The following is a 57,671-nucleotide window of genomic DNA, read 5'->3' on the forward strand; positions in this document are numbered from 1 at the left end:
ACAACTATAGGATTGATTATTTACTCTGATGTAAGTGTTGTTGAATAAATGGGAAAAGGGATTAACCGAATCGGTTAATCCCTTTTTTAAATATATGTGCTTTCTAGGTTTAGACAAGATTAATTGGATAACACTAATTTCTTTTTTTCGGACCCACCCACAAAAATGCAATAACCATGACTGTAGCGATTAACAGGAGTATTGTTTTTAATGAAAAGCCTTCAAAAATAATTTCTGCAAGGCTTGCTAATAAAACAATAAAAAAAACGAGTGCTAAAACTGCGCGATTTATCAAGTTTTTCCCACCTCAAAGTATACTCATTTTATTTTAGCGAAAGGATGTAAGCGTTGTCCATTAAAAAAGCGCTTGGAAATAATTCCCCTATGAAAATATATGGGTGGACAGACAAAAACAACTCCCTTGTTACATAGGAATTATGTATAGGCAAATGGCCGAAAAAGCGGGGGTGGAAAAATGTCTGGGATTCTAACAGCACTCGGGTTTTTAATTAAGGAGATTGTCTTTCTTGTTTCTTATGTAAAAAACAATGCATTTCCTCAACCGTTATCTGCTGCTGATGAAAAAAAGTATTTGCAGCTAATGGCTGCTGGCGATTCACATGCACGCAATATGCTAATTGAACACAATTTGCGGCTAGTCGCTCATATTGTCAAAAAATTTGAAAATACAGGTGAGGATGCAGAAGATCTCATCTCCATCGGTACAATAGGGTTAATAAAAGCAATTGAGAGCTATTCAGAAGGAAAGGGGACGAAGCTTGCGACTTATGCGGCTCGTTGTATTGAAAACGAAATCCTCATGCATTTAAGGGCGCTGAAGAAGACAAAAAAAGACGTCTCTCTACACGATCCAATTGGTCAAGATAAAGAAGGGAATGAAATATCGCTCATTGATGTCCTCAAATCGGATTCAGAGGATGTCATCAATACAATCCAATTAAACATGGAACTAGAAAAAGTAAAAGAATACATCGGCGTGCTTGATGATAGGGAAAAAGAAGTGATTGTCGGCCGATTTGGCTTAGATTTAAAAAAAGAAAAAACACAACGAGAAATCGCAAAAGAACTGGGCATATCCAGAAGCTATGTATCACGGATTGAAAAGCGGGCATTAATGAAAATGTTTCACGAATTTTACCGGGCGGAAAAGGAAAAGCGAAAGAATAGCTAGAAGATAAGTGAGCGTAACGAGGAACATAAAAGTTGACATTGAAAATCATTATCAATTACTATAGATGTATTACTAGTGATTGGAGATGATCTTATGTTTGTTCAAATGAAAAAAATTGTTGTAACTGAAGGAAATGCTGAGCAAGTCATAAATCGCTTTGGCGGTAAAGGAATTATTGAGAAACAAGAAGGCTTTATTGATTCAACGGTTATGGTAAAGAAAAGCCGCCGCGGAGATGAAGAGGTAATTGTGATGATTCGCTGGGAGGCTGAGGAGTTTTGGAAAAAGTGGGAAAAGAGTGAAGAACATATCGCTGGACACAAAGCAAACCTAGGGAAACCAAAGCCGGAATATATCGTTAGTTCTGAAGGCGGATTATATGAAGTAAAAGCGGTAAAAAATGCAGTTCAGCAGCAAATATAAGAAAAATCTCAGGCTAACCTTACTTGCCTGAGATTTTTTCTTTTTATTCTATTTTTCCATTCTTCAATACTGAACCCCAATTTTTTCCGCCATCAGTTGACTCATACACATCATTTAAATATGTCGCAAAGGAAATGGTGTCGTTATTCTTATGATTTACAGCAATAAAAGTAACGGGGTTGTCATAATTTAAGAATGGAATGTCTAACTTAACAGCTTCCTTCGTTTTTAAATTCAATTGATAAAAAAGTACTTTGTTATCCTCTACTGCTGAATAGTAGAGGTATTCCTCCGAAAAGGCTAAGGCTGTCGTCATGACAGGGGCAGTTATCAGCTCCATATGTTCCCCTTTATCTTCGGACGCAAAAATGCCGCTTCTAGTAGACATAGCCATCTTGCTGCTGTTCGTAGGATGGGCTGCAATCATACCTAACGTATCCGCATCAAACCCTTTTAATGCAACTGGATCCCACGATTTTCCTTCGTCTTCTGAAAGGTACACGCCTAATCCAAGCTCTGAATTATCCTTTTGATTAATAATATAGATCGCATTTGTTCTATACCCTTTTGATAAAAACTGAAAATTGCTTTCTCCATAAAAAGCGAGCTTTTCTAGTGTAGCGCCTTTATCCGTACTTTTTACTAAACCGAGCGGTGTTTTTAAATCGGAGTCTTCATCTGGACTGCCGCTCGCATAAAATCCATCCTCACTTGCCTGAAAGCCCATGTATTCATGTTTTTGTGATGATCCTTCTAGCCACCCCTTTTTAGTAAAAATCTTTATTCCTTGATGGGAAGCAATATATAGGCCATCATCGTTACCTGGATATCCCAAGCCATTTATGCGCTCAAGACGTTGAGGAGATGCCTTTTTAATTTCAAATTTAGTCACCTGAACTGGTTCACTTTTTTTGCCGGGCTGTTCTTTATCTGTTTGGTCTCCGTTCGAACAGCCAGCCATGAATAGGGAGAATCCAATCATACATGGCAGAATTAATTTTTTTAATCCATTCATTTTTTTCACTCCAACTGCTGATTAGTCATATTTGTCTTCCCCAATAGTAACGGAAAACAGAAGACAGAAGCAAAGGATTCATCCTAAAAAAATTGAAAATACACATAAGCCTATACAAGTACTTACTGACACACATAATTTATTAATACAAGAAGGGAGGCAGAAGTTTATGCCATATGGATATCCGTACACATTCAGTTGTCCGCCACCCCCATGTCCTGCTCCCTATTATGGTGGTGGAGGGTTCTGGCTAGCGCTCGCGGTTGTGCTGTTAATTTTACTTCTCGTCTTTGGCGGCTGGTTTTATTACTGTGGGAATTGTTAGTGAAAAAGCTTATGCTTTTTGAAAGTCCAAATGGCGCCAAGCTAGTCGCTTGCGCCTTAAGTGTTATTGATAGAAATTTCCGAAAAGTTCACTTATAATATAAATGTATTTGGCCTGCAAGTAACAAAAGAAGGAGGAAGATGCATGACTGCAACAACTTATTCACCAGTATGGGATTTGGATGTCTTTTTTAAAGGCGGAAGTTCTTCCGAAGCATTTCTTACACATTTAAAAGAAACAAAAGAAATAATACATGAGTTCGAAACAAGCGTACATAACTGGGAGCAAACAAATTCTATTTCTGATCAGGCAGAAATCGTAAACTTAATGGAGAAATTTCAATCGGTTACAAAAAAGCTGCGAGAAGCAGGAGCATTTGTCAGTTGTTTACAAGCGCAGAATACGGAGGATAAGAAAGCTGCTGAACATCGTACAGCCATTACACAATTAAGCGCAGCCTTATTGTCCGTTCTCACGCTTTTTGATGAAAAGCTAACAGCCTATGATTCTAAGGTATGGGCAGAATTAGTCGAGTCTTCAGGCCTAAAAGAATTAGCATTTGTTCTTACTGAACGAAGGAAAAATGCTTCTGAAAAGCTTTCTAAAGAAGAGGAGAGTCTCATCAATGCTCTTGGGGTGGACGGATACCATAGCTGGAGCCAGCTTTATGATCTAGTTGTAGGCAATATAAAAATCCCATTTATAGAGAATGGGGAAGAAAAAAGTTTATCTGTCGGTCAAGCTGCCAATAAATTTTCAAACCCTGACAGAAGCGTACGAAAAAAAATGTTTGCTAAATGGGAAGAGGCATGGAAGGGGCAATCAGATTATTTATCAAAGGCGCTAAACCACTTAGCAGGCTTTAGATTGAATGTCTACAGACAGCGCGGCTGGGAGGATGTTTTAAAGGAGCCGCTGGATATCAATCGAATGACAAAAGAAACACTTTACACCATGTGGGATGTGATTTCGAAAAATAAACAGCCGCTAGTGAAATTTTTAAAGAGGAAGGCAGAGCTACTCGGACTAGAAAAGCTGAGCTGGTATGATTTAGATGCGCCTATTGATCAAACGGTATCAAAAGTATCCTATCAAGAAGGCGCAGAATTTATTTTAGAACAATTCTCCCACTTCGGGGATGAAATGACATCATTTGCTAAAATGGCTTTTGAGGAAAAGTGGATTGAAGCAGAAGATCGACCAGGGAAATCACCTGGGGGCTTTCATACGTATTTCCCTGAAAGCAGTCAATCAAGGATATTCATGACTTATTCTGGAACACCATCTAACATTTCGACATTAGCTCACGAACTTGGTCATGGCTTTCACACGTATGCAATGAGAGATCTTCACCTTTTAAATCGAAATTATGCGATGAACGTGGCCGAGACAGCATCAACTTTAGCAGAAATGATTGTCGCCGATGCTGCCGTGAAAAATGCGAAAACCGAGCAGGAGAAAATTACGCTTCTTGAAGATAAGGTTCAGCGATCTGTTGCCTTATTAATGAACATTCATGCCCGATTCCTATTTGAAACACGTTTCTATGAAGAACGGAAAAATGGTGTAGTTAGTACGGAAAGATTAAATCTATTAATGGAGGAAGCGCAGAAAGAAGCATACGGAAATGCACTTGATGAATATCATCCATTATTCTGGGGCTCAAAAATGCATTTCTATATTACGGGTGTGCCGTTTTATAATTTTCCATATACTTTTGGTTATCTTTTCTCGCTTGGAATTTATGCAAAAGCATTGGAAGAAGGAAAAGGCTACGAAGAAAAGTATATCGCATTGTTAAAAGATACAGCATCAATGACAGTAGAAGACCTAGCGATGAAGCATTTACATGTTGATTTAACAAAGCCAGATTTCTGGGAAAAAGCTGTACAATTATGCATGGATGATGTTGAGGAGTTTTTAAAGCTGACAGCTAAATAATAAATAAAAGCCGCACTCTCGGGTGTGGCTTTTATCATTTTATACTTTCCTTAACCTAAACGGACTGACCATTAAGAAGGAAAGAATAACCATCATAAATAAGAAGAATTGAGATGGAAAATATGGAATAGCAAGATAGCTTAGGGTAGCAAGACATCCTGCAGCAGTTATCGGAAGACCTGTAAAATACCCATTGTTCTCACTAATATTAAAGCGAGCAAGACGGAAAGCACCGCAGCCAATGTAAAAAATAGTGAAAAATGCGCCTGGATCACCAAATTCAAATAAAATTCCTTGATATATTAATAGTGCAGGTGCAACACCAAATGATATAATATCACTCATGGAATCTAATTGCTTGCCCAGCTCCGATTCAATGTTAAGCTTGCGTGCGACCATCCCATCAAAACGATCGGCTAATGCGGCAATAAAAATAAGCAGCAAGCTTAAGTTAAAATTCCCTTTTAAGGTAAAAATAATCGCAAAGCCGCCCAGTGATAAATTTGCTAAAGTTAATACATTTGCTGTTTGTGCTTTTAATTTCTTAATTGTTTGGTCAAGTACATCGGATAAAAACATTTACGGAACACCTCATTTGTTAAAAGAAACATATAAAATAAATAATTTCATTAAACGGTAATTTATTTGTTGATATAATTAATAGTATTTAATTTTATAGGTTTTATGTCTATACGTAAAGAGTAAATTTACACTGTAATGGAGGCGAGATTGTTGATTCAATCCTTTTATCGACTGATGATAGAACTGACAAATGGAAAGTGGACCTCAAGCCTATTGAAAAGATTTGCCCTTTCGAAGGCAAGCAGGTTGTTCATTCCTTCTTTTGCAAAATTGTATCAAATCAATGAAAGTGAAATGGAAAAAGACCTTAAAGACTATCATACGTTACATGACTTTTTTACCCGCAAGCTTAAAGCGGGAGCAAGAATACCAGATCAGAACCCACAAGCAGTTAGCAGTCCAGTAGATGCTGTAATCGAAGACATCGGTATGATTGAGCCGAGCCATATTATTACTGTGAAAGGAAAGAATTATTCTATTAAAGAAATGTTAGGTGATGATCGAAAGGTCGAAAAGTATTCAAGTGGGCATTATATGATTTTCTATCTAAGTCCGAGTCATTACCATCGAATCCATAGTCCAGTGTCAGGGAAAGTTGTTGACCAATGGACATTAGGTGGGAAATCCTATCCAGTTAATAAGTACGGATTGAAATACGGAAAAGATTCATTATCAAAAAATTATCGGAAAATTACAGAGGTTAAACACGCGGGTGGCGGATTTCTTTCGATTGTGAAGGTTGGGGCAATGTTTGTTAATTCAATTGAAGTCATTCACGAAGGAGATGACTTAATAAAAGGAAATGAAATGGCTTATTTTTCCTTTGGATCAACGGTCGTGCTGCTTTTTGAAAAAAATAGTTTTGAGCCGCTGTCTTCCATTCATGTGCCTTTTGATGTAAACGTTGGCGATTGCATTGGCTACATTTCTTTAGGTAGAACTAACTAAAAAAGAAAAAGCCCTATTTGGGCTTGTTTATATTATGAAGAGACTTTTATTCTATGAGATAATGAGCGTCTGTGAATTTCAATTTCTATAAGGCGGATGAAATCGGGACTAAGTTTCAGTTCTCTTGCTTTATGATACGATTCAATTAATAATTCGTCCGATAGCTTACGCATGTTCATTCACCTCCATAAAGAATATAAAAGTTTGATTCTATTTGTGCTTATTTATACATATAATGTAGTTTCTAATGTTGTACCCTTACTCTAGCAAAAATAAACGGTTAGAACAACCGTTCTGTTATCCACAGTATTTAGTGGATAACCTGTGGTTAAGTTGTTTATAAAATTTAGAAAAGTATATAAATGGGTGTGGGGCATGTGAATAAAGTTATCCACAAGTAGGAAGACAAAGAATATTGTCGAAAAATTTTTCCGTTAAAAAGGATATACTATACTTATTAGGCGCTTCCGTCCAGAAGGTTAAAGAACAATCTTCCGGCCGGTTTGTCTTATGCTTGTCGCCCCTAACCAAGGCGCTTCCGCTTTTCATATTGATAGAACGTTTTATATTGGTTATGATTGTTAAGAAAAATGGACGATTGATTTTAATTACGAAGGTAACTGAGGTGTGAATATAGTGTTAAAACAATTTTTGCCGGATCAGCATGCGAAGAGTATTTTTGAGATTACTCCTGAGATATTGAAGGAAAAAGGCATTAAGGGAATCATTACTGATTTAGACAATACGCTGGTCGAATGGGATCGGCCAAATGCAACGCCACGATTAATTCAATGGTTTGAGGAAATGAAGCATAGCAATGTGAAGATTACGATTGTTTCAAATAATAATGAGGACCGTGTACGGTCTTTTTCAGACCCACTAAATATCCCGTTTATCCCTGCAGCAAGAAAGCCGTTAGGACGAGCATTTAATCGGGCGCTAAAGGAGATGGGGCTTGCAAAGGAAGAGACGGTTGTGATCGGCGATCAATTATTAACTGACGTGCTTGGAGGCAATCGCAGTGGTTTCCGGACAATTCTTGTTGTTCCGGTTGCACAAACAGACGGATTTATGACCCGTTTTAATCGAAAGGTAGAAAGACAAATATTAAATTGGTTCCGAAAAAAGGGAATGATTCAATGGGAGGATTAATTAGTGAGTGAACAATATTCATGCATCGGTTGCGGAGTGAAGATTCAAACGGAAGACAGAGATGCAATCGGCTATGCGCCGACATCAGCTCTTGAGAAAGAAGAAGTTATTTGCCAACGCTGTTTTCGTTTGAAGCATTATAATGAAGTGCAGGATGTACATTTAACGGATGACGACTTTTTGAAAATATTAAATGAAATTGGCAAAAGTGATGCGTTAATCGTTAAAATTGTTGATATATTTGATTTTAACGGTAGCTGGCTTCCAGGGTTGCATCGATTCGTTGGGAACAACAAAATTCTGCTTGTCGGAAATAAAGTGGATTTGCTTCCAAAGTCTGTAAAAGCGAATAAACTAATTAACTGGATGAAGCAGGAAGCAAAGGAACTTGGCTTACGGCCAGAGGAAGTCTTTCTTGTAAGTGCAGCGAAAGGGCAGTTTATAAATGAAGTAGCGCAAGCCATTGATGAATATCGTGAAGGAAAAGACGTATATGTAGTTGGGTGTACAAATGTAGGAAAATCAACATTTATTAACCGTATATTGAAAGAAGTGACTGGAGAAGGCGATGTGATTACGACATCTCATTTCCCGGGAACAACTTTAGATATTATTGAAATTCCATTATCTGATGGAAAGGCACTGGTCGATACACCTGGAATTATTAATCATCATCAAATGGCCCATTACGTTGATAAACGTGATTTAAAAGTTATTACCCCAAAGAAGGAAATTAAGCCAAAGGTATATCAGTTAAATGAAGGACAAACCCTTTTCTTTGGCGGTCTTGCTCGCTTTGATTATCTTTCAGGTGGACGAAGGTCCTTCGTGTGCCATTTTTCAAATGAGATTAATATCCATCGTACAAAATTAGAAAAAGCAGATGAGTTATATAGAAATCACGCCGGTGAATTACTGACCCCACCGAGAATGGATGATATGGGGACTTTCCCTGAGTTAGTTAAGCATGAATTTACCATCAGAGAAGGAAAGACAGATATTGTTTTTTCTGGCCTTGGCTGGATAACAATTAATGACCCTGGCGCAAAAGTGGCTGCTTATGTGCCAAAAGGCGTTCATGCGCTAGTGAGGAAATCATTAATTTAACATAATGTAGATCGTATATATAGGGGGGATGGGCATGAAGAAGCTTTTTGCTGTAATAGGGGACCCAATCGCTCATTCGATGTCGCCTGCTATGCACAATGATTTATTTCAAGCTTATGGGATTGATGCTCATTATCAGCCTATGCACGTGAAAAGAGATAGTCTGAAGGAAGCTGTGATTGGTTTAAAAGCCATTGGTATAGCGGGATTTAATGTTACCGTTCCGCATAAAGAAACGATTATCCCGCTTTTGGATAAGCTTGACCCCCTTGCAGAAGCGATTGGAGCAGTGAATACAGTTGTAAATGAAGAGGGAAAATTTGTCGGCTATAATACGGATGGCAGCGGATATTTACAAGGCCTATTAACGCAATTCTCAACGATAAAAGAGATAAACATCTTGATCATTGGTGCAGGCGGTGCAGCGCGGGCAATCTATTTTACATTGGCACAAGCTGGAGCAAAACAATTAGACATATGTAATCGAACAGCGCAAAAGGCAGAAGTGCTGATAAATGATTGCCCATTTCATGTCCCTTCAGCCGTTATTGGAAAAGAAGAAGCGGAGGAAAATCTTGCAGATTATCAATTACTTATTCAGACCACACCAATAGGAATGGCTCCGGACATTGAAAGTATTCCGTTTTCATTACATAATCTAAAGACTGATGCACTTGTAAGTGATATAATATATAATCCGCTTGAAACGAAAATTTTGAGGGAAGCTAGAAATAAAGGTGCAAAAATACAAAATGGGTTAGATATGTTTGTTTATCAAGGAGCACTTGCTTTTGAAAAATGGACAGGCATTTTTCCAAATATCGAACGCATGAAAAACATTGTACTCAACCAACTGGGAGGATAAGGAAAATGTTAACAGGAAAACAAAAGCGTTTTTTACGCTCAATGGCTCACAGCCTGAACCCGATTTTTCAAGTCGGTAAAGGCGGGGTTAATGATAACATGATTAAGCAAATAAGCGATGCACTAGAAGCACGTGAACTAATGAAAATCAGTATTCTGCAAAACTGTGATGAGGATAAACATACGGTTGCAGAACAATTAGCAAAAGGAACGCGAGCAGAGCTTGTACAAATTATTGGTAATATCATTGTTTTGTACAAACAATCGAGAGAAAATAAACAAATCGTTTTACCTAAGAGCTAGCAGCGTGAGCAGGAGGAGAGCACTTGAAGAAAGTCGGCATATTAGGAGGCACATTTGATCCGCCGCATCTCGGCCATTTAATTATTGCGAATGAAGTTTTGCATGCGCATCAGTTAAATGAAATATGGTTTATGCCTAATCAAGAGCCTCCGCATAAAAAAAAGACAAATGCGGTTAAAGATGAAGACCGGATAAATTTACTCAAACTAGCTATTGAAGGGCATCCTCATTTTAAAATGGAGCTGATTGAGCTGGAAAGAAAAGGACCTTCATATACGTTTGATACGATGAAAATCCTTAAGGAAACACATCCAGATAACCAATTTTATTTCATTATTGGTGCAGATATGATTGAGTATTTGCCTAAATGGAAACATATCAATCAGCTAGTCGAAATCGTTCAATTTATTGGTGTAAGAAGACCTTCATATAGCCATGAAAGCATTTATCCAATCCTATATGCGGAAGTACCTGAATTAGATATATCCTCCAGTCTTATCCGCAGCCGTTTAAAGGAAGAAAAGACGATACGGTATCTTGTTCCAGATGCGGTAAGGAGCTATATTAAGGAGAATCATTTATATGGAACGTAATCTCGCCTTATTAAAAGTAAAGGAACAATTAACAGAGCATCGATATAACCATACAATTGGGGTAATGGAAACAGCGATTAGCTTAGCAAAAAAATATGGGGCGGATGAAAAAAAAGCAGAGCTTGCTGCCATTTTTCATGATTATGCCAAATTCCGTCCGAAAGAGGAAATGAAACAAATCATTATCGATCAGAAGATGGATGCCAAACTCCTTCAGTTCAATAGTGAACTTTGGCATGCTCCTGTAGGGGCTTTTCTTGTTCAAAAAGAAGCAGAGATTGAAGATAAGGAAATACTCGATGCAATCAGATTTCATACGTCTGGCAGAGTTGGAATGACCTTATTAGAAAAGATTATATATTTAGCTGATTATATTGAACCAGGAAGGCATTTTCCTGGAGTGGAAGAAGTACGGGAATTAGCTGCTCAAAGCTTGGATGATGCATTAATTAAATCGATTGCTAATACGATCATTTTTTTAATGAAGAAGGGCCAGCCAGTTTTTCCGGCAACATTTAACACATATAATGACCTTATTATAAATTCGAAAGGATTGATTGAATGAGTGAAAGAGATTTATTATTAACCACAGTAAAGGCAGCGGATGACAAACGAGCTGAACAGATCGTTGCATTAAACATGAAAGGAATTTCTCTAATAGCTGATTATTTTCTTATATGTCACGGAAATTCCGATAAGCAAGTTCAAGCGATTGCCAAGGAAATGAAGGAGAAGGCTGAAGAATTAGGCTATACAGTTAAGAGAATGGAAGGCTTTGATGAGGCAAGATGGATTCTTGTTGATTTTGGCGATGTTGTTGCCCATATATTCCATCGTGATGAAAGAAGCTATTACAATTTAGAGCGCCTATGGGGCGATGCGCCGATTGAAAATATTCAGAGTGAGCTTAACCAATGACCTATGGAAAGTTTGCTTATCTTTATGATGAATTAATGAAGGATGTTCCCTATGTTAAATGGGTGGAGCTCGTAAAAGTTCATGTAAGTAAATACCACCCAAATGGAAAAGGGCTACTTGACCTTGCCTGTGGAACAGGGGAGCTTTCCGTTAAATTTGCTGAAGAAGGCTTTGATGTAACAGGTGTTGATCTTTCTGAGGATATGCTGATGGTTGCTCAAGCAAAAGCTGCAAATAAGGGAATAAATGTGCAATTTTACCAGCAAAACATGGCTGAGCTTGAAGGGCTTGGGCAATTTGATGTGATTGGCATTTTCTGCGATTCTTTAAATTACTTGCAGTCAGAGCAAGATGTTAAGAATACATTTTCACGTGTCTACAAGCATTTGGATGACCAAGGGCTTTTTATCTTTGATGTTCATTCGATCCATAAGATGATGCAAATATTTATGAATCAGACCTTTGCATTAAGTGATGAAGAGATCAGTTATATTTGGCATAGCTATCAGGGAGAGCACCCGAACAGTGTCGAACATGATTTAAGTTTCTTTGTTCTTGATCATGGGTCAGGACAATATGAGCGCTATGATGAACTTCATTTTCAGCGAACGTTTCCAATTGATACGTATGTAAATTGGCTTAAGGATACGGGGTTTGAAGTGCTCGAAGTGACTGCTGACTTTGAAGCCGTGTCTCCAAAAACACAATCAGAACGGATATTTTTTACTTGCAGGAAATTATAATTAAGAAAAAGGCAAGGACAGCTAAATAAAATAGCTGTCTTGCCTTTTTTACATTAATTTAAAAACTAAGGAGGAATCCGTCAAAGATTGTAGAATATTAAGTTTGAATGGTGTAGTATTTTTTTACTTGTTCAAGATCTTCTTTGAATTTTGCGTGGGTTGCCTGAAAAACATGTTCAAATACATCTCCCAGTTCGTTTTCAAGCACCTTAATCCCTTCACCAGTAATTCCTCCTTTTACACATACCTTTTCCTGCAAAGTTGGCAATGTATAATAGCCTTTTTTCATTAATTCTCCTATTCCCATCAGCATTTCCTCTGCAAGTGTCGTTGCTGTCTCCTGATCTATTTCTGTCTCTTTTACTGCTGCAAGAATAAAGCGCTGCGTAATATAGCTAAAAAATGCCGGTCCACAGCTCACGATATCAGAGGCAACCCGGGTAATGTTCTCCTTAATTTCGATCGGCTTTGAAATTTGATCAAACAGGGTCCGTATTTGTTTCTTCCAATAATCACTGCATTCACCAAACGATAATAATGAAACACCAGTAAGGGCACGATTCGTAATACTTGGAATAACTCTAGCAACAGAACAATTGGCAATAGACTCCAATTGTTTGACACTTATTGGACTAGTGATTGATACAATACATTTTTCTTTTGTTAGGAAAGGTGAAATATCTCTAATCACGCTATGAACATCATGAGGCTTTACACAAACAAAGATCAGTGCAGAGCGCTCAGCAACATCTCTTCCGTTTTCCCCCACATAAATTTCCTCGAATATTTTCTTTAATTCTAATGCTTTTGATTTTGTTCGATTTGTAATCGCCATGGATGAAGGGGAAACGGCTTTTCCATCAAGTAATGCTTCTGCCAGTATTCTCCCCATATTCCCTGTGCCAATAATTCCAACGTTCATGCTCATCCCCCCTTCACAAGCAAACTTACTCATATACGATATGAAAATTTCTTGCAGATTATGCTAAAAAAGAAAGGATGATTTAGGTGATTGAATGGATTAAAGCCAATAAATATTTTGCGATAGGTGGGATCATTGTGTTCCTTGCAGGTGCTTATTTTTTTCTCGAACCGGTATCAGAAGATAACAATGTGTTTGATAAGGAGGAGGAATGGCTAACGAGTGAAGGGACAGTGGAAGAGGAAAGAGAGGAAGAGGAAGATGAAGGACAAGAAGTAATTGTCCTTGTAGATGTGAAGGGTGCTGTAAATAAACCAGGCGTCTATGAGGCTGAAGGTGAAGACCGGGTGATTGATATGATTAACAAGGCTGGCGGATTGAAAGAATCTGCAGATGAGGAGAAGATTAATTTTGCAATAAGAGTAGAGGATGAAATGGTTATATATGTGCCTGAAATAGGTGAGGAGCTGGAGCAGGAAAACGGAATAACGATGGCGATAGGAGGAACCGACCAAAAGGATGGAAAAGTAAATATTAATACTGCTGATGATACTGAGCTCCAAACTTTAACTGGCATAGGACCTGCAAAGGCGGCTGCTATTATTGATCATCGTGAGAAAAATGGCCCTTTTAAAGCAATTGAAGAGTTGAAATTAATTAGCGGCATCGGAGAAAAGAGCTTTGAAAAATTAAAAGATCAAATAAAAGTAAAATAAAGAAGCCATTGACCCATTTTTCATAGGAGCTTACACTTGATGGTAAGGTGGAATTTTACGAGAATTTGTCGAAAAAAATGGGGAGAGTGGGAAGAATGGAAAGAATATCTTGGAATCAATATTTTATTGCTCAAAGTCATTTGCTAGCATTAAGAAGTACATGCACAAGATTATCTGTTGGAGCAACGATTGTCAGGGATAAGAGGATCATAGCAGGCGGCTATAATGGGTCGATTGCCGGCGGAGAGCATTGCATTGATGAAGGCTGCTATGTGGTAGATAATCATTGCATTAGAACAATCCATGCGGAAATGAACGCGCTTCTTCAATGTGCGAAATTCGGTGTGCCAACAAGCGGGGCAGATATATACGTTACGCATTTTCCATGTCTGCAATGCTCTAAAGCGATTATTCAAGCTGGTATTAAAACGGTTTACTACTCAAAGGATTATAAAAATCATCCGTATGCGATGACCCTTTTTGAAATGGCAGGGGTAAAGGTCGAACAAGTAGTAGGTAATGAGATCTCAATCGAATTTCATTCACAAAAAGATAAATAAAGAAAAATGATAGTGAGGATCATCACCTTGAATGATGGTTCTCACATAACATTTATTAGGAAAAGGGAGAATAGTAGATGTGAAAGGAAGCTGGATTTATTTTTCCGTCACCGCATTAGCGGGAATACTAGCAGCTTTTGTCCATTTTGTTGTCTTTATTATCGTTTTCTTTTTTCTGCTTTTATTTCTATATAAAATAAAAGGTTTTTCGATAAAAAATCTTTTCATTATAAGTTTGATTTTTTTTCTCTTTTTACTAAGAAGCGAACTGGTTGAAAAGGCAAATAGAACGAATCTTGCAGCTGATGAGACTAATTTCCATATTTTATTCCAGAAGGATTTAAAAGTAGATGGAGATCGTCTGTCAGTCGTTGGTAAAGATATTATCCGCAAAGAAAAAATCGTTATTTCCTATCAAATAAAAACGGAAAAAGAGAAAAAGAGGGTATTAGAAAATCTAAAAACTGGAATAGCTTGTAAGGTAACAGGCACACTTTCAGAACCGAATACGGCAACAAATGTGAATGCCTTTAACTACAAGGAGTATTTACTAAGAAATCAAATTTTTTGGATATTAAATGCCGACCAGGTAAAATTGTCGCAATGTACTTCGCTAAAAAAAACCCCCTTGTCCTTCTTACAGGGTGTTAGGGAAAAGGGCATTCAATATATACAAGCCAATTTTCCAAACGAATCTGCCCCATTAGCGACCGCTCTCCTTTTTGGAGAACGGGATTACATGGACACCGATATATTAGAAACATACGAGAAACTTGGTATTGTGCATTTGTTAGCAATATCAGGTCTTCATGTCGGTATGCTGGCAGGTATGATTTATTATTTAGGGATTCGCATCGGGATAACAAGAGAACGAATGACGATCGGATTATTACTGTTTTTACCTTGTTATATAGTACTTACAGGTGCTGCCCCTTCGGTGATTCGTGCTGTATCCATGATGGTTCTTTACTTATCATTAAAAAAGTGGAACATCCACACGATAAATACAATTGATATTATTAGCATGGTTTTTCTTGTGTACACTTTTTTTACCCCATATGTCATTTATGATGTAGGATTTCAGCTTTCATTCAGTGTCAGCTTCGCACTCATCCTTTCTGCGCCATTCCTCCTGCGAAAATTCCATGACGCGATTCCGCTTTTGTTAGCAACATCATTTATTTGTCAATTGGCAGCAATGCCTACCATGATTTATTACTTTTACGAAGTTTCTCTTATTTCTATTTTAGCCAATGTGATCTTTATTCCCTTATTTTCATTGATTATATTGCCAGCCAACTTTCTCTTATTTCTTCTTCATTTGCTATTGGGGGGGACGATTGAGTTCCTTATTCAATCACTAAATTTACTCATTATAGCAATGAATGACCTCGCACGGCAGCTATCACTTTTTCCTCATGCCATGCTTACTTTTGGCAGGCCCTCCACATTTGTCATTCTCTTATATTTAGGGAGCATCCTGTTATTTTTCTCATTATGGGAGCGTATGAAGGGAGTGAAACGTTTTTTGCAAGCTTTGCTTTTCCCACTCAGTATTATGAGCGTTCATTTATTGGGAAATGCGTTATCTCCCTATGGAGAAATTACTTTTATCGATGTTGGGCAAGGAGACAGCATCTTTATTAAACTGCCATTTGGAAGAGGGAATTATCTAATTGATACAGGAGGGACCATTCCATTCAATACAGAGGAATGGAAGGTAAGAAAAAAGGAATATGAGGTCGGAAAAGAGGTTGTTGTTCCATTTTTAAAGAGCAAGGGAATTGTAACTATTGATAAACTTATTTTAACGCACGGGGATGCGGATCATATCGGCGGTGCTTTATCCATATTGAAAGAACTTTATGTAAAAGAAATCATTCTACCCAAAAACTCACAGTTATCAGAGCTGGAAAAAGAATTGCTAACAGTGGCGGAAAGGAAGGAAATCCCATCTCGTTTCGTAAGTGCAGGTGATAGCTGGAAAACTGGAAAAACTATTTTCCATATTGTTTCACCGCAAGCTGGAGTGGAGGTGGAGCGCAACAATGGTTCGATTGTGCTCCTTGTAAAATTGGGCGGGCTTAGTTGGCTTTTCACAGGTGACTTAGAAGAAGAGGGAGAAGTTCAATTAATAAATGCTTACGATAAATTAAAAATTGATGTCCTTAAAGCCGGTCATCATGGCAGTAAGACTTCAACAACAATATCGTTTCTCGATCATCTTGATCCAAAGATTGCTGTCATTTCAGTAGGAAAAAATAATCGTTATGGCCACCCAGCCGAAGAGGTGCTGATGAATTTGAATGAACGAAAGATAAAAATCCTTCGAACAGATCGGCATGGAGCCATTACTTATATTTTCAAAGGAGAAACTGGAACCTTTTCTGCCGTGCAGCCATAAAATAATATAAATCAAATGAACAAGCGAAAGAGGCTGAAAACTCTCAGCCTCCCCAAAATCTCTGTACTGTTATCTCCTGATGCCATCGGCTCTTTAGTTAAAGATAATCCGGTAAAAAAGGAAAATTACACCCCTTCTGCCAGCTCGTCTTGTGCTTGTTGCCAAAAACCGGCACCTTTCGCCATTCTTTCTATGTAGTCATTAAGATCCAATTACTTTAATGACTGTTGCAATAATAAACACTGTTGCGAAGAAGCCGAAAGATACGATGAATCCAATTCCAGAGTCAATGGCATCATTCTGCTTATATTGGACGTCTTTTTCAAATTCGTTCACAGTCTACCCCTCCTATTTCCTATATAGTATAAGGCATTAGAATGAAAAAATCTAGCGTTCCTCGAGGCTTTTCCACTTGTGACAAGAGTTGTCACAAATAAGTAAAGAATGTGAGGAAAGAATAGTATTACATTGGTGCACCGTCGCGACAAGAGTATCCTAGGCCTCTTGTTTCGACGTTCTATATAGATGGAGGAATTGACATTTTAAATGATGTGTCAATTCCTTTTGTATTTTTTAACACTGTCAACATCGGTTCGCACAGGCTCACCGTGTTTCCTTTATCGAAAGAACCGGCCCTTCCAGTTTGTACGGCGATGATCAAGGCGCTTTCGCTTTTCTTATTACTTGTCAAACGCTTCAAGCTTCATTAGGATTAGAATAGGTAATCCTAATGTGAACGGAGCGAAGGCAAGTGATTTTTGATCTTTGGAAACAAATTAAAGCAAAAAAGTTTCATTCATTATATTTATTATATGGTCCGGAAGCATTTCTAATCAATGAGACGAAAGAGCTGCTGATCAGCCATTTATTAAATGAAGAGGAGATTGATTTTAATCTTTCTTCTTATGATTTAGAGGAAACTCCCATTGATGTTGCGCTAGAGGATGCCGAAACGTTTCCGTTTATGGGGGAAAGAAGACTCATTTTTTTGCAAAATCCAGTTTTTCTTACTTCTGGTAAAACAAAGGAGAAAGTCGAGCATAACCTGGCAAAGCTCGAAACCTATCTAAAGGAACCTTCCCCTTATTCCATTGTTGTTTTTACTGCTCCATATGAAAAGTTAGATGAACGGAAAAAAGTTACAAAGGAATTAAAGAGAAGTGCTGCGATATTGGAAGCGAAAAAGCTGAGTGAAGCTGAACTGAAGGGATGGATAAAGGAACGGTCTGCCATAAATGGAGTGGAAATTGATGATAAAGCAACTGAAATGCTGCTTACATTAGCTGGCACAAATTTATTTACACTTACTAGTGAGGTAGATAAGCTTGCATTATACATGGGTTCTGGATCGGAAATTGATGAAGAAACCGTAGAACTGCTTGTCTCTCGGTCTTTAGAACAAAATATCTTTTCTTTAATTGATAAAATAGTGAACAGACATGTAGAAGGAGCATTAAGGATCTATTATGATTTATTAAAGCAGAATGAGGAACCTATAAAAATCCTTTCGCTAATAACAGGTCAGTTTAGGCTCATTTATCAAGTGAAAGAGCTTGCACGAAGGGGATATGGTCAACAGCAAATTGCTGGACATTTGAAAATTCATCCATTTCGAATAAAACTTGCTGCTGGACAGGCCAGGCTTTTTGCCGATGAAGAGCTTGCTCATATAATAAACCTGTTAGCAGAAGCGGATTTTCAAATGAAAACAGGTGGAATGAATAAAGTAATGTTAATTGAGATGTTTTTATTTCGATTACATGATCGAGCTTACAAAAAATAGGCTGGCTAAGTTAATCTTAGCCAGCCTATTTTTTGTAGTGCCTGGTACAGTGCTTATCGCCTATCAAACTGATCAAGGCGCCTCCGCTTTTCGCGTAAAATAAAAGGCTATCCATGAAAGATAGCCGTTATTCTTTAAACTTATGCGTTTAAAGCGTTCATTTTTTTTGTTAAACGAGATTTTTTACGAGCAGCAGCATTTTTGTGGATTAGACCTTTTGCAGCAGCTTTATCTAGCTTACGAGCAGCTTCAGCAAAAGAATCCTTTGCAGCAGCAGCATCATTAGTAACGATTGCAGCTTCAACCTTTTTAACAGCTGTACGCATAGAAGATTTAACAGTCGCATTATGAGCGTTACGAGCTTCACTTGTTTTCACACGCTTAATAGCAGATTTAATGTTTGGCATTCCATTCACCTCCTACAAAAAGCATCGAGATTATATTAACTCGACTTTCACATCATTCATTAACAATCAAATATTAAGAACAAGTGATATTTTATCAAACACTCCGTCCTTTTGCAATACTCTTCGTCTATTTTGATAAGCTGAACTCATAAGCAGAGAGAAATAGAGTGAAAGAGTGGCTTGCCATTTAATGAATGTTTTTCCATATAAACGGAAAAGATAAAAGAAAGTCCTGTTTTTTGACGGCTTAAGAGAAGAATGCGAGGGGGATCAACTTGGAAGATTTAGATCTAAGCAAATACACGGTTAGAACGGACCTTGCTATTGAAGCACGGGAAATGGCAATAGCGGATCAAGGAAAGCATGTACATGATCAGGAAGATCTTTCACAAATTGAAGGGGTTATTATAAAAGAAAAAGAAGAGGAAGATATTAAGATTTCCTTTGTTGAAGTAACGAAGGAAGGGGCAACTGCGATTGGGAAAAAAGAGGGAAGATATTTAACGCTTGAGGCTGTTGGAATTCGTCAACAGGATACGGTCATGCAGCAAAAAGTAGCTAAAATATTCGCTGGGGAATTTGCCCGGTTTTTAAAGCAGCTTGGAATTAAGGAGGATGCTTCATGCTTAATTGTTGGTTTGGGGAATTGGAATGTGACACCTGACGCTCTTGGACCACAAGTTTGTGAAAATTTGCTCGTAACCCGTCACCTTTATCATCTCCAGCCAGAAAGTGTGGAAGAAGGGTATCGCCCAGTCAGTGCGATTGCACCAGGAGTTATGGGGTTAACTGGAATTGAAACGAGTGATATCATCTTTGGCGTTGTTGAAAAGACGAAGCCAGATTTTGTTATTGCTATCGATGCCTTGGCATCAAGATCCATAGAACGTGTGAACTCAACCATTCAAATTTCAGATACAGGGATTCATCCAGGTTCAGGAGTTGGAAATAAACGTAAAGAAATAAGCAAGGAAACACTAGGAATTCCAGTTGTTGCAATCGGGGTGCCGACAGTAGTTGATGCTGTTTCAATTACAAGCGATACGATTGATTTTATCTTGAAGCATTTTGGCAAGGAACTGAAGGAAGGGGGCCGGCCATCAAGAGCATTGGCTCCTGCTGGTATGACATTTGGGAAAAGAAAAAAGCTCACAGAGGAAGATTTGCCGGAGGAAGAGCATCGAAAGGCATTTTTAGGCATGATAGGAACGCTGCCAGAAGATGAAAAGCGGAAGTTAATTTATGAAGTTCTCTCTCCGATTGGCCATAACCTCATGGTAACGCCGAAAGAAGTAGACGTATTTATAGAAGACATGGCAAACCTAATTGCCAATGGCCTAAATGCTGCATTGCACAGCAATGTAAAACAGGAAAATGCCGGCTTCTACACAAGATAATAAGACAAGTTCTATTCATACAGACGGGACATGGGGAGACGGGACATGGGGACAGGTCCCTTGTCCCAGACATCGTAATGTAAATAAGCGTGATACCGGTAACTAAAATGTACAAATGATGATCGCAATGTTCCCTTATCGAATTTGTATCTTAATTTTGTGAAAAAATAACCAAATAACATGTTTTGAGTTCTATCTTCTCTAGCAAAGTCATATGAATTACTAGACTTGCATAAAGAGAGGTGGAACGATGAAGCCCTTAAAACCCAATGGGTTTATTGTTTTTGTACAAGGGACGAGCATTTTAAAAATCTGTGGAGGCTTTCTTTTATTTTTATTTTTAATCTTTTCAATTAGTGGTGTACTTACGTCCTTAAAGCCTGAATTTCGCATCAGCTCCTCATCTGTCAATACAGCAACAAATAAAGTGACAGGTAAAATGCTGTATCACTTGCTTGGCTGGGAAAATCACCACCTATTGCAAGTATTAGGAGAAGAGAAGGACAAACCGACTTTGATGAACTTTGTTTTTAAGCTATCTACGAATATTAATTTGGATGATCCGCGCAGTTTATTAGGAAGAGAGCTGCCATCTTTTTCTATATATGACAGTAAAATTGTCGTTGCGAGCGAAGGAACCGACTATACAAATATGCCAATGGAGTCTACCCCTCCTCTAGAAGTGCTGAGGGCAGAGCAAGAAGCGACCTTGCAGAATACAGAGAATATTGATCCTCCATCAGGGGGTGGAATTCAAGTGCCTGATACTGGGTTAACAACGGGTGGACGAAAAGTTGTTCACCTATACTTTTCGCATAATCGTGAATCTTATTTGCCGTATTTAAAAGGAGAGACAGATCCCAATAGAGCATATCATTCCCAATTAAATGTGACAAAAATTGGGGATAAATTGAAAGAAGAACTTGAAAGTCGCGGGATTGGTACTTCCGTTGATAAAACGGATATTAATGCGATATTAAATGAAAAAAAACTTAAATTTAGGGAATCCTATCGCGAATCTAGATCAGTCGTACAGGCAGCAATGGCTGGAAACAAGGATATACAATATATTATTGATATTCATCGGGATTCACGAAGAAAAGAACAAACAACACTTTCAATTTATGGTGAAAAGTATGCCAAGTTAGCCTTTGTAGTTGGTGTAGATCATCCAAATTATGAAAAAAATCTAAAGCTTGCTACGCAAATGCATAATTTAATTAACGAAAAATATCCTGGGTTAAGCAGGGCTGTAATAAAAAGTGGAGGAGAAGGAACAAACGGTAAATATAACCAAGATCTATCCGAAAACGCCATGCTCATCGAGTTTGGCGGTGTGGACAATACATTTGAAGAGCTTTATTTATCAGCGGGTGCGCTCGCAGATGTTTTTAGCGATTTTTACTGGCAAGCAGAAAAGGTCAATCAGCAGACACAAGAACAAACAGATAAAAAATAAAATGGATAGGTGATTTGTTATGAAGTGGTTTATGGTGAAAACCTTTTGCCTTATCTCCCTTATGTTTATTGCGGTCTTATTTGGCATGCAGCTTGCGAATGAAGGCATCCATAATATGAAAGGCTATGATGATGCAAATTTTAAAGCTGCATTCACTGTAAATGAAAATGAAGGAGGGGAGCTTCAAGCTTCCATTCTAGGGAACGATATTTCCAGCCATGACTTGCAGCGGAAAAAAGAGAAGCTTGAAGAAATGAAAGCTTATAATTTCTTTTCATCTTTAGGAAAGTCGCTCTCGGATGGGATATCAAAGGTTACGGAAACTACGATTCACCATATCACTAAACTCATAAATGGAGAATAACGGCTGTGATTCCGACAGTCGTTTTTTCTTTTGAAAAAACACCAATCACTCCAAATCCTTCTCGATTCTGTTTAGCATTGAATCTTCATAAACGTACTGCTATAATCAAAAAATAGTGCATGTTCGAATAAACGTAAAAGAATGGCTTTTTTGAAGGTAGATGGATGTCTAGCTCCGGGGTTGCAAGAGGAACCTGGTGCTTTTCTAAGTATCAAAAAGTATTACTTTAGAGTAAGAGAATTGTCTAGCTACAGCGCCTATCGCCTATCAATCTTCAGGCCCGCTCCCTACGATAAGTCGACATCAATTCGCTTTCGCTCATTGTGTCTTCTATATCTCAGTCGCGATCCTTCCAGTTTGTCCGGCGATGAACAAGGCGCCTGCGCTTTTCTAAGTAGGAGTGAAAGAAAAATAATGAACAGAGAAGAAAGATTAAAAAGGCAAGCCAAAATCCGGAATTTTTCCATCATTGCTCATATTGACCATGGGAAATCAACATTAGCTGACCGTATTCTTGAAAAAACGAATGCATTGACTTCACGAGAAATGAAGGATCAGCTGTTAGATTCCATGGATTTAGAAAGAGAACGTGGAATTACAATTAAACTAAATTCCGTTCAATTAAAATATAAAGCGAAAGATGGAGAAACTTATATTTTCCATTTGATTGATACACCGGGACATGTCGACTTTACTTACGAAGTTTCCCGCAGCTTAGCTGCCTGCGAAGGAGCAATCTTAGTAGTTGACGCAGCACAAGGGATTGAAGCACAAACGCTCGCAAATGTTTATCTGGCACTTGATAATGATTTAGAAATTCTTCCAATCATTAATAAAATTGATCTTCCGAGTGCAGATCCAGAACGAGTAAGAAATGAAATTGAAGAAGTCATCGGACTCGATGCATCTGAAGCTGTTCTTGCTTCTGCGAAAGCTGGAATAGGAATTGAAGAAATATTGGAACAAGTGGTTGAAAAGGTACCTGCACCAACAGGTGACCCTGACGCGCCATTAAAAGCACTCATATTTGACTCTCTTTTTGATGCGTACCGAGGAGTAGTTGCCTACATTCGTGTAGTCGAAGGGACTGTAAAGGCCGGAGACAAAATAAAAATGATGGCAACAGGGAAAGAATTTGAAGTAGTTGAAGTCGGCGTATTTTCACCGAAGGCACAGGTGCAAGATGAATTAACAGTTGGGGATGTAGGTTTCTTAACGGCATCGATTAAAAATGTTGGTGATACACGTGTAGGGGACACCATTACTAATGCGAAAAATGGAGCTACAGAAGCATTGCCTGGTTACCGAAAATTAAACCCAATGGTGTATTGCGGACTTTATCCAATCGACAGCGCGAAGTTTAATGATTTGCGGGAAGCACTTGAAAAGCTGGAGTTAAATGATTCTGCCCTGCAATTTGAACCAGAAACCTCACAGGCATTGGGCTTTGGGTTCCGATGTGGTTTCCTTGGATTGCTTCATATGGAAATTATTCAAGAGCGGATCGAACGTGAATTTAAAATTGATTTAATCACGACAGCTCCTAGTGTTATTTATGATGTTATTATGACTGATGGCACACAAGTAAAGGTAGATAACCCATCAAATATGCCGGATCCGCAAAAGATTGACCGAGTGGAAGAGCCATATGTAAAAGCAACCATGATGGCGCCAAATGATTATGTTGGTGCGATTATGGAACTTTGTCAGGCAAAGCGCGGAATTTTCATCGATATGCAATACATGGATGAAACGCGTGTAAATATTATTTACGAAATCCCATTATCCGAAATTGTCTATGATTTCTTTGATCAGCTGAAATCAAATACAAAAGGCTATGCTTCTTTTGACTATGAATTAATTGGCTACAAGCCATCTAAGCTTGTAAAAATGGATATCCTCTTAAATGCGGAAAAAGTCGATGCATTAAGCTTTATCGTCCATAAGGATTTTGCTTATGAGCGTGGAAAAGTCATTGTTGATAAGCTAAAGGATCTTATTCCTCGTCAACAATTCGAGGTTCCTATTCAAGCAGCAATCGGACAGAAAATTGTTGCTCGTTCAACCATTAAGGCGATGCGCAAAAACGTTCTTGCTAAATGTTATGGTGGGGACATTTCCCGGAAAAGAAAGCTTTTAGAAAAGCAAAAAGAAGGGAAAAAACGGATGAAGCAAGTAGGTTCTGTCGAAGTTCCGCAGGAGGCATTCATGGCAGTCCTAAAAATGGATGACAGCGGTACGAAAAAGTAAAGATAATTGCATTGTAAAGGGAGGTTGGATATGCTTTTTAAATAAAGCAGATCAGCCTCTTTTTATATGGGCAATAAAAATAAAAAAATCGGTCACCTTTTTTGAGCAAGCCTTTATGTACGAAGTAATAACCAGCGCGGCGAAAGGAAGGTGACCGCCATTTAGATTAGACCAGGCTCTTGATTTTACAAGTTATTTTAATAAAGGTAGTGAAAAAATGATCAAAGCAGCATACATTCATATTCCATTTTGTGAGCATATTTGCCACTATTGTGATTTTAATAAAGTATTTCTAAAAGGGCAGCCTGTTGATGAGTATCTTGATTCACTAGCAAAAGAAATCGAGCTGACGCTAAATGAAACCCCAACAGAACATTTGGAAACAATCTTCATCGGCGGCGGCACGCCGACGGCATTGAATGAGCAACAGCTCGAAAAGCTTTGCCAAATCATCAAGACCCATCTTCCTTATAGCAATAAAACAGAATTCACTTTTGAGGCAAATCCTGGGGATCTCTCCGAAGAAAAACTGCGGATTTTATATCAAGCAGGAGTGAATAGAATTAGCTTTGGAGTTCAGACTTTTAATGAAGAGCTATTAAAGCGGATTGGAAGAGTTCATCGGGCCAAAGATGTTTTTCAATCGATAGCCTTGGCCAAAAAAACCGGTTTTGAAAACATAAGTATCGATCTTATTTATAGTTTGCCTGGACAAACCATATCCGATTTTAAAGAAACATTGGGGACCTCTTTTACTCTAGATATCCAGCACTACTCGGGCTATTCCTTAATTATTGAACCAAAGACTGTTTTTTATAACTTAATGCGCAAAGGCCAGCTTCCATCACCTGGTGAGGATGTTGAAGCAGAGATGTATGAAGTATTGATGGAGGAAATGGCGAAGCATGGGTTTGAACAATATGAAATCAGTAATTTCTCTAAACCGGGCTTCGAGAGCAAACATAATTTAACTTATTGGGATAATGAATGGTACTACGGATTTGGTGCAGGTGCACATAGTTATGTGAACGGCAGTCGAATGTCTAATCATGGTCCATTAAAAAAATATATGGATGCGGTAAATAATGACAGATTACCAATTCTCGAGAAGCATCCGGTAACAAAAGTGGAGCAGATGGAAGAAGAGATGTTCCTCGGACTGAGGAAAATAGCTGGAGTTCCCATTCTGCGGTTCAAAGAAAAATTTGCTGAAAACCCCTTATCTTTATTTGAAGAAGAATTAAAAACCCTTACCGCAAGAGATTTAATTCAAGTGAACGATCAGCACATTTGTTTGACGAAGAAAGGACGCTTTTTAGGCAACGAGGTTTTTCAGTCATTTTTAAAATAGCTAGCTAAACAGCATTCGACAGATTACCTCAATAGTTTACAAAAATTACTTTATTGAAGATGGCATATTAAATGCAAAAATCTAGGTAAATGAATTGACACAGCCCCTGTCATTTGATAATTTATTAATAGAATTAGCACTCTCTGCTAAAGAGTGCTAACAGAGGTGATAACCGTGTTGACCGATAGGCAATTATTGATACTTCAGGTTATTATTGATGATTTTATTCAATCTGCACAGCCAGTTGGATCTAGAAGCTTGTCGAAAAAAGAAGAAATTTCTTTTAGCTCTGCGACGATTCGCAATGAAATGTCTGACTTAGAAGAGCTAGGTTTTATCGAAAAGACCCATACATCTTCTGGAAGAATTCCATCTGACAAGGGCTATCGATACTATGTAGACCATTTGCTGTCACCGCAAAAGCTTAATAAGCAAGATGTTTATAAAGTGAAATCGATCTTTGCGGAGAGAATTTATGAGCTGGAGAAAATCGTTCAAAACTCTGCGAGAATCCTTTCAGAATTAACAAACTATACAGCCATTGCTTTAGGGCCTGCAGTTAGGGAAAATAAGTTGAAAAAAATACAGATTATCCCTATTAATAAACAAACAGCAGTGGCAATCATTGTAACTGATTCAGGTCATGTCCAGAATCGCATGTTCCAATTGCCAGAAACGATGGATTTAGGGGAGCTTGAGAAATTAGCAAATATCTTAAACGATCGTTTAGCAGGCTCTTCCATTGAAAGCTTAAATGATAAAATTTATAAAGAAGTCGCACTATTGTTAAGGCAGCATATAAATAATTATGATTTCATACTTCATTCAATTGCGGATACACTGCTTATTCCGTCTCATGAAAAATTATTTTTTGGCGGGAAAACCAATATGTTAAGTCAGCCAGAATTTCATGACTTCGAGAAGATTAAGAACCTTATGACGATGATTGAACAGGAAGAGAGTATATATGAGCTCATTCGGAAAAATCAATCTGGCATTAACATAACAATTGGTCGGGAAAATAACAATACGGCAATGGAAAATTGTAGTTTGATTACTGCGACCTACTCAATTGGAACAGAACAGCTCGGTTCCATTTCTATATTAGGACCTACTAGAATGGAATATTCAAGAGTAATCAGTTTGTTGGACTATATCAGTCGTGATTTAACAGCTGTTCTGACAAAGCTATATCAAGGCAATTAACCATGGAAATAGCCGCGGTGGGTGGAATGTGTTTTTCCATCCTTTGCTTATGTTTTTTGGCTGCTGAGAGATAGTAAGATAATTAACCTGAAATTACTTTAGGGGAGGTGAACAAGTTGACAGAGGAAAAAGATATTCTAAATGAAGAGTCAACTGAAGATACGGAAGTAAAAGAAGCGAATGAAGATACTGCTGTAGATGATGTTGAAACAAATACTTCAGCGGAAGTCAATGAAGAATTTTCAATCGAGGACCAGTTGAAGGCAGAGCAAGAAAAAGTAGCAGAATTAGAAGCAAAGTTAAAAGAAGCTGAAAATCGAATGTACCGTCTTCAGGCTGATTTTGAAAATAGCAGACGCCGTGCGCGATTGGATCTTGAAGCGTCTGAAAAATATAGAGCACAAAGTTTAATCACTAATCTATTGCCAGCAATAGACAATTTTGAAAGAGCTCTTCAAATGGAAGCAGATAGCGAACAAGCAAAAGCTATTTTACAGGGAATGGAAATGGTTTATCGCAGTTTGCTTGAGGCTTTAAAAAATGAAGGTGCTGAACAAATTGAAGCTGTAGGGAAAGAATTCGATCCGCATGTCCACCAAGCGGTCATGCAAGTAGAAGTAGAAGGCTTCGATTCAAATCATGTAGTAGAAGAGTTTCAAAAGGGGTATATCCTGAAGGACAGAGTTATACGTCCGAGCATGGTAAAAGTTAATCAGTAATTACATATTCCCGGGAGGTAACTAATATGAGCAAAATCATTGGTATTGATTTAGGGACAACAAACTCATGCGTCTCTGTTTTAGAGGGCGGAGAAGCAAAAGTAATTCCTAACCCAGAAGGCAATCGTACAACTCCTTCAGTTGTAGCGTTTAAAAATGGAGAGCGCCAAGTAGGGGAAGTTGCTAAACGTCAATCGATTACAAATCCAAACACAATTATGTCTGTGAAACGTCATATGGGAACAGACTATAAGGTAGAAATTGAAGGAAAAGAGTATTCACCGCAAGAAGTTTCTGCCATTATTCTTCAGTATTTAAAATCATATGCTGAAGAATATCTTGGTGAAAAAGTGGAAAAAGCAGTTATTACTGTTCCAGCTTACTTTAATGATGCTGAACGTCAAGCAACAAAGGATGCAGGTAAAATTGCTGGACTTGAAGTCGAACGTATCATTAATGAACCAACTGCTGCTGCATTAGCATATGGTATGGATAAAACAGATGAAGATCAAACGATTCTTGTATATGACCTTGGCGGCGGAACGTTTGACGTTTCCATCCTTGAATTAGGGGATGGTGTGTTTGAAGTAAAATCTACTGCTGGTGACAACCGCCTTGGTGGAGACGACTTTGACCAAGTAATCATCGACTATTTAGTAGAACAATTTAAAAAGGAAAACGGCATCGATCTTTCTAAAGATAAGATGGCTGTACAAAGATTGAAGGATGCTGCTGAAAAAGCGAAAAAGGATCTTTCTGGAGTAACAACAACTCAAATTTCCTTGCCGTTTATTACAGCGGGTGAAGCAGGACCTTTACATCTTGAAGTATCTTTATCAAGAGCAAAATTTGATGAGCTTTCTTCTCATCTTGTAGAACGTACAATGGGACCAACTCGTCAAGCATTAAGCGATGCTGGTTTATCAGCTTCTGAAATTGATCGAGTCATTCTTGTTGGTGGATCGACACGTATCCCTGCTGTACAAGAAGCAATTAAAAAAGCAACAGGAAAAGAGCCGCATAAAGGGGTTAACCCTGATGAAGTAGTTGCAATGGGTGCTGCTATTCAAGGCGGAGTGATCACTGGTGATGTGAAGGATGTTGTTCTGCTAGACGTTACGCCGCTTTCACTTGGTATCGAAACAATGGGTGGAGTATTCACAAAACTAATTGATCGTAATACAACTATTCCAACATCAAAGTCACAAGTTTTCTCAACTGCTGCTGATAACCAATCAGCTGTTGATATTCATGTGCTGCAGGGCGAACGTCCAATGGCTGCCGACAACAAGACATTAGGCCGCTTCCAATTAGGTGATATTCCGCCAGCACCACGAGGTGTTCCACAAATTGAAGTATCATTTGATATCGATAAAAACGGTATTGTAAATGTACGTGCAAAAGATCTTGGAACAAATAAAGAACAAGCCATTACAATCAAATCTTCAACTGGCTTATCCGATGAAGAAATCGAAAAAATGGTAAGAGAAGCAGAAGAAAATGCTGAAGCTGATAAGAAGCGTAAAGAAGAAGTAGAGCTTCGCAATGAAGCAGATCAGCTCGTCTTTACGACTGAAAAGACATTGAAGGATCTTGAAGGAAAAGTGGACGAAGCGGAAGTTTCAAAAGCAAACGAAGCGAAGGATGCTTTAAAGGCAGCAATTGAAAAGAATGATTTAGAAGAAATCAAAGCGAAGAAAGATGCTTTACAAGAAATCGTTCAAGCATTGACAATGAAGCTTTATGAGCAAGCTGCACAGCAAGCTCAAGCTACACAAGGGGCAGAAGGTCAAACAGGAAAAGGCAACGATGACAATGTAGTTGACGCAGAATTCGAAGAGGTTAACGACGATAAATAAGTTAAGACCTTTATTCTTAAAAAGTCAAAGTCAGGGTATCTTGACTTTGACTTTTCTCATTTATGCAAGGATTGAATATTTCTAATATGCACACGGAGAGGTATTTTGTCAGATACTTCTTTTGTTGCACAATCAAGTTAGACAATGATAAAATAATCTTTATGTGAAATGATTCGGGGAGTGTAAATCTCATATGGACAAAAGGGATTACTATGAAGTCCTTGGTGTCAGCAAAAGCGCATCCAAGGATGAAATAAAAAAGGCATATCGAAAGCTATCTAAAAAGTACCATCCGGATATTAACAAAGAACCGGACGCAGACCAAAAATTTAAAGAAGTAAAAGAAGCCTATGAAGTGTTAAGTGATGATCAGAAAAAAGCTCATTACGATCAGTTTGGTCATACAGATCCGAATCAAGGATTTGGCGGTGGCGGATTTGAAGGCTTCGGCGGATTTGAAGATATTTTCAGTTCCTTCTTTGGCGGCGGTTCCAGACGTCGGGACCCTAATGCACCAAGACAAGGGGCTGACTTGCAGTATACAATGACCATTTCCTTTGAAGAAGCTGTATTCGGGAAAGAGACAGAAATTGAAATTCCTCGTGAAGAAACATGTGAAACATGTAACGGATCTGGTGCCAAGCCAGGAACAAAACCTGAAACTTGTGGTCATTGTCATGGATCAGGACAATTGAATGTAGAACAAAATACACCATTTGGAAAAATTGTAAATCGCCGCGTTTGTCATTACTGTAGTGGAACAGGGAAACAAATTAAACATAAATGCTCAACATGTGGCGGAGCAGGCAAGGTGAAGAAACGCAAAAAGATTCAGGTGAAAATCCCAGCTGGGATTGATGATGGCCAGCAGCTGCGAGTGTCTGGGCAAGGCGAACCAGGTATAAATGGAGGACCTTCGGGTGATTTATACGTTGTATTCCATGTCCGTTCACATGAGTTTTTTGAGCGTGATGGCGATGATGTTTACTGCGAAATGCCAATTACTTTTGTTCAAGCTGCCTTAGGGGACGAAGTGGAAGTCCCTACTCTTTATGGCAAGGTGAAACTAAAGGTACCAGCAGGAACACAAACAGGTACAAAGTTCCGTCTAAAGGATAAAGGAATACAAAATGTAAGAGGCTATGGCAAGGGAGATCAGCATATTATTGTCCGCGTCATTACACCTACAAAATTAACAGAAAAACAAAAGCAGCTGCTTCATGAGTTTGCCGAGGTTAGCGGTCAGGTTCCGCAAGGAGAACAGGAAGAAAGCTTTTTTGCAAAGGTGAAACGAGCATTTAAGGGTGAATAAAGGGAAATGGAGTTGGTAGAAGTGAAATGGTCAGAAATCAGTATTCATACAACAAATGAGGCTGTGGAGCCGATTTCGAATATTTTGCATGAGGCCGGAGCAAGTGGTGTTGTCATAGAGGATCCATTTGAACTTATAAAAGAGAGAAGAGATCAGTTCGGCGAAATCTACCAGCTTAATCCAGATGACTATCCTGAAGAAGGTGTAATCGTTAAAGCCTATTTACCTGAAAATAGTTTTCTTGCGGAGAATGTGGACGAAATAAAAGAAGCGATTAATAATCTCGTTTTATATAATATTGATATTGGGAAAAATAATGTTAGTATCAGTGAAGTAAATGAAGAAGAATGGGCAACTGCGTGGAAGAAATATTATCATCCAGTGAAAATTTCAGAACGATTTACTATTGTGCCAACATGGGAAGAGTACACACCTGTATCAAGTGATGAACTGATTATTGAACTTGATCCTGGCATGGCATTTGGAACTGGTACACATCCAACAACAGTTATGTGTATCCAAGCATTAGAGAGAACGGTCAAACCGGGTGATAAAGTAATGGACGTTGGTACCGGGTCAGGTGTGTTAAGCATTGCAGCAGCCATGCTTGGTGCTGAGAAAGTAACTGCGCTTGATCTGGATGAAGTGGCAGTAAACTCAGCAAGGCTGAATATCGAATTGAACAACGTACATCACGCAGTAGATGTAAAGCAAAATAATTTGCTCGATGGAGTAGAGCCAGGTGCTGATATAGTTGTAGCCAATATTTTGGCCGAGGTCATTCTTCGTTTTACTGGTGATGTCTCCTCGGTTGTTAAACAAGGCGGCTTTTTCATTGCTTCAGGAATTATTCAAGCGAAAAAACAAGAAGTAAAGGATTCAATGATTGAAGCTGGTTTTGAAATTGTTGAAACGCTGCAAATGGAAGATTGGGTGGCAATCATCGGAAGAAGAAAGTAATAGTAGAAAAACTTGGTCTTCACCAAGCCTTTCGGCGAATGCCTTCGTTTTTCTTATGCATTTAGAATTTATGTTTATAAATTCTGAATAGCTAAAAAAGGGGGACTTGAAATTGTCCTCCTTTTTATGCGTTATTTATAAAGTGTGTATTCAAATGAAGGAAGGTGGCACGATGCAGCGTTATTTTGTCGATCAAACTGCTGATGATAACCGCTTTACCATTACAGGTGATGACTATCATCATATTGTTCGAGTGATGAGGATGAAGGAAGGGGAGCAGATTATTTGTGTCAACCCTTTAAATAAAAGCGCTGTCTGTTCAATTGCAGAAATTACCGATGAACAAGTAATCACAGAAGTTGTACAATGGGTTAGTGGGACACCAGAACTTCCTATTGATGTAACAATTGTGAGCGGACTGCCTAAAGGGGATAAGCTCGAATGGATTATCCAAAAAGGGACAGAGCTTGGCGCTTATCAGTTTATCCCTTTTATTTCAGCGCGCTCAGTAGTAAAATGGGATGAGAAAAAGGCAGAAAAGAAGTTAGATCGCTGGCAAAAAATTGCGAAAGAAGCAGCAGAACAATCTCATCGGACAAAGCTTCCAGAGGTGAAAAGTCCTGTAAATTTAAAATCCTTAATAAAAATGGGTGCGGATTTTGACTATAAATTAATTGCTTTTGAGGAAGAAGCGAAGCAAAATGAAGCATCTGTCCTTTCAAAAACATTGGCCGAAATGACAAAAGGTCAAACATTACTAATTGTTTTCGGACCTGAAGGCGGTTTAACGGAGCAAGAGGTTTCTAGCTTAAGAGAACAAGGCTTTCATTCTTGCGGATTAGGTCCAAGAATATTGAGAACAGAAACAGCTCCGCTATATGCACTATCCGCTGTTTCCTATCATTTTGAATTAATGGAGTGAATATATATGCCTACAGTTGCATTTCATACACTTGGTTGTAAAGTGAACCATTACGAGACAGAAGCGATTTGGCAGCTTTTTAAAGAAGAAGGCTATGATCGGGTTGATTTTGAATCCATGTCAGATGTTTATATTATCAACACCTGTACCGTAACAAATACAGGCGATAAAAAAAGCCGACAAGTGATTCGCAGAGCGATAAGAAAAAATCCAGATGCTGTTATTTGTGTAACAGGCTGTTACGCACAAACATCACCTGCAGAAATTATGGCAATTCCTGGTGTTGATATTGTTGTTGGAACGCAGGATCGCGTGAAAATGCTTGATTATATTGAACAATATAAAGAAGAACGCCAGCCGATAAACGGGGTCGGCAATATAATGAAAAACCGTGTTTATGAAGAACTTGATGTACCGGCATTTACTGACCGTACACGTGCATCTTTAAAAATCCAAGAGGGATGCAACAACTTCTGCACATTCTGTATTATTCCATGGGCACGCGGGCTAATGCGGTCTAGAGATCCGAAAGAAGTTATCCGTCAAGCCCAGCAGCTAGTTGATGCCGGATATAAAGAAATTGTTCTAACAGGTATTCATACAGGCGGATATGGGGAAGACATGAAGGATTATAATCTTGCTATGCTGCTTCGTGATATGGAAGCACAAGTAAAGGGATTAAAACGAATTCGTATCTCTTCGATTGAAGCAAGTCAAATTACAGATGAAGTAATCGAAGTGATAAAAGAATCCAAACTAATTGTTAGACATCTTCATATTCCAATTCAATCAGGTTCAAATACAGTATTAAAAAGGATGCGCCGTAAATACACGATGGAGTTTTTTGGTGAGCGTTTGGAGCGTTTAAAGGAAGTGCTTCCAGGCTTAGCTGTAACCTCTGACGTGATTGTCGGTTTCCCAGGTGAAACAGAAGAGGAATTTATGGAAACTTATCATTTTATTAAAGAGCATAAATTCTCAGAGTTGCATGTTTTCCCATATTCAAAACGTACAGGCACGCCGGCTGCAAGAATGGAAGACCAAGTGGATGAGGAAGTAAAAAATGAACGTGTTCACCGTCTGATTTCTTTATCTGATCAGCTTGCGAAGGAATATGCTTCCCAGTTTGAAGGCGAAGTACTTGAGGTTATTCCTGAGGAAGAATTTAAAGATGAACCGAATACGGGTCTATACATTGGCTATACAGATAATTATCTAAAAGTTGTCTTCCCTGCCACTGACGCAATGGTAGGGCAAATTGTCAAAGTGAAAATTAAAAAAGCAGGCTACCCATACAATCAAGGTGAATTTGTAAGGATCCTTGATCAGTTTGAGGAAAAAGAAGAAGCAGCTGTATAAATTGTAGCAATTTTTTCAAAAAGTCGTTGTTGAACCAGTTGCGCCACTCCGCGGAAAGCTAGCATACTGGAGCGAACATCAACTATATCCTATTTAGTCAAAAGGGAATTACCTCATTCAGGTAGTTCCTTTTGTCTATATTCATGGGAAAAGTAAATATGGAAAAGCTATTAGTGTAAAGATAAAAATATGATATTCACTCGATATTTTTATACAGGCATGATATGATGTGAGAGGTACGGACAACTTGTTTATTTGAAGGGAGTTATATCAATGACTACAAATGTCGCAAAAATGATCGATCATACATTATTGAAAGCGGATGCAACAAAAGAACAAATTGAAAAACTTTGCGCAGAAGCAAAAGAATACAATTTTGCTTCTGTATGTGTTAATCCTGCTTGGGTGAAGCGATCAGCTGAACTATTAAGTGGAACAGAAGTTAAGGTTTGTACAGTTATTGGCTTCCCATTAGGTGCTTCGACACCTGAGACAAAAGCATTTGAAACAAAAAATGCGATTGAAAATGGGGCAACGGAAGTTGATATGGTTATCAATATTGGTGCGTTAAAGGGCGGAGACAATGAGTTAGTGGAAAGAGATATTCGTTCTGTTGTCAATGCGGCAAAGGATAAGGCTCTTACTAAAGTCATAATTGAGACTTGCCTTCTTAATGAAGAAGAAAAGGTAAGAGCATGCGAATTATCTGTTAAGGCCGGTGCCGATTTTGTTAAAACATCTACTGGCTTTTCAACGGGTGGAGCAACAGTAGAAGATATCGCCCTCATGAGAAAAACAGTTGGACCAACGATCGGTGTAAAAGCATCAGGTGGCGTTAGAAGCGCAGAGGATGCAGAAAAAATGATCAAAGCCGGTGCTACAAGAATCGGGGCAAGCTCAGGTGCAGCCATTGTCAACGGATTAACAAGTGACTCAGACTATTAAAAAAGAAATGCCGGATTTCTAAAATCCGGCATTTTTTTAACTGTCTTTTTACGGTGCCTGGCACCGCTTGTGGACAAAAGGGGTGTGTTTGTCTTTTGGGAGTGGACATTTTCTTGTCATCTTCCATGGAAATTTATAATAAACCGTCCAAATTGAGCAGCAAACGGCAGCATAAGTAAGGAAGAGACAACATTGAAAATCACACTTATGTGTGCGAGCTGAACATCTGATTCTGAGGCAAGCTGGAGTCCAATGTCTGTCAGCAAGCTGATAAATGGGTAAAATACAATGACACCAATAATATTAAGCCATATATGCGCATAGGCCGATAGCTTAGCCTCTCGTCCAGATCCGATTGAAGCGAGATAAGCATCCACACAAGTTCCGATATTGGACCCGAGCATAATGGCAATACCAGTGTCTAAATCCATCGTCCCTGCGGTTAGAAAGCCCATTATGATTCCGGTAGTCGCGGTGCTAGATTGGATAATGGCTGTAATGACGATGCCAGCTAAAACAGCGTATAGATGGCTTTCATCTAATGCCAGAAGCAGGCGATTGATTTGCTCTACATTTTTCAGTGTACCGGCGAAATATTCAAACCCTCTCATGGCGGCAAATACGCAGGAAATTCCTAATAAAACAAATCCAATACTACGAGGGCTTTTCTTCTTAAACAGAACAAGAATGCTACCGGCAATTGCTAATGGAATCAGGTATGCCTCTATATTAAAAGTAATTAATTCTGTTGTAAAAGTAGTTCCAATATTTGTCCCGAGTATAATACCAATCGATTGTGGAAAAGTTAGCAGTCTAGCCGAAACAAATCCAATCGTAATGATCATCACAGCTGAGCTGCTTTGCAAAACAGCAGTAATTAAAGTGCCGATGATCACACCTTTCCAGGGAGCATTCGTTAATTTAACGAGCCATCTTTTTAATGAATCAGCTGAAAGGTTCATGAGACCAGATCTTAATAACGTCATTCCATATATGAATAAACCGATTAAGAGTATAAAAAATAATAGCTTGACCAAGCTTCCACCCCCTAGATATATATCTATGGCTGAAGGGGGGAGGACATGCCAATTAAGTAAATTTAGCTAACCACGGCTTTATCTTCTAATATCTCAATATTTCCAAGGTAAAAACAAGTCCATTACAGGCTAAATACAGTTGACCTCAGGTATGCTATTATATTATAATTGCAAAGTACATGGAAAACCATGTTGTGTTAGTGTGTTGTGCTCGGAGGGAGGGAAAGAGAATGTCTAAAACCGTCGTTCGTAAAAACGAATCGCTTGAAGATGCTCTTCGTCGCTTCAAACGTTCAGTTTCTAAAACTGGTACTTTGCAAGAAGCTAGAAAGCGCGAATTCTACGAAAAACCTAGTATTAAACGTAAGAAAAAGTCTGAGGCTGCAAGAAAACGTAAGTGGTAAGAGAGGGTGTATGTAATTGAGTCTTCTCGAGCGTCTAAATGAGGATATGAAACAAGCGATGAGGAATAAAGAAAAAGATAAGCTAACTGTTATTCGAATGATCAAAGCTTCGATTCAAAATGAATCAATCAAGCTTGGATCAGACTTAAACGAAGAACAGGAGCTTACTGTCCTTTCTCGCGAAGTAAAACAACGCAAGGATTCCCTCCATGAATTTGAAAAAGCAGGTCGTGAAGATCTTGTTGAAAAAATTCGTACTGAACTTCAGTTCGTCGAAATATATATGCCTGAGCAGCTATCTGAAGATGAGGTTTCAAAAATCGTGCTAGAAACGATTGCTGAAACAGGTGCAAAATCTAAAGCTGAAATGGGTAAGGTAATGGCTGCCATCATGCCGAAAGTAAAAGGTAAAGCAGATGGAGCACTCGTAAATAAACTTGTACAACAACACCTTTCATGAAAAACAAATTTGTGTAAAAGACCGATGGCATTTGCTTTTCGGTCTTTTTAATTTTGATTAAAATGAAACCTTTACATAAGTAAATACGTATACAATAGAAGAATCTTTTGAAGGGAGGGGGAAGGTTTGAGAATAAGAAGGAATTTTGCCGTCTTATCGCTTTTTTTAGCTTTCATTTTAATGGTAATACCTTTTAAAGGAGAAGCTAAGAATGAAGTTATCTATGTTGTACCGATTACAGAAACGGTTGAAAAAGGGATGTATGCCTTTTTAAACAGGGCTGTTCAAACGGCTGAGGAAGAAAATGCTTCTGCAATCATATTTGAAGTAGATACACCAGGCGGGGCAGTTGATGCTGCTGGAAAGATTGGAAAATTGTTATCGTCGACAAAAGTAAAAACGGTTGCTTTTATTAATAAACAGGCTCTTTCTGCGGGTGCTTATATTTCATTAAATACAGATGAAATATATATGACTCCCGGTTCTACTATAGGTTCAGCTGCTATAATTGATGGAGAAGGAAATACAGCGGGCAAGAAAGCAGAATCCTATTGGTTTGCAGCAATGGAAGAGGCGGCAAAACAAAAAGGAAGAGATACAATTTATGCACTTGCGATGGCCGATGAATCGATTGACTTGTCTAAATATAATGCACCAAGAGGGAGTCTGCTTACGCTAGGAAGTGAAGCCGCGTATGAAGTAGGCTATTCCAAGGGTACAGTGAATAATCTAGAAGATTTATTGGAAAAACTGGAGTATTCGGGTGCGGAAATCCGAACATTAGATGAGAGCTTTGCTGAAAAGATTGCGAGATTTGTCACACACCCTGTGATTATCCCTATTTTACTGTCAATTGGCAGTCTAGGACTTGTTCTGGAATTATATTCACCTGGATTTGGTGTTCCTGGTTTTATGGGATTGGCTGCATTATTGCTTTTCTTCTATGGACACTTAGTTGCCGGACTGGCAGGATATGAGACGATTATTCTGTTTGTTATTGGAATTGGACTGATTATCGCAGAGTTTTTCCTCCCCGGAGGAATTGCGGGGATACTCGGTTTAGCTGCTATAATAGGAAGCTTATTCTTAGCATCTGATAATATCGTTCATATGGGTATCTCCATATTAATTGCAATCAGTATTTCTATTCTAGCATCTATATTAATGATAAAGGTGTTTGGTAAAAAAATGAAAATATTCAAGAAGCTAATTTTAACCGATTCCACTAAAACGGAACAAGGCTATGTTTCTAATAAAAGCAGACTTGAGCTCATTGGGCTGGATGGCTATGCCTTAACAGCATTAAGACCATCAGGAACGATTGTCATTGAGGATGAACGGATCGATGCAGTTAGTGAAGGAGCATTTATTATGAAAGATGCAAGAGTTCGAGTCGTAAAGGCTGAAGGGTCTAGAATTGTCGTTAGAGAAATACAAAAATTAGATAAATAACAAACTTTAAGGAGGAACTAAAATGCCATTTGATGCGATATCAATTTTTACATTGGTTATTGTTGTTTTTGCAATAATTGTATTGGGGATTTTATTCACATTCGTACCAGTTATGCTCTGGATTTCCGCTTTGGCAGCGGGTGTAAGAGTAAGTATTTTTACCTTAATCGGGATGCGTCTTCGCCGGGTTATTCCAAGTCGAGTAATCAATCCGTTGATCAAAGCACATAAAGCGGGTTTAGATGTAACAACGAACCAATTAGAAAGCCACTATTTGGCAGGAGGAAATGTAGATCGGGTTGTTAATGCGCTAATTGCTGCACACCGCGCAAATATTGAATTGCAATTTGAGCGTAGTGCTGCGATTGACTTAGCTGGCCGTGATGTATTAGAAGCTGTACAAATGAGTGTTAATCCAAATGTAATTGAAACGCCATTTATCGCTGGTGTTGCTATGGATGGAATTGAAGTAAAGGCGAAAGCAAGAATTACAGTGAGAGCGAATATTGACCGTCTTGTCGGTGGAGCGGGCGAAGAAACAATCGTAGCTCGTGTAGGTGAAGGGATTGTATCGACAATCGGTTCTTCTGAAAATCATAAAAAAGTACTAGAAAATCCTGATATGATTTCACAGACAGTTCTAGCAAAAGGATTGGATGCGGGTACTGCCTTTGAAATCCTCTCCATCGATATTGCGGATGTTGATATCGGTAAAAACATCGGAGCAGAATTACAAACAGAACAAGCTGAAGCAGACAAAAAGATTGCCCAAGCGAAAGCAGAAGAGCGCCGTGCCATGGCTGTAGCCCAAGAACAGGAAATGAAGGCGCGCGTGGAAGAAATGAGAGCAAAAGTGGTCGAAGCAGAATCACAAGTTCCTCTTGCTATGTCAGAAGCACTTCGGTCTGGCAATATTGGTGTCATGGATTATATGAATTATAAAAATATTTCTGCTGATACAGATATGAGAGACTCTATTGGCAGAATTACGGATGATAATAAAGACGGACGGAAAAATGATTAATTCCTTGTTCGCTATCAGCAGAAGGGAGGGCTTCCCTTATGGAATTCTTATTTGAAAATCCATGGCTTATTTTCATTGTGATAGGTATTATCACTTCTTTATTTAATAAAGCAAAGGGTGGTCAAGGAAAGCAAAACAATCGGTCGCAGCGTCAGCCCGTCCAGCAAAAAAGTACTGCTAATCAACAGGAAATTCGCCCAGTACAAGAAGGAAGAAATAAAGATGTGCCCCCTGTGATGCCTAAAAAACATGTCGAGAAGGAATACGCCGATAGAAAGAAACAAGAAGCAGAAGCACAATTACAGGCTTTAAAAAATAAACAGAATGAGCTGATAAATACCAGGAATTCCCTTCAGATGAATTCTCCAAGGGGATCAAGTCGATTGGACTCCATTCCCTATAAAGAGAAAAAGACCGCAGTCTCCATTGAAAAACAAAAGCTTGTTGATGGAGTCGTATGGGCAGAGATTTTAGGCCCTCCAAGAGCGCTTAACCCGCACAAGTCCATAAGACAAAAAAGATAAGCGAGCAAAAGGAAAGAAAAATATGTGCTAGAACCCCCTTTCTATTCATACATATGAGATGAAGGGGGGTTCTTTTTTATGGCCAAAAAGTGGGGACAATTCATCAGGAAATGGATGACAACAAATATGGAGCTTCCTCAAGATGTCATGATGGATTTACCCCGGATTACAATGATCGGACAAATTCACATATATATTGAGAACCACCGTGGTCTTATTGCCTTTTCAGATAAAGAGCTAAGACTTCTTCTTAAACAAGGGCAGCTGCTTATTAAGGGGAAATCATTTGTTATAAAGACAATATTGCCAGAAGAAATATTGCTAGAGGGAAAAATTGATCAGGTCACCTATTTAAGTGATTAGAATGAATCAAGGATACCCGCTTTTAGAAGTCTACACTTTTTCTAGTGGAATTTAGCGAATATAAGTTGCCTGTTCTTTATGGAGGGAAGGAAATGAAGAATTTGTGGATTGAATTTTTTGGCGGTATCATTACCGTTGAAACAAGAGGAAAGGGAATCGAACGGCTATTAAACATATTAACAAGAAACGGCATTCTCATTTGGAATGTAAAAAGGCATGGCAGCGAAACAGTTACCTTCAAAATAAAGCTTAATGATGTAAAGAAAATAAGAAAGGCAGTGAAAGACAGTAACTGTAAAATAAAATTTTTAAGACGGACAGGCATGCCATTTCTATTTAAACGTCTTTTGAAAAATAGTGGATTTATTGTTGGCGCATTTGCCTTTCTGCTTGTTATTTTTATTTTATCAAATATGGTATGGGGCATTGATATTAAGGGGGCAAATCCTGAAACCGAGCATAAAATCCGTAAGGAACTAGACGCGATGGGTGTAAAGAAGGGGAAAGTCCAGTTTTTCCTAGAAAATGTTGAAGTGATACAAAGAAAACTTACAGATAACATTGGCGCGATTACCTGGGTTGGGGTGGAATTAAAAGGGACAACCTATCATCTCCAAGTTGTAGAAAAGAATGAACCGGAAAAGCCTGAATTATTAAGTCCGAGAGATTTAGTAGCTAAAAAGAAAGGCGTAATTGTTGACATGTTTGTTGAAGAAGGCCAGCCGAAAGTGAGTATTCATGATCATGTAAAACCAGGACAGCTGCTTGTTTCTGGGGTGATCGGGAAAGAAGGACAGACAGAAATAGTTCCGGCTAAGGGAGAGATTTTTGCAGAAACCTGGTATATAACGACGGTAACCCAGCCGCTAAAGAGCACCTTTCATGTCTTAAATGGCAATGAAAAACAGAAGCACTTTATCGGTATAGGGAAATGGAAAATTCCAGTTTGGGGTTTTGGAAAAGTTGAATATAAGGAATATGAAATAGAAACGAATACGAAAAATTTTCATTTTCTAAAATGGAAGCTTCCGATTTCTTATATAAATACAACAATAAGGGAAAGAGAACAAGAGGTTAGAATATACTCCAATGAGGAAGCATTCGATGCCGCAAAAAATAGAGCTCGTAATGATATAAAAAGTCTCTTAACTGATAATGCTAAAATAAAAGGGGAAAAGGTTTTACACAAGTCTGTAGACGATGGTAAAGTAAGTATATCAATACATTTCCAAATTATTGAGAATATTGCTGAAGCAAAACCTTTAATTCAAGGAGAGACAGAATGACAGAAGAGCTAAAGACAATCAATGTACAACTAGAAAATCCGAATGAAGCAATTTCACTGTTAGGAAATTCGGATGCAAATATAAAAATGATTGAACAAGAATTAAATGTTTCCATCATAACAAGAGGCGAATTGGTGCATGTGTCAGGCGATTTGGAACAAGCAGAAACAGCCGGTAAAGTATTAGCTGAACTTCTTATGGTTATTAGAAAAGGAATAAATATTAACCAGAGAGACGTAATGTATGCTCTCCAAATGGCCAAAAAGGGAACCTTGGATTATTTCAGTGATTTATATGATGAAGAAATTACTAGAAATGCCAAAGGGAAGGTAATCAGAGTAAAGACAATTGGCCAAAGCGATTATATTCGTGCTATACGAACGAATGATCTTGTTTTTGGAATTGGTCCAGCCGGAACGGGAAAAACATATCTAGCTGTTGTCATGGCCGTAAGCGCTTTGAAAAATGGCCATGTTAAACGGATCATTCTTACTCGGCCAGCAGTGGAAGCAGGCGAAAGTCTTGGATTTTTGCCAGGTGATTTAAAGGAAAAGGTGGATCCGTATCTAAGACCATTATATGATGCCCTTCATGATATTTTAGGAAACGAGCATACAGAAAGAATGATTGAACGAGGGACAATTGAAATCGCTCCATTGGCATATATGAGAGGAAGAACACTAGATGATGCCTTTGTCATTTTAGATGAGGCTCAAAATACAACCCATGCCCAAATGAAGATGTTCTTAACGCGTCTGGGTTTTGGCTCAAAAATGGTTATAACTGGCGACAAGACACAGGTTGATTTGCCAAAAGGAGCTAAGTCTGGCTTAATTGTTGGAGAAGAAATATTACGAGATGTAAAAGGGATATCTTTTGTACATTTAGAAGAAAGTGACGTTGTTCGCCACCCTCTCGTTGCAAAAATTATTCAAGCATATGGACAGAAAGAAAACTAGGCCGTCGGAAATTCCGTACGGTTTTCTTTTGCTTTTATCCAAGCCTCGACATAATTTTTTAATAAAGATGCATCTTTACTAAAAAACTGTTATCATTTTACATAATTACATTTCTATCTTCTTAAATAGTGATTATAAAGCCGAAAGATAGGAGGGTGAAATAGTGGAAAAGCTACAGCAGTATATGACAAAAATTAAAGGCTTGTTAGAGATGACTTTTTTTAAAGTCTTATTATTTGTATTGCTTGGATTTGTGATGTATTTTTCGATGTTCAGCAATGTAAAACCGGAAAAACTTGACCTAAGTTTATTTTCAGTTGCTGAACAGACCATTCGATCCCCTATCACAATTGAAGATAAGGCAAGTACGGAGAAAAAGAAAAAGGATGCAGCAGACCAAGTAAAGGATGTTTATGTAGTTAAAAGGGAAATTGCACAAAACCGAGTAGATTTGATTACGTCCATCTTTGGAACAGCAACTGAAGTAAATGATGCCATTAAAGAAGAAATGGAAGCGAAAGAAAAGCTTTCACAACAGTCAGATGAAGAAGAAGATCAATCAACTATTAGCGAGCCGACCCCTAATGACAAATTATTGCGCATGAAAGAAAAATTAACCGAAGATGTAACAAAGGACATATCAGATCAAACGTTGCTTGCATTAGTACAGGCCTCAAGGTCAGAGTTATCCTTAGCAAAGGATGTAACAGTGACAGCAATTAATAATGTAATGAGCAACCGAATTCCAGCTGATGAGGTTGAAAACGCAAAAAAAAGGCTTGAAGAGGAATTGCGATTTACAAGCTTAAATACAAATTTAAAAGCTGCTGCCATTGAGCTCGGACGTTATGCAGTATACCAAAATGAGTTTTATGACCCAAATGCAACGGAGGAGCATCGTCAACAAGCGATAGAAAGTGTAGAACCAGTAAAGATTCTTCAAGGACAGATTATTGTTGAGGAGCAACAATTAATAAGCAGTGATGTTTATCGCCAGCTGGAGCTTATTGGGATGCTGGATAGTATAAATTCGAACCAACCATTCATTGGTCTTGCATTAATCATCGTTGTCATTCTCGCTGCTCTTTACTATTATTTTTATGAACTTAAAGTACAGTCGGAGATGAAGCAAAGTTATTTATTGCTCTTTAGTATAGTTTTTACTTTATCGATTTTACTTATGAAAGGCATAAGCTTCTTTCATGAATTTAAGTATTCAGAGATAAGCTATATCTTCCCGGCAGCAATGGGAGCTATGTTAATAAAAATTCTTATTGATGAACGAATGGCTGTCCTGTTTACCATTATTATGGGGATATGCGGGAGCATCATTTTTAATGAAGGCATTACAGGCACCTTCCATGTGTCGGCAGGTATCTATATTATTTGCAGTGGGATCGCTGGAATATTGTTCTTAACGAAACAAAATCAGCGTTCAAAAATTCTCCAGGCAGGAACATTTGTAGCGGGTGTAAATATTATAGTCATCTTTTCGCTGATGCTGCTAAGAAATGGTCAATACGAGGGCATTGAATATGGATTTTATATTGCTCTTGGTTTAATTTCAGGGATTACATCTGCCGTTTTGACTATCGGCCTCCTGCCTTTTTTTGAAGCCGGATTTGGAATCCTTTCAACAATGAGATTGATTGAACTTTCAAGCCCTAATCATCCGCTGCTGCGCAAGATATTAACAGAGGCGCCAGGAACCTATCATCATAGTGTTATGGTTGCTAATTTATCTGAAGCTGCTTGTGAAGCTATTGGTGCAAATGGACTTCTAGCAAGAGTTGGCTGTTATTATCACGATATTGGGAAGACGAAACGGCCGCAGTTCTTTATTGAAAATCAAATGAATATTGAAAATCCGCATGATAGACTTCCGCCGCAAACAAGTAAAAATATTATTATTGCACATGCGACAGATGGTGCAGAAATGTTAAGAAAGCATAAGATGCCTAAAGAAATCATTGATATTGCTGAGCAGCATCATGGGACAACTTTGCTTAAATTCTTTTATCATAAAGCCAATCAAAATGGGCTAGAGGTGAGAGAGGAAGATTATCGCTATCCGGGTCCGAAAGCACAGACGAAGGAGGCAGCTGTGATTGGGATTGCGGATAGTGTAGAGGCAGCTGTACGATCGATGACTCACCCAACGCCTGAACAAATAGAAGGGCTAGTTAGAAAGATTATCGCTGATCGTCTTCAGGATGGGCAATTAAATGAATGTGATTTAACTTTAAAGGAGATTGAAACGGTTGCAAACGCTCTTTGTGAGACGTTAAATGGAATTTTTCATTCCCGTATCGAGTATCCTGAAATGACAAAACAGAAGGTGAAACAAGCATGAGTTTAAATATTGACTTAATAGATGAAACAAACGAGCTTTCGGAGGAAGAAGCATCTTATATTGAAAAGTTGCTCAACTTTGCGGCTACATATGAAGAAGTAGAATCTGAAAGTGAAGTGTCGATTACATTTGTTAGTAATGAAAAAATAAAGGAAATAAATAGAGAGTACCGAAGGAAGGATTCAGTAACAGATGTCATTTCTTTTGCAATGGAAGAAATGGGTGATGGAGAGATGGCGCTGATCGGTGTTGAAATGCCTCGGGTATTAGGGGATATCGTTATTTCTGTTGCAAGAGCAAGAGAGCAAGCCGATGAATATGGGCATTCATTTATGCGAGAACTAGGTTTTTTGGCTGTCCATGGATTCCTTCATCTTCTTGGCTATGACCATGAGACAATAGAAGATGAGAAAGTAATGTTTTCTCGTCAAAAGGTAATCTTAGATGAGTTCGGGCTCCAGCGCTAAGAAGCATCGCCTGATTAAGTCATTTGGCTTTGCATTCACTGGGATCCGTTCTGTGATCATGCGTGAAAGAAATATGAAAATCCATCTAGTTATTTCAATAATTGTGATTTTGGCTGGCATTTGGCTCTCACTTTCTAAACTTGAGTGGCTATTTATCATTTTGGCTATTGGTGGCATGCTCTCCTTGGAGATGATCAATACTGCGATTGAACGTGTAGTTGATCTTGTAACAAACCAATACCATCCTTTAGCAAAAGATGCGAAGGACATTGCTGCAGGTGCGGTTCTCCTCTATGCAATAATGTCAGTTATAATCGGGTTAATGATATTTTTACCAAAGATCTTGGAGCTTTTAACATGAGAAAACTGTCCGTCCTCGGGCAGTTTTTTCAAGTCTAGAAAATTATAAAATTGAATGGTGCGTGAAAGGCTCATATCGCCTATAAACTCCGGGCATTCTCCGCAACGATTGCGCCAACACGATTCGCTCTCGCTTACCGTGTTTCCTTTATCTCAGGCGGGGTCCTTCTCCGTTTGTATGGAGATGACCAAAGCGTTTGCGCTTTTTTTTAGTATCAACTGAAGGATTTGAAAAGGTCCGATAAATTCGATAAAATGACAAAGCAATAGACAATAATTATACTATCATTTTTGGAAAATTCAATTTTTTATATTACGTTTTTGATACAACGGATGTAATTGATGTAAAAATGAGGTAAAATAAAAGAAGGAATCCCCTTCTGATAGAAAGGAAGCACGATAGGTGAACATTGAAAAACTAATTGAAGAAGCGAAAATCGCAAGAGAAAAAGCATATGTTCCGTATTCAAAATTTAAAGTAGGTGCGGCGATCATAACGGAGGATGGGAAGATTTATCACGGATGCAATATTGAAAATGCAGCCTATAGCATGTGTAACTGTGCTGAGCGAACAGCTATTTTTAAAGCGTATTCAGAGGGAGACAAAAAGTTTACCGCAATGGCTGTAGTAGCAGATACAGACCGCCCATGTTCTCCTTGTGGGGCATGTCGTCAAGTCATCGCTGAATTATGCCCGAAAGACATGAAGGTTTTCTTAACGAATTTAAAAGGGGATATACAGGAAATTTCCATAGAAGGATTATTGCCTGGCGCTTTCTCACCGGAGGATTTACATGAATAATTCCACACAAGCACATAAATCAGGATTTATATCAATTATTGGCCGACCAAATGTTGGTAAATCAACTTTTTTAAATCGTGTCATCGGTCAGAAGATTGCGATCATGAGTGATAAGCCACAAACGACAAGAAACAAAGTGCAAGGTGTTTTAACAACAGATGATGCACAGTTTATTTTTATCGATACACCAGGTATCCATAAGCCTAAGCATAAGCTTGGCGATTTTATGATGAAGGTCGCACAAAATACGTTAAAAGAAGTAGATGTTATTTTGTTCATGGTAAATGCTGAAGAGGGCTATGGCCGTGGCGAAGAGTTTATTTTGGAAAAGTTTCAATCTGTTCGTACGCCTATTTTCCTTGTCATTAATAAAATTGATAAAATTCATCCCGACAAGTTGATGACTTTAATCGAATCTTATAAGGAAAAGTACGAATTTAGTGAAATTATCCCGATTTCTGCTCTTGAAGGAAATAATGTCGAGACTCTTTTAGGGCAAATTAAAACGTATATTCCTGAAGGACCGCAATACTATCCAGCCGATCAGGTGACAGACCATCCAGAAAGGTTTATCGTTTCCGAGCTAATCAGGGAAAAAGCTCTTCATTTGACTCGGGAGGAGATTCCTCATTCTCTAGCTGTATTGATTGATAAAATGGAGCGCCGTGATGATAAAGATGTGGTGCATGTGATGGCTACGATTATTGTTGAGCGAGATTCACAAAAAGGAATTGTAATTGGAAAACAAGGAAAGATGCTGAAAGAAATTGGTCAACGAGCGCGCCTTGATATCGAAAATCTCCTTGGATCCAAAGTGTTCCTTGAGCTATGGGTAAAAGTCCAAAAGGACTGGCGCAACAAAATGTCCCAGCTCCGAGACTTCGGTTTCCGTGAGGATGAGTATTAAAAGAAAAGCGCAGGCGACTGAACAGCGACGTATGGACTGGAGGGCTCCGGACGAAAGATAAAGGAAACACGAAGAGCGCAAGCGATTCGATGTTGACTTATCGCAGGAGGAAGCCTGAAGTCCAATAGTCGCTAGGAGCCGGAGCTAGACAAAGAAAAGCGCAGGCGACTGAACAGCGACGTATGGACTGGAGGGCTCCGGACGAAAGATAAAGGAAACACGAAGAGCGCAAGCGATTCGATGTTGACTTATCGCAGGAGGAAGCCTGAAGTCCAATAGTCGCTAGGAGCCGGAGCTAGACAAAGAAAAGCGCAGGCGGCTTGCCAGAGGCGACAAGTATAAGCCATCTCGGCAGGAAGGCACCGGACGTTTTAATGCCTCAACCATAACTAGAATATTATGGATAATTGCTAATTATGTATGTTTTTGATTTACAATATTTTTCTCTTATGAAAATGGAAAGACAGGCTATGATAAGTGATAAGGATTTGGGATAAAAAATTGCGTTGAATAACGGAAAGGTGGGGTTTTCGATGATGGATTTTACCTGGAAGGTTTTTTCGCAGACAGGTAACATTGACACATATCTTCTTTTTAAGGAGCTAGAAAAGGAAACTCAAGATATACCCGGAAATCAGGACGCAGAGCAAGAAATTGATTTTCCCATCTCATAGGTTTGTCTAATCGTTAGGGATGGTGCTAGGATGCTTGATAAATGTGAGGGCATCGTCATTAGAACAACAAACTATGGTGAAACAAATAAAATTGTAACGCTTTATACACGTGAATGGGGAAAGATTGGTGTGATGGCCCGAGGAGCTAAAAAGCCTAATAGCAGACTTTCGGCTGTCACCCAGCTTTTTACATACGGGTACTTTTTAGTACAAAAAAGCAATGGTTTAGGAACTTTACAGCAGGGAGAAATGATATCCTCAATGCGTTCAATTAAAGAAGATATCTTTCTTACAGCCTATGCAAGCTATATCGTAGACCTAACAGATAAAAGCACAGATGATAGAAAGCCAAATCCTTATTTATTTGAACTGGTTTATCAAACATTAAAGTTGATTAGCGAAGGCTTTGATGCTGAGATCATCGTCAATATTTTTGAAATGAAAATGCTTAATACGCTCGGACTTTATCCCGTATTAAACCAATGTGCAGTTTGTGGAAATACGGATGGGCATTTCTCCTTTTCTATTCGTGAAGGGGGCTTGCTTTGCCATCGCTGCATAGAAAAGGACCCTTATCATTTTAAAATTTCACCTGCAACAGTAAAGCTTTTGCGTATTTTCTACTACATTGATTTATCAAGAATTGGAAATATTTCTGTTAGCAAAGAAACGAAGGAAGAATTGAAAAGAATCATTTCCGCTTACTATGAAGAATATTCTGGCTTGAATTTAAAGACGAAAAAGTTCCTTAATCAAATGGCCAAGTTTGATGGAATGATATAAGTCTCCTGTTGACATTCGCAGTAAATTCGGCTATGATTCAAATTATTAAATTAATAGTTGCTGTGAAAGAGAAGAGTACTTAACTCGCTCTATAAAAGCGAACCTAGGATAGTGGAAGCTAGGGTATAGAAGGTTAAGGAAGGGCGTTCTGGAGCAACAGTCGTATCTGACAATCAAGTTGGCTGCAAATCGCAGCAAATAGGGTGGAACCGCGGGTAACTCTCGTCCCTATGCTTTATGCATAGAGATGGGAGTTTTTTTGTTTTTTATTTTTAATAAGGAAGGTGCTTTATGAATATTCAAAACATGATTTTAACTTTGCAGAAGCATTGGTCTGAACAAGGATGTATTCTAATGCAATCCTATGATGTAGAAAAAGGAGCAGGGACAATGAGTCCTTATACGTTCCTGCGAGCAATTGGCCCAGAGCCGTGGAATGTAGCCTATGTGGAGCCCTCACGCCGCCCCGCTGATGGACGGTATGGAGAAAATCCAAACCGCTTATACCAGCATCATCAATTCCAAGTAATTATGAAGCCTTCACCAGATAATATTCAAGAACTATATCTTGAATCATTAAAAGCGCTAGGCATTGATCCGCTTGAGCATGATATTCGCTTTGTTGAAGATAACTGGGAAAATCCATCGCTTGGCTGTGCTGGCTTAGGCTGGGAAGTGTGGCTTGATGGCATGGAAATTACACAGTTCACATATTTTCAGCAAGTTGGCGGTTTAGAATGTAAGCCAGTCTCCGTAGAAATTACATACGGAATTGAAAGGCTAGCATCATATATTCAAGAGAAGGAAAATGTGTTTGATCTTGAGTGGACTAATGGATTCACTGTCAGAGATATTTTCGGCCAGCCGGAATATGAGCATTCAAAGTATACCTTTGAAACATCTGATACTGAAATGCTGTTTAATCTATTTAATATTTATGAAAAGGAAGCGCATAGACAAATGGATGAGGGACTAGTTCATCCAGCATATGATTATGTTTTAAAATGCTCCCATACATTTAATCTTTTGGATGCAAAAGGGGCGATTTCAGTAACAGAACGTACAGGTTATATCGGGCGCTGCCGAAATTTAGCGAGGAAGATTGCAAAAACGTTTTATGAAGAACGCGAAAAGCTAGGCTTCCCAATTCTGCAAACAAAGGAGGAAAATTAATATGGCTAAAAGAGATCTCCTTTTAGAAATCGGTTTAGAAGAAATGCCAGCAAGATTTGTAACAAACTCGATGAATCAGTTGTCTGATAAGGTTCAAGCGTGGTTGATTGAAAAGAAAATTTCTTTTGATCATATTAAAGCTTTTTCTTCGCCGCGTCGCTTAGCTGTCCTTGTGGAAGGGGTAAATGAAGCACAGGAAGATATTAATGAAGAAGCAAAAGGCCCAGCAAGAAAAATTGCTTTGAATGAAGATGGTGAATGGTCAAAGGCAGCAATTGGCTTTTGCCGTGGACAAGGGGCAAATGTAGAAGATATCTTTTTTAAAGAAATAAACGGAGTTGAATACATTCATGTAAAGAAATTTATTAAAGGGCAAGAAACGCTTGTCTTATTGCCAGAATTACAGCATATTATTACAGCCATGACATTTCCGAAAAATATGCGTTGGGCAGATAAAGAACTTCGTTTTGTGCGTCCGATCAAATGGATAGTCGCTTTATTTGGCCAAGAGATTATTCCATTCAAGCTTACGAATGTTGAAACAGGCAATTGGACAGTAGGGCACAGATTCCTTGGCGGGAAAATTGAGATTACAGAGCCGAAGCACTATGAAGAAGTTTTGCTTGGACAATATGTCATTGTCAATTATGAAGAGAGAAAAAGTGCGATCCTATCACAATTAAAAAGAATAGAAGAAGAAAACGATTGGGTCATCCCAATTGATGAGGATTTGTTAGAAGAGGTGACAAATCTTGTTGAATATCCAACAGCATTATTCGGCCGCTACGAAGAAGAATTTTTAGAAATACCAGAAGAGGTTTTGATTACTTCGATGAAGGAACATCAACGGTATTTCCCAGTGAAATCAAACGATGGAAAGCTGCTTCCATACTTTGTTACGGTCCGCAATGGCGGTCATGAACATATCGACAAAGTAGCGAAAGGGAATGAAAAGGTATTAAGAGCAAGGCTTTCAGATGCGGCTTTCTTTTATAAGGAAGACCAAAAGACTCCAATCGAAGCGTCACTGTTAAAGTTAAACTCGATTGTTTACCATGAGGAAATCGGTACGCTTGCGGAGAAAGTAAGCCGAGTTCGCAGACTTACAAACCAACTAGCGGAAAAACTTCACTTTACCAGTGATGATAAAAATTTTGCTAATCGTGCCGCAGAAATCTGCAAATTTGATCTCGTTTCAAATATGGTCTATGAATTTCCAGAGCTTCAAGGATTTATGGGTGAAAAATATGCATTGCAAAAAGGTGAAAATCAGGCAGTTGCAAAAGCGATCAATGAGCATTATATGCCTAGAAATGCGGAGGATCAAACACCAGCAAGCAATGCAGGCGCAGCTCTTTCAATAGCGGAGAAGATGGATACAATTGCCTCATGTTTTGCAATTGGCATCATCCCTAGCGGCTCCCAGGATCCCTATGCATTAAGACGACAAGCTACTGGTATTGTCCAAACACTCTTAAATAAGGAGTGGGCAGTTACCTTAGAATGGGTTATAAATGCATCGTTACAACTTATCGAAGAAGCAGGAATAGCAAAAAAAGCGGTAGAAGAGATTAGAAAAGAAGTGATTGCATTCTTTAAACTGCGCATTAAGCATCTCCTTCAAGAAAAGCGCGTCCGATATGATTTAATTGAAGCAGTATTAGGCAATAACATTGGAACTCTCCCATCTCTTGTCAAAAAGGCAGAGGTGCTTGAAGCTAGGAAGGAAGACGATAGCTTTAAAGAAAGCATCGAGGCTTTAAGCCGTGTCTTAAATATTGCTTCTAAAGCTGAAAAAATAGGGGAAGTGGACAAAAGCTTATTTGAGAATGAGTATGAGTCAACTCTTTATGATAAATATATTTATGTTGATAGGCAGTTAAGCAAAGAAATCTCCGAAGATGAAATGTTTGGACTGTTTGTATCGATGAAGCCTGAGATTGATCAATATTTCGATCATACGATGGTTATGGCCGATAATCTTGAAATCCGTGAGAATAGGCTAAAACAGATGGCTAAGCTAGCAGATGTCATCAAGAACTTTGCAAATATGAATGAAATTATTGTAAAATAAACTTCTTTTTTGCTTTTTTTTATAAGGCTGATTATGATAAAGAAGAGTCTGCGCCTAGCAGACTCTTCTTCTATACTATAATTACTATTATTTTAATTATTTCTATTCTTTTCATTTCTTAGATTTAAGTTATAATATTTATAAATAGTATGACACTTTTGGTTGACGGGTGGTGAGGACAATCGAATTAAATAAGCGACAGGAAAGAATATTAGAAATAGTAAAGGAAAATGGTCCGATAACGGGTGAACATATTGCAGACCAATTAAACCTGACAAGGGCAACATTAAGACCAGATTTAGCTATATTAACGATGGCTGGGTTCTTGGATGCAAGACCGCGTGTCGGTTATTTTTACACAGGAAAATCAGGTGCACAGCTGCTAACAGAAAATCTTCAGAAGCTTCGTGTTAAGGATTATCAATCGATTCCGGTAGTAGTAAATGAAAATGTATCTGTATACGATGCAATTGTGACGATGTTTTTAGAGGATGTAGGGACATTATTTGTTGTTGATCAATCTTCCTTGCTTGTAGGGGTTCTTTCACGAAAAGATTTGCTGAGGGCAAGCATTGGGAAACAAGAATTGACGACAATCCCTGTTAATATCATCATGACTCGGATGCCCAATATTACAATGTGCGAAAAAGAGGATCTGCTGATTGACATTGCAAAGAAACTAATTGAAAAACAAATTGATGCATTGCCTGTTGTAAAAGAAACAGAAAAAGGATTTGAAGTGATAGGCAGGATAACAAAAACAAATTTAACAAAGGCGTTCGTCGCTTTAGCAGATAATAAATGAGAATGTGAACAGAGGAGATGGTTTTAAAGGATGAATAAAAAGCCTATCATTTACGTAGTGTCCGACTCTGTTGGAGAGACTGCCGAGCTTGTAACAAAAGCTGCTGTCAGCCAATTCAATGGCAGTGAAGTAATAATCAAGCGCTTTCCATATGTAGAGGATAAAGTACATATTGACGAAGTGATTTCTCTTGCAAAACTTGATAACGGAATGATTGTTTACACACTGGTTAAGCCCGAAATACGCTTATATATTAATGAGCAAGCAAAAAAAGAAGGAATTTATGCCTGCGATATTATTGGGCCATTAATGGACCAAATTCAAGTATTATACGAAAAAACCCCGCTTTATGAACCGGGACTCGTTCGTAAGCTTGATGAGGATTATTTCAAAAAAGTAGAAGCAATTGAATTTGCTGTTAAGTATGATGATGGCCGTGATCCGCGTGGAATATTGAAGGCAGATATTGTACTAGTTGGGGTCTCTAGAACTTCTAAAACCCCGCTTTCTCAATACTTGGCCCATAAAAGGCTGAAGGTTGCTAATGTGCCGCTAGTACCTGAAGTAGATCCGCCAGAAGAGCTATACCTTGTTCCTCCAGAAAAGTGCTTTGGATTAAAAATCAGTCCTGAAAAGCTGAACCATATTCGCAGGGAAAGGCTTATTTCTTTAGGATTAAGTGATAGCGCGAGCTACGCAAATATTGAAAGAATTAAAGAAGAAATAAATTATTTTGAAACAGTTGTCAGCAAAATTAATTGTCATGTTATCGATGTGACGAATAAGGCTGTAGAAGAAACAGCCAATTTAATCTTAAATCAATACCGAAAGAGCTTTCCGAAAAGCTAGCACATACACCGTTATGTGCCCTTTTCTTTTTTATTGGGAAGCTTCTATTTATTTTTATAGGTAATAAGAAAAAATAATAGAAAACTGAAGCTTTTTATACTATAATAAAAAATTGTGATAAAAATGTTATAGATTAGGTTTAGAGTTTAATGTGAACGAATAAACTATTTATTGTGAGAAGTCAAGTGCATGACATGAAAAAAATTCGACACAATCGTAAACTTTGTAGTTTTTTCTTGCGAATACCACATCTTTAAGCTGCATGTTCCAAAAATGATTAGCATTTCTCACTATAATAGTGCAGTTCAGTATGATTATACAAAAGTTATGTTTGAAAGAAGGAATATGCGGAGTGATGTAGAATTATTAGAACATTAGGCAAACCGATGATTATCGTTGATGCCGATTCTTGTCCTGTAAAGGAAGAAGTTGTCGAAATAAGTAATAGCTTTTCTATCGAAGCTATATTTATTGCTTCCTATGCCCATATGAAAAATGACCTAAGCCAAGCGAATTGGAAGTTCGTTGATTCTAGTAAAGAAGCTGTGGACTTATTTATCATGAATCATGTAAAGGCAGGGGATATTGTTGTTACTCAAGATATCGGATTAGCATCAACGCTTTTATTGAAACAAGTTCATGTTATGAGCCCTAGAGGGATTATATTTGAAGAAAATGAAATTCATACAGCGCTTGATATGAGATATCTATCTGCGAAAGCGCGGCGAAGGGGGATATATGGAAAAGGTCCCAAGCCTTTTAGTCAAGATGATCGAATAAGGTTTATTAGTCAGTTGACAAAAATATTGTCGAATTTTGAAGGAATTCGGTAATTTTTCTAGAATTAAGCATTATGAAAGAAAGGCGCTTGCGCATTTCTTATTGTCTAGCTTCAGCGCCTACTCCATCGAGGTCACAAGCCAATCCCCAGAAAGGTAAAGAACACCTTTCCGTAAGGCTCGTCTTGTGCTTGTCGGGGGTGGGCAAGGTGTTTGCGCATTTCTTATTAAATGGAGGTGGTGTTCTCATGGCTGAGCGCATCGCCGAGGAAAAAGTGAATGAAATTCGGCAAGCTGTCGATATTGTTGATGTCATTAGTGATTATGTCCAATTAAAGAAGCAAGGGCGAAATTACTTTGGCTTATGTCCTTTTCATGGCGAAAACACACCATCTTTTTCCGTATCACCAGATAAGCAAATATTCCATTGCTTTGGCTGCGGTGCTGGTGGAAATGCTTTTTCATTTTTAATGGACCTTGAAGGCTATTCCTTTCAGGAGGCTGCAGTGAAGCTTGCTGAGAAAGGGAACATTAAGTTAGACATCGATGCATCATCGATATCCGCTCGAAAGTCCGTTCCTCCAGACATAGAGCAAATGCTGGAAGCTCATGAGCTTTTGCGTAAATTCTATCATCATCTGCTTGTAAACACAAAAGATGGCCAGCATGCATTAGAATATTTGCTTGGCAGAGGGTTTACAATGGAATCGATTGAGAAATTTCAAATTGGCTATTCACTAAATTCATGGGATTTTGTCTTAAACTTTTTAACAAAGAGAAAATTTCCAATACAAGTGATAGAAAAAGCAGGTTTGGTTATTAAACGTGAAAAAGATGGGAAATATTTTGATCGATTTCGCGATCGGATCATGTTTCCAATCTTTGATCGAGGAGGTCAAACGATTGCCTTTTCAGGAAGATCATTAGGGGCCGATGAGCCCAAATACCTGAACAGTCCTGAAACAGCAATTTTTAATAAAAGTAAAATTTTATATAATTTTCATTTAGCAAGACCTCATATGAAAAAGTTGCAGCAGGCTATCCTTTTTGAAGGATTTGCCGATGTAATCGCAGCTGACCGTGCAGCCGTTGAAAACGGTGTTGGCACAATGGGAACATCTCTTACTGAGGATCATGTATCAGTTTTAAAAAGAAATGTTCAGTCAATCACGATCTGTTATGATTCTGATCATGCGGGGATTGAAGCAGCATGGAGGGCTGGAAATATGCTTTCCGAGGCAGGGCTGCATGTAAGGGTTGCATTAATGCCGGATGGCATGGATCCAGACGATTATATTGGTCAGTTTGGAAAAGAAAAGTTCCGTAAAGAGGTCATTGATGCAAGTGTAACCTTAATGGCTTTCAAACTGCAGTATTATAAAAAAGGAAAAAGACTTCATGATGAAGGAGATCGTCTCCGCTATATCGAAGAAGTATTAGCAGAAATAAGTAAGCTGGACAATGCAGTTGAAAGGGATCATTATCTCAGGCAATTAGCTAATGAATTTACCCTTTCTCTAGAAGCGCTTAAAGAGCAGCTAAAACAAGTTTCCTTTGCTGAAAAGCGAAACAATAACGGGAAAAATAATGATGAAAAAATTCAGCTACAGCCTATAACAAAAGCTAACCAGCTGAAGCCTGCATATTATACAGCAGAAAGAAGACTAATCGCACATATGTTAAGGAACAGCGATATTGCCTTCAAAGTTCAAGCGTTGCTTCAAGGTAACACGTTTAATATTGATGAGCATCAAGCAATTATCACTTATTTACTTGGATATTATGAAAATGGCCATTCGCCAGATCCGAGCGCATTTATTGATTTTATACAGGATGAAAAGCTTAAAAGAATCGTTGCCAACATTGAAATGATGTTAATAAATGAAGAGTTAAGCGAACAGGAATTAATGGATTACATGAAACAGGTGTTTAATTATCAAAAAATGTTAAAGATAAAAGAAAAAATGATTGAGGAAAAAGAAGCAGAGAGGCAGGGTGATTTTGCGAAGGCAGCGCAAATTGCTATGGAAATCATTCAGTTACGAAAGTCTCTTTGATGAGCATTTCAAGTTAGATTTCACTCTAACTACAGCGTCTGCCATCCGGGGTAAATGAATCGGAGGTAAGCTCGGCGCTTTTCGCATTTCATGGAAGGAGGGGGACAATATGGCTGAAAAATCAGCTCGATCAAAAGAAGTTGATTCAGAATTGACCCTAGAACAAGTAAAAGAGCAATTAATTCAAATCGGAAAAAAAACTGGTGTCCTTGCCTATGATGATATAGCAGAAAGAATGGGCCATTTTGAATTGGATTCGCATCAAATGGATGAATTCTATGAATTCCTTGGGGATCAGGGGGTTGAACTTGTTGGTGACAATGATGAAGATGCTGACCCAAATGCACAGGAATTAGCTAAAGGGGAAGAGGAATTTGATTTAAATGACCTTAGCGTTCCACCAGGGGTGAAGATCAATGACCCTGTGCGCATGTATTTAAAAGAGATTGGCCGCGTGGATCTATTATCTGCTGAAGAAGAAATTTCACTGGCTGAGCGCATTGAGCAAGGGGATGAAGAGGCAAAAAGACGCCTTGCGGAAGCTAACCTACGCTTAGTAGTTAGTATTGCTAAGAGATATGTTGGCCGTGGCATGCTTTTCCTTGATTTAATTCAGGAAGGGAATATGGGCTTAATTAAAGCCGTTGAAAAATTCGATTATCGTAAAGGCTTTAAATTTAGTACCTATGCAACTTGGTGGATCCGTCAAGCAATTACACGAGCGATTGCCGACCAAGCAAGGACGATTCGTATTCCTGTTCATATGGTTGAAACCATTAATAAATTGATTCGTGTACAGCGCCAATTACTTCAAGATCTTGGACGTGAACCATCGCCTGAAGAAATTGCTGAAGATATGGATTTAACCCCTGATAAGGTAAGAGAGATCTTAAAGATCGCACAAGAGCCAGTTTCCTTGGAAACACCGATAGGGGAAGAGGATGATTCCCATCTCGGGGATTTCATTGAAGACCAGGATGCTACATCTCCTTCTGAACATGCAGCATACGAGCTTTTAAAAGAGCAGCTTGAGGACGTTCTGGACACTTTAACAGATCGTGAGGAAAATGTATTGCGT

At 38.5% G+C, this 57,671-nt stretch carries 59 protein-coding genes and 1 pseudogene (1 of these 60 running past the window's edge); 52 read left to right on the forward strand and 8 right to left on the reverse strand.

The genetic code is table 11. The annotated features are described in order from the left end of the window. Nucleotides 1–133: 133 nt before the first annotated feature. Nucleotides 134–295, reverse strand: coding sequence for a hypothetical protein (locus RUH74_RS00005; protein WP_313798193.1), 162 nt, complete (start codon nt 293–295; stop codon nt 134–136). Nucleotides 296–475: 180 nt separating this feature from the next. On the opposite strand from RUH74_RS00005, the gene sigK reads away from it, so the two are divergent. Together sigK and RUH74_RS00015 are read left to right on the forward strand one after the other, a co-directional pair. Continuing rightward, the gene (gene sigK / locus RUH74_RS00010) at nt 476–1,192 is read left to right on the forward strand and encodes an RNA polymerase sporulation sigma factor SigK (RefSeq protein WP_313798194.1); all 717 of its coding nucleotides are present in this window, start codon (nt 476–478) and stop codon (nt 1,190–1,192) included. 93 nt (nt 1,193–1,285) lie between these two features. Then, nucleotides 1,286–1,615 carry an antibiotic biosynthesis monooxygenase family protein gene (locus RUH74_RS00015; protein ID WP_313798195.1) on the forward strand — a complete coding sequence of 110 codons (330 nt, stop codon included), beginning with the start codon at nt 1,286–1,288 and terminating at the stop codon, nt 1,613–1,615. A gap of 43 nt (nt 1,616–1,658) precedes the next feature. On the opposite strand, the gene RUH74_RS00020 is transcribed toward RUH74_RS00015, so the two are convergent. Next, entirely contained in the window at nt 1,659–2,630 is a 972-nt protein-coding gene (locus RUH74_RS00020) for a F510_1955 family glycosylhydrolase (RefSeq protein ID WP_313798196.1), read from the reverse strand. Between the two features lie 169 nt (nt 2,631–2,799). Here RUH74_RS00020 and RUH74_RS00025 point away from each other — a divergent pair, with 169 nt between their 5' ends. Then, on the forward strand, nt 2,800–2,955 hold the full coding sequence (locus RUH74_RS00025; protein WP_313798197.1) for a hypothetical protein: 156 nt from the start codon (nt 2,800–2,802) through the stop codon (nt 2,953–2,955). A gap of 144 nt (nt 2,956–3,099) precedes the next feature. Next, complete coding sequence (locus RUH74_RS00030) at nt 3,100–4,896, forward strand: M3 family oligoendopeptidase (RefSeq protein WP_313798198.1); 1,797 nt, start codon at nt 3,100–3,102, stop codon at nt 4,894–4,896. Between the two features lie 39 nt (nt 4,897–4,935). Here RUH74_RS00030 and pssA read toward each other — a convergent pair whose 3' ends face one another. Beyond that, nucleotides 4,936–5,475, reverse strand: coding sequence for a CDP-diacylglycerol--serine O-phosphatidyltransferase (gene pssA, locus RUH74_RS00035; protein WP_313798199.1), 540 nt, complete (start codon nt 5,473–5,475; stop codon nt 4,936–4,938). Nucleotides 5,476–5,628: 153 nt separating this feature from the next. Here pssA and RUH74_RS00040 point away from each other — a divergent pair, with 153 nt between their 5' ends. Further along, nucleotides 5,629–6,426, forward strand: coding sequence for a phosphatidylserine decarboxylase (locus tag RUH74_RS00040; protein WP_313798200.1), 798 nt, complete (start codon nt 5,629–5,631; stop codon nt 6,424–6,426). Nucleotides 6,427–6,458: 32 nt separating this feature from the next. On the opposite strand, the gene RUH74_RS00045 is transcribed toward RUH74_RS00040, so the two are convergent. Then, on the reverse strand, nt 6,459–6,599 hold the full coding sequence (locus RUH74_RS00045) for a sporulation histidine kinase inhibitor Sda (protein ID WP_313798201.1): 141 nt from the start codon (nt 6,597–6,599) through the stop codon (nt 6,459–6,461). Between the two features lie 463 nt (nt 6,600–7,062). Between RUH74_RS00045 and RUH74_RS00050 the strand changes: the two genes are divergently transcribed. The 8 genes from RUH74_RS00050 to RUH74_RS00085 are packed head-to-tail and all read left to right on the forward strand — an operon-like array spanning nt 7,063 to nt 12,106. After that, the gene (locus RUH74_RS00050; RefSeq protein ID WP_313798202.1) at nt 7,063–7,578 is read left to right on the forward strand and encodes a YqeG family HAD IIIA-type phosphatase; all 516 of its coding nucleotides are present in this window, start codon (nt 7,063–7,065) and stop codon (nt 7,576–7,578) included. Nucleotides 7,579–7,581: 3 nt separating this feature from the next. Beyond that, complete coding sequence (gene yqeH / locus RUH74_RS00055) at nt 7,582–8,685, forward strand: ribosome biogenesis GTPase YqeH (RefSeq protein ID WP_313798203.1); 1,104 nt, start codon at nt 7,582–7,584, stop codon at nt 8,683–8,685. Nucleotides 8,686–8,719: 34 nt separating this feature from the next. After that, nucleotides 8,720–9,550, forward strand: coding sequence for a shikimate dehydrogenase (aroE, locus tag RUH74_RS00060; RefSeq protein ID WP_313798204.1), 831 nt, complete (start codon nt 8,720–8,722; stop codon nt 9,548–9,550). A 5-nt stretch (nt 9,551–9,555) separates the two neighbouring features. Further along, nucleotides 9,556–9,852: a ribosome assembly RNA-binding protein YhbY gene (gene yhbY, locus RUH74_RS00065; RefSeq protein ID WP_313798205.1), complete on the forward strand. Its 297-nt coding sequence runs from the start codon at nt 9,556–9,558 to the stop codon at nt 9,850–9,852. 23 nt (nt 9,853–9,875) lie between these two features. Continuing rightward, nucleotides 9,876–10,445 (forward strand): nicotinate-nucleotide adenylyltransferase, encoded by a 570-nt coding sequence (locus RUH74_RS00070; RefSeq protein WP_313798206.1) that lies wholly within the window; start codon nt 9,876–9,878, stop codon nt 10,443–10,445. Beyond that, the gene (gene yqeK / locus RUH74_RS00075) at nt 10,435–11,010 is read left to right on the forward strand and encodes a bis(5'-nucleosyl)-tetraphosphatase (symmetrical) YqeK (RefSeq protein ID WP_313798207.1); all 576 of its coding nucleotides are present in this window, start codon (nt 10,435–10,437) and stop codon (nt 11,008–11,010) included. The genes RUH74_RS00070 and yqeK overlap by 11 nt, the downstream gene beginning before the upstream one ends. Continuing rightward, a complete protein-coding gene (rsfS, locus tag RUH74_RS00080) occupies nt 11,007–11,363 on the forward strand; it encodes a ribosome silencing factor (RefSeq protein ID WP_313798208.1) in 357 nt (118 codons plus the stop codon). The genes yqeK and rsfS overlap by 4 nt, the downstream gene beginning before the upstream one ends. Then, nucleotides 11,360–12,106: a class I SAM-dependent DNA methyltransferase gene (locus tag RUH74_RS00085; RefSeq protein WP_313798209.1), complete on the forward strand. Its 747-nt coding sequence runs from the start codon at nt 11,360–11,362 to the stop codon at nt 12,104–12,106. The genes rsfS and RUH74_RS00085 overlap by 4 nt, the downstream gene beginning before the upstream one ends. 97 nt (nt 12,107–12,203) lie before the next feature. Here RUH74_RS00085 and comER read toward each other — a convergent pair whose 3' ends face one another. Then, nucleotides 12,204–13,028: a late competence protein ComER gene (gene comER, locus RUH74_RS00090; protein ID WP_313798210.1), complete on the reverse strand. Its 825-nt coding sequence runs from the start codon at nt 13,026–13,028 to the stop codon at nt 12,204–12,206. Between the two features lie 86 nt (nt 13,029–13,114). On the opposite strand from comER, the gene RUH74_RS00095 reads away from it, so the two are divergent. The 3 genes and pseudogenes from RUH74_RS00095 to RUH74_RS00105 all read left to right on the forward strand — a co-directional run bounded on the left by RUH74_RS00095 (nt 13,115) and on the right by RUH74_RS00105 (nt 16,708). After that, the gene (locus RUH74_RS00095; protein WP_313798211.1) at nt 13,115–13,744 is read left to right on the forward strand and encodes a helix-hairpin-helix domain-containing protein; all 630 of its coding nucleotides are present in this window, start codon (nt 13,115–13,117) and stop codon (nt 13,742–13,744) included. A 95-nt stretch (nt 13,745–13,839) separates the two neighbouring features. Continuing rightward, nucleotides 13,840–14,295: pseudogene (locus RUH74_RS00100) on the forward strand (ComE operon protein 2); the annotation flags it as partial. An 88-nt stretch (nt 14,296–14,383) separates the two neighbouring features. Then, the gene (locus tag RUH74_RS00105) at nt 14,384–16,708 is read left to right on the forward strand and encodes a DNA internalization-related competence protein ComEC/Rec2 (protein ID WP_313798213.1); all 2,325 of its coding nucleotides are present in this window, start codon (nt 14,384–14,386) and stop codon (nt 16,706–16,708) included. Nucleotides 16,709–16,909: 201 nt separating this feature from the next. On the opposite strand, the gene RUH74_RS00110 is transcribed toward RUH74_RS00105, so the two are convergent. Beyond that, nucleotides 16,910–17,044, reverse strand: a complete 135-nt coding sequence (locus tag RUH74_RS00110) for a YqzM family protein (protein WP_075209192.1) — start codon at nt 17,042–17,044, stop codon at nt 16,910–16,912. A 415-nt stretch (nt 17,045–17,459) separates the two neighbouring features. Here RUH74_RS00110 and holA point away from each other — a divergent pair, with 415 nt between their 5' ends. Further along, a complete protein-coding gene (holA, locus tag RUH74_RS00115; RefSeq protein ID WP_313798214.1) occupies nt 17,460–18,491 on the forward strand; it encodes a DNA polymerase III subunit delta in 1,032 nt (343 codons plus the stop codon). A gap of 140 nt (nt 18,492–18,631) precedes the next feature. Here holA and rpsT read toward each other — a convergent pair whose 3' ends face one another. After that, nucleotides 18,632–18,898, reverse strand: a complete 267-nt coding sequence (rpsT, locus tag RUH74_RS00120; protein ID WP_313798215.1) for a 30S ribosomal protein S20 — start codon at nt 18,896–18,898, stop codon at nt 18,632–18,634. 275 nt (nt 18,899–19,173) lie between these two features. Here rpsT and gpr point away from each other — a divergent pair, with 275 nt between their 5' ends. From gpr to deoC, 13 genes are all read left to right on the forward strand, one after another. After that, nucleotides 19,174–20,295, forward strand: coding sequence for a GPR endopeptidase (gene gpr / locus RUH74_RS00125; RefSeq protein ID WP_313798216.1), 1,122 nt, complete (start codon nt 19,174–19,176; stop codon nt 20,293–20,295). 250 nt (nt 20,296–20,545) lie between these two features. Continuing rightward, complete coding sequence (spoIIP, locus tag RUH74_RS00130) at nt 20,546–21,754, forward strand: stage II sporulation protein P (RefSeq protein WP_313798217.1); 1,209 nt, start codon at nt 20,546–20,548, stop codon at nt 21,752–21,754. A 19-nt stretch (nt 21,755–21,773) separates the two neighbouring features. Continuing rightward, nucleotides 21,774–22,118, forward strand: a complete 345-nt coding sequence (locus RUH74_RS00135; RefSeq protein WP_313798218.1) for a YqxA family protein — start codon at nt 21,774–21,776, stop codon at nt 22,116–22,118. A 414-nt stretch (nt 22,119–22,532) separates the two neighbouring features. Beyond that, entirely contained in the window at nt 22,533–24,368 is a 1,836-nt protein-coding gene (gene lepA / locus RUH74_RS00140) for a translation elongation factor 4 (protein WP_313798219.1), read from the forward strand. Nucleotides 24,369–24,585: 217 nt separating this feature from the next. After that, complete coding sequence (hemW, locus tag RUH74_RS00145; protein ID WP_313798220.1) at nt 24,586–25,719, forward strand: radical SAM family heme chaperone HemW; 1,134 nt, start codon at nt 24,586–24,588, stop codon at nt 25,717–25,719. A 174-nt stretch (nt 25,720–25,893) separates the two neighbouring features. Continuing rightward, nucleotides 25,894–26,925, forward strand: coding sequence for a heat-inducible transcriptional repressor HrcA (gene hrcA, locus RUH74_RS00150; protein WP_313798221.1), 1,032 nt, complete (start codon nt 25,894–25,896; stop codon nt 26,923–26,925). A 116-nt stretch (nt 26,926–27,041) separates the two neighbouring features. Continuing rightward, a complete protein-coding gene (gene grpE / locus RUH74_RS00155) occupies nt 27,042–27,644 on the forward strand; it encodes a nucleotide exchange factor GrpE (protein ID WP_313798222.1) in 603 nt (200 codons plus the stop codon). A 26-nt stretch (nt 27,645–27,670) separates the two neighbouring features. Next, entirely contained in the window at nt 27,671–29,503 is a 1,833-nt protein-coding gene (dnaK, locus tag RUH74_RS00160) for a molecular chaperone DnaK (protein ID WP_313798223.1), read from the forward strand. Between the two features lie 193 nt (nt 29,504–29,696). Further along, complete coding sequence (dnaJ, locus tag RUH74_RS00165) at nt 29,697–30,815, forward strand: molecular chaperone DnaJ (RefSeq protein ID WP_313798224.1); 1,119 nt, start codon at nt 29,697–29,699, stop codon at nt 30,813–30,815. A gap of 21 nt (nt 30,816–30,836) precedes the next feature. Beyond that, nucleotides 30,837–31,775, forward strand: a complete 939-nt coding sequence (gene prmA, locus RUH74_RS00170; RefSeq protein ID WP_313798546.1) for a 50S ribosomal protein L11 methyltransferase — start codon at nt 30,837–30,839, stop codon at nt 31,773–31,775. A 172-nt stretch (nt 31,776–31,947) separates the two neighbouring features. Further along, on the forward strand, nt 31,948–32,697 hold the full coding sequence (locus RUH74_RS00175) for a 16S rRNA (uracil(1498)-N(3))-methyltransferase (protein ID WP_313798547.1): 750 nt from the start codon (nt 31,948–31,950) through the stop codon (nt 32,695–32,697). Between the two features lie 6 nt (nt 32,698–32,703). After that, nucleotides 32,704–34,056 carry a tRNA (N(6)-L-threonylcarbamoyladenosine(37)-C(2))-methylthiotransferase MtaB gene (gene mtaB, locus RUH74_RS00180; protein ID WP_313798225.1) on the forward strand — a complete coding sequence of 451 codons (1,353 nt, stop codon included), beginning with the start codon at nt 32,704–32,706 and terminating at the stop codon, nt 34,054–34,056. Nucleotides 34,057–34,329: 273 nt separating this feature from the next. Then, complete coding sequence (gene deoC / locus RUH74_RS00185; protein ID WP_313798226.1) at nt 34,330–35,001, forward strand: deoxyribose-phosphate aldolase; 672 nt, start codon at nt 34,330–34,332, stop codon at nt 34,999–35,001. Nucleotides 35,002–35,117: 116 nt separating this feature from the next. Here the strand turns inward: deoC and RUH74_RS00190 are convergent, their stop codons facing one another. Then, nucleotides 35,118–36,038 carry a Na/Pi symporter gene (locus RUH74_RS00190; RefSeq protein WP_313798227.1) on the reverse strand — a complete coding sequence of 307 codons (921 nt, stop codon included), beginning with the start codon at nt 36,036–36,038 and terminating at the stop codon, nt 35,118–35,120. 230 nt (nt 36,039–36,268) lie between these two features. On the opposite strand from RUH74_RS00190, the gene rpsU reads away from it, so the two are divergent. From rpsU to rpoD, 22 genes are all read left to right on the forward strand, one after another. Then, nucleotides 36,269–36,442, forward strand: a complete 174-nt coding sequence (rpsU, locus tag RUH74_RS00195) for a 30S ribosomal protein S21 (RefSeq protein ID WP_009333009.1) — start codon at nt 36,269–36,271, stop codon at nt 36,440–36,442. A gap of 16 nt (nt 36,443–36,458) precedes the next feature. Then, the gene (locus RUH74_RS00200; protein ID WP_313798228.1) at nt 36,459–36,902 is read left to right on the forward strand and encodes a GatB/YqeY domain-containing protein; all 444 of its coding nucleotides are present in this window, start codon (nt 36,459–36,461) and stop codon (nt 36,900–36,902) included. A gap of 180 nt (nt 36,903–37,082) precedes the next feature. Beyond that, the gene (locus RUH74_RS00205) at nt 37,083–38,354 is read left to right on the forward strand and encodes an NfeD family protein (protein ID WP_313798548.1); all 1,272 of its coding nucleotides are present in this window, start codon (nt 37,083–37,085) and stop codon (nt 38,352–38,354) included. A 22-nt stretch (nt 38,355–38,376) separates the two neighbouring features. Further along, complete coding sequence (gene floA / locus RUH74_RS00210) at nt 38,377–39,378, forward strand: flotillin-like protein FloA (RefSeq protein ID WP_313798229.1); 1,002 nt, start codon at nt 38,377–38,379, stop codon at nt 39,376–39,378. Between the two features lie 38 nt (nt 39,379–39,416). Then, a complete protein-coding gene (locus RUH74_RS00215; protein WP_313798230.1) occupies nt 39,417–39,902 on the forward strand; it encodes a hypothetical protein in 486 nt (161 codons plus the stop codon). 78 nt (nt 39,903–39,980) lie between these two features. Beyond that, nucleotides 39,981–40,265, forward strand: coding sequence for a sporulation protein YqfC (gene yqfC / locus RUH74_RS00220; protein ID WP_313798231.1), 285 nt, complete (start codon nt 39,981–39,983; stop codon nt 40,263–40,265). Nucleotides 40,266–40,357: 92 nt separating this feature from the next. Then, on the forward strand, nt 40,358–41,551 hold the full coding sequence (gene yqfD, locus RUH74_RS00225) for a sporulation protein YqfD (RefSeq protein ID WP_313798232.1): 1,194 nt from the start codon (nt 40,358–40,360) through the stop codon (nt 41,549–41,551). Next, nucleotides 41,548–42,510, forward strand: a complete 963-nt coding sequence (locus RUH74_RS00230; protein ID WP_313798233.1) for a PhoH family protein — start codon at nt 41,548–41,550, stop codon at nt 42,508–42,510. The genes yqfD and RUH74_RS00230 overlap by 4 nt, the downstream gene beginning before the upstream one ends. A 163-nt stretch (nt 42,511–42,673) precedes the next feature. Next, nucleotides 42,674–44,863, forward strand: coding sequence for an HD family phosphohydrolase (locus tag RUH74_RS00235; protein ID WP_313798234.1), 2,190 nt, complete (start codon nt 42,674–42,676; stop codon nt 44,861–44,863). Further along, a complete protein-coding gene (gene ybeY / locus RUH74_RS00240; protein ID WP_313798235.1) occupies nt 44,860–45,330 on the forward strand; it encodes an rRNA maturation RNase YbeY in 471 nt (156 codons plus the stop codon). The genes RUH74_RS00235 and ybeY overlap by 4 nt, the downstream gene beginning before the upstream one ends. After that, a complete protein-coding gene (locus tag RUH74_RS00245; protein ID WP_313798236.1) occupies nt 45,308–45,691 on the forward strand; it encodes a diacylglycerol kinase family protein in 384 nt (127 codons plus the stop codon). Before ybeY ends, RUH74_RS00245 begins: the two co-directional genes overlap by 23 nt. Nucleotides 45,692–46,093: 402 nt before the next feature. Beyond that, the gene (locus tag RUH74_RS00250; RefSeq protein WP_313798237.1) at nt 46,094–46,492 is read left to right on the forward strand and encodes a cytidine deaminase; all 399 of its coding nucleotides are present in this window, start codon (nt 46,094–46,096) and stop codon (nt 46,490–46,492) included. Next, on the forward strand, nt 46,485–47,399 hold the full coding sequence (gene era / locus RUH74_RS00255) for a GTPase Era (protein WP_313798238.1): 915 nt from the start codon (nt 46,485–46,487) through the stop codon (nt 47,397–47,399). Before RUH74_RS00250 ends, era begins: the two co-directional genes overlap by 8 nt. A gap of 533 nt (nt 47,400–47,932) precedes the next feature. Further along, nucleotides 47,933–48,073, forward strand: a complete 141-nt coding sequence (locus RUH74_RS00260) for a YqzL family protein (protein ID WP_066396054.1) — start codon at nt 47,933–47,935, stop codon at nt 48,071–48,073. A 30-nt stretch (nt 48,074–48,103) separates the two neighbouring features. Beyond that, nucleotides 48,104–48,856 carry a DNA repair protein RecO gene (recO, locus tag RUH74_RS00265; protein ID WP_313798239.1) on the forward strand — a complete coding sequence of 251 codons (753 nt, stop codon included), beginning with the start codon at nt 48,104–48,106 and terminating at the stop codon, nt 48,854–48,856. Nucleotides 48,857–49,147: 291 nt separating this feature from the next. Then, nucleotides 49,148–50,029 carry a glycine--tRNA ligase subunit alpha gene (gene glyQ / locus RUH74_RS00270; RefSeq protein ID WP_313798240.1) on the forward strand — a complete coding sequence of 294 codons (882 nt, stop codon included), beginning with the start codon at nt 49,148–49,150 and terminating at the stop codon, nt 50,027–50,029. A 1-nt stretch (nt 50,030) separates the two neighbouring features. After that, on the forward strand, nt 50,031–52,103 hold the full coding sequence (gene glyS, locus RUH74_RS00275) for a glycine--tRNA ligase subunit beta (RefSeq protein WP_313798241.1): 2,073 nt from the start codon (nt 50,031–50,033) through the stop codon (nt 52,101–52,103). Between the two features lie 169 nt (nt 52,104–52,272). Further along, entirely contained in the window at nt 52,273–52,908 is a 636-nt protein-coding gene (ccpN, locus tag RUH74_RS00280; RefSeq protein WP_313798242.1) for a transcriptional regulator CcpN, read from the forward strand. Between the two features lie 30 nt (nt 52,909–52,938). Beyond that, the gene (locus tag RUH74_RS00285) at nt 52,939–53,757 is read left to right on the forward strand and encodes a pyruvate, water dikinase regulatory protein (protein ID WP_313798243.1); all 819 of its coding nucleotides are present in this window, start codon (nt 52,939–52,941) and stop codon (nt 53,755–53,757) included. Nucleotides 53,758–54,143: 386 nt separating this feature from the next. Further along, nucleotides 54,144–54,590, forward strand: coding sequence for a YaiI/YqxD family protein (locus RUH74_RS00290; RefSeq protein WP_313798244.1), 447 nt, complete (start codon nt 54,144–54,146; stop codon nt 54,588–54,590). 194 nt (nt 54,591–54,784) lie between these two features. Next, complete coding sequence (gene dnaG, locus RUH74_RS00295; protein WP_313798245.1) at nt 54,785–56,593, forward strand: DNA primase; 1,809 nt, start codon at nt 54,785–54,787, stop codon at nt 56,591–56,593. Nucleotides 56,594–56,702: 109 nt separating this feature from the next. Continuing rightward, nucleotides 56,703–57,671, forward strand: the 5' portion of a protein-coding gene (rpoD, locus tag RUH74_RS00300; RefSeq protein ID WP_053477046.1) for an RNA polymerase sigma factor RpoD. The gene runs 159 nt beyond the window's last position; only the first 969 of its 1,128 coding nucleotides appear in the window; it begins with the start codon at nt 56,703–56,705; its stop codon lies beyond the right edge, outside the window.

The organism is Cytobacillus sp., from assembly GCF_032154635.1.
Classification (GTDB): Bacteria; Bacillota; Bacilli; order Bacillales; family Cytobacillaceae; genus Cytobacillus.

What these genes read in the sequence shown, in the direction of transcription:
- sigK (WP_313798194.1), top strand. Translation starts at nt 476, where the DNA reads ATGTCTGGGATTCTAACAGCACTCGGGTTTTTAATTAAGGAGATTGTC.
- RUH74_RS00015 (WP_313798195.1), top strand. Translation starts at nt 1,286, where the DNA reads ATGTTTGTTCAAATGAAAAAAATTGTTGTAACTGAAGGAAATGCTGAG.
- RUH74_RS00020 (WP_313798196.1), bottom strand. Translation starts at nt 2,630, where the DNA reads ATGAATGGATTAAAAAAATTAATTCTGCCATGTATGATTGGATTCTCC.
- RUH74_RS00025 (WP_313798197.1), top strand. Translation starts at nt 2,800, where the DNA reads ATGCCATATGGATATCCGTACACATTCAGTTGTCCGCCACCCCCATGT.
- RUH74_RS00030 (WP_313798198.1), top strand. Translation starts at nt 3,100, where the DNA reads ATGACTGCAACAACTTATTCACCAGTATGGGATTTGGATGTCTTTTTT.
- pssA (WP_313798199.1), bottom strand. Translation starts at nt 5,475, where the DNA reads ATGTTTTTATCCGATGTACTTGACCAAACAATTAAGAAATTAAAAGCA.
- RUH74_RS00045 (WP_313798201.1), bottom strand. Translation starts at nt 6,599, where the DNA reads ATGCGTAAGCTATCGGACGAATTATTAATTGAATCGTATCATAAAGCA.
- aroE (WP_313798204.1), top strand. Translation starts at nt 8,720, where the DNA reads ATGAAGAAGCTTTTTGCTGTAATAGGGGACCCAATCGCTCATTCGATG.
- yhbY (WP_313798205.1), top strand. Translation starts at nt 9,556, where the DNA reads ATGTTAACAGGAAAACAAAAGCGTTTTTTACGCTCAATGGCTCACAGC.
- yqeK (WP_313798207.1), top strand. Translation starts at nt 10,435, where the DNA reads ATGGAACGTAATCTCGCCTTATTAAAAGTAAAGGAACAATTAACAGAG.
- rsfS (WP_313798208.1), top strand. Translation starts at nt 11,007, where the DNA reads ATGAGTGAAAGAGATTTATTATTAACCACAGTAAAGGCAGCGGATGAC.
- RUH74_RS00085 (WP_313798209.1), top strand. Translation starts at nt 11,360, where the DNA reads ATGACCTATGGAAAGTTTGCTTATCTTTATGATGAATTAATGAAGGAT.
- comER (WP_313798210.1), bottom strand. Translation starts at nt 13,028, where the DNA reads ATGAACGTTGGAATTATTGGCACAGGGAATATGGGGAGAATACTGGCA.
- rpsT (WP_313798215.1), bottom strand. Translation starts at nt 18,898, where the DNA reads ATGCCAAACATTAAATCTGCTATTAAGCGTGTGAAAACAAGTGAAGCT.
- spoIIP (WP_313798217.1), top strand. Translation starts at nt 20,546, where the DNA reads ATGAAGCCCTTAAAACCCAATGGGTTTATTGTTTTTGTACAAGGGACG.
- RUH74_RS00135 (WP_313798218.1), top strand. Translation starts at nt 21,774, where the DNA reads ATGAAGTGGTTTATGGTGAAAACCTTTTGCCTTATCTCCCTTATGTTT.
- lepA (WP_313798219.1), top strand. Translation starts at nt 22,533, where the DNA reads ATGAACAGAGAAGAAAGATTAAAAAGGCAAGCCAAAATCCGGAATTTT.
- hemW (WP_313798220.1), top strand. Translation starts at nt 24,586, where the DNA reads ATGATCAAAGCAGCATACATTCATATTCCATTTTGTGAGCATATTTGC.
- dnaK (WP_313798223.1), top strand. Translation starts at nt 27,671, where the DNA reads ATGAGCAAAATCATTGGTATTGATTTAGGGACAACAAACTCATGCGTC.
- dnaJ (WP_313798224.1), top strand. Translation starts at nt 29,697, where the DNA reads ATGGACAAAAGGGATTACTATGAAGTCCTTGGTGTCAGCAAAAGCGCA.
- RUH74_RS00175 (WP_313798547.1), top strand. Translation starts at nt 31,948, where the DNA reads ATGCAGCGTTATTTTGTCGATCAAACTGCTGATGATAACCGCTTTACC.
- mtaB (WP_313798225.1), top strand. Translation starts at nt 32,704, where the DNA reads ATGCCTACAGTTGCATTTCATACACTTGGTTGTAAAGTGAACCATTAC.
- deoC (WP_313798226.1), top strand. Translation starts at nt 34,330, where the DNA reads ATGACTACAAATGTCGCAAAAATGATCGATCATACATTATTGAAAGCG.
- rpsU (WP_009333009.1), top strand. Translation starts at nt 36,269, where the DNA reads ATGTCTAAAACCGTCGTTCGTAAAAACGAATCGCTTGAAGATGCTCTT.
- RUH74_RS00205 (WP_313798548.1), top strand. Translation starts at nt 37,083, where the DNA reads ATGGTAATACCTTTTAAAGGAGAAGCTAAGAATGAAGTTATCTATGTT.
- floA (WP_313798229.1), top strand. Translation starts at nt 38,377, where the DNA reads ATGCCATTTGATGCGATATCAATTTTTACATTGGTTATTGTTGTTTTT.
- RUH74_RS00215 (WP_313798230.1), top strand. Translation starts at nt 39,417, where the DNA reads ATGGAATTCTTATTTGAAAATCCATGGCTTATTTTCATTGTGATAGGT.
- yqfC (WP_313798231.1), top strand. Translation starts at nt 39,981, where the DNA reads ATGGCCAAAAAGTGGGGACAATTCATCAGGAAATGGATGACAACAAAT.
- yqfD (WP_313798232.1), top strand. Translation starts at nt 40,358, where the DNA reads ATGAAGAATTTGTGGATTGAATTTTTTGGCGGTATCATTACCGTTGAA.
- RUH74_RS00230 (WP_313798233.1), top strand. Translation starts at nt 41,548, where the DNA reads ATGACAGAAGAGCTAAAGACAATCAATGTACAACTAGAAAATCCGAAT.
- ybeY (WP_313798235.1), top strand. Translation starts at nt 44,860, where the DNA reads ATGAGTTTAAATATTGACTTAATAGATGAAACAAACGAGCTTTCGGAG.
- RUH74_RS00245 (WP_313798236.1), top strand. Translation starts at nt 45,308, where the DNA reads ATGAGTTCGGGCTCCAGCGCTAAGAAGCATCGCCTGATTAAGTCATTT.
- era (WP_313798238.1), top strand. Translation starts at nt 46,485, where the DNA reads ATGAATAATTCCACACAAGCACATAAATCAGGATTTATATCAATTATT.
- RUH74_RS00260 (WP_066396054.1), top strand. Translation starts at nt 47,933, where the DNA reads ATGATGGATTTTACCTGGAAGGTTTTTTCGCAGACAGGTAACATTGAC.
- recO (WP_313798239.1), top strand. Translation starts at nt 48,104, where the DNA reads ATGCTTGATAAATGTGAGGGCATCGTCATTAGAACAACAAACTATGGT.
- glyQ (WP_313798240.1), top strand. Translation starts at nt 49,148, where the DNA reads ATGAATATTCAAAACATGATTTTAACTTTGCAGAAGCATTGGTCTGAA.
- glyS (WP_313798241.1), top strand. Translation starts at nt 50,031, where the DNA reads ATGGCTAAAAGAGATCTCCTTTTAGAAATCGGTTTAGAAGAAATGCCA.
- RUH74_RS00285 (WP_313798243.1), top strand. Translation starts at nt 52,939, where the DNA reads ATGAATAAAAAGCCTATCATTTACGTAGTGTCCGACTCTGTTGGAGAG.
- RUH74_RS00290 (WP_313798244.1), top strand. Translation starts at nt 54,144, where the DNA reads ATGATTATCGTTGATGCCGATTCTTGTCCTGTAAAGGAAGAAGTTGTC.
- dnaG (WP_313798245.1), top strand. Translation starts at nt 54,785, where the DNA reads ATGGCTGAGCGCATCGCCGAGGAAAAAGTGAATGAAATTCGGCAAGCT.